Genomic DNA, 56,817 nt, shown 5'->3' with positions numbered 1-56,817 from the left:
GCGGTTTGTTCCTCACCCGTGCCGGGCAAGATCACCATATAGGCCAGCACCTCGAAGTCATTGGCGCCCGCGAACTCGCCCTTCATGGCGTGTGTGCCGCCCGGCGAAAACAGGCTGGCCACAGCGCGTTCTTCAGACTTGCCGACGATGGATGCCACGCTGGCGGACAACAGCTTTTGGGCGTGGCGCATGTCTTCGCCATGCTTGGTGGCACGGTCGAATCGAGCGCAGGCAGAAGCGTCTGGAAGGTCGCGCCCCAAGGCCATGCGCTTGAGCCGGTCGAGCGTGGTCTTTGCCTGGGTGTAAGGCAAGAGTACGGTGCCGTCGTCACTCGCGTGTACCAAGTAGTGCGGTGCCAACGGATAGCTGGGGTCGATGGCCTTCTCGGCCGCAGCGTCTTCAGCGCGTAGGCAGAAGATCACGCCAGGTGGAATGTCCACATCGTTGCTCGTGGCAATGGCAAACGCGCCCAAGGGCAGGCCGTCGAGCTTGCCAGGGTGGAGCTTGTTGAACTCGGCCAAGTCGATGCGGAAGTCGGTCAGCGTCAGGTCGGTGATGGCTACGCCGCTGGACAGATCCTCCAGATCGATAACGCTGTCTTGCATCTTCAACAACTGGTTGCGGCGGTATTCCAAATCGTTCATCTGGTTGCCGGACTGTTGTTCGATGATGTTCTCTTCGCCAGTGGCGGAGATGTCCAAGAGCACCATGCGGCCACTGACGCGCTGCTCCAGGTTGATGTACTCCTCCAGCTCCATGTTGGGCCAGAAGTTCACCAGTTGAATGCAGGTGTTGCGCGAGCCGATGCGGTCAATGCGCCCGAACCGCTGGATGATGCGAACGGGGTTCCAGTGAATGTCGTAGTTCACCAGCCAGTCGCAGTCTTGAAGGTTCTGGCCTTCGCTGATGCAGTCGGTGGCGATCAGCAAGTCCAACTCGCCTTCGTGCGCCAAGTCTTCGGGCCGCTCCTTCGAGCGAGGCGAGAAGGCTGTCAGGATGCTGCTGAGGTCGCGGCGCAGTGGCAAAGTGGATTGGTTGCGGCCCGAGCCTGTGACCAAGGCGCTTTCGATACCCAGCTCGGACTTGGCCCAGCCAGACAGTTGCTCATAGAGGTAGGTGGCCGTGTCTGCGAATGCGGTGAAGATGATGACCTTGCGGTTGCCCGCATTGATCGGGTTCTTGCACTTGTTGGCAATCAAGTCCCGCAGGCGGAGCAGCTTGTCATCGCGCGCGGCGCTGACCTGTTCTGCTGCCGCATACAAGGTGGCAAGCCGGTTGCGGTCTTCGATGAGGTCTTGTTTCCAACGTACCAAGTCCACGTCACTGAGCAGCACCTTGACCTTGCGGCCCACGAGCAAGGATTCAAAGGTGGGGTCGTCAACGTCCACATCGGCGATGTCGAGTTCTTCGATCTCTGCGGGGTGCGAATCGATACGGGCCAAAGTGGCTTCGACATCTTCCAGCTGGCGATGTACCGTGAGTGCGAAAGACGACACGGCGCTTTCCATGCGCTTCAGCACGTTGACGCGCAGCAGGTGAATCAAGCTCTCTTCACGGTCCACCTGCCGGAAGAAGCTTTCGCCGCCGCGAATCTGCGTGCTGTACTTCTGGTCGTAGGCCTCTTGCTTGTGAGGCAGCACATAGCGCAGTGGGGCGTACGCAGCAAGGTTGAGGCGGCGAATCTCAAGGTTGATGTCCCGGATGGATCGGAACTCGCCCGCGCGGTCTACGTCTGCCTTGATGTTGATGGGAGGCAGCCGATCTGGGAAGCGACCGGTTTCAGACGTGCCGTAGTACCGCTCGATGTGCCTGCGTGAACGGGCAATGGTCAGGTGGTCGAGCAAGGCGAAGTAGTCAAAGCCCAGCATGTCGACCAGTAGCGCTGGCGTCTTCTCTTCGTTGGGCAGTTCCAACCAGCGGTTGAAAGCCTTTTGCGCGCGGCGGGTAGTGCTGTCTATGCTGGCAATGCCATGGTCAAAAAGGGCCGTGTCATCACCTTCGGTAACAAAGGCAATCTGGTTTCTCAGGTCTGCCAGACGGTTGTTAACCGGGGTCGCAGAGAGCATCAGTACGCGCGTCTTCACGCCTTCGCGGATGATCTTGCGCATCAGCCGGTCGTAACGGGTTTCACGTCCCTTGTTGGCAGCCTTGTTGCGGAAGTTATGCGACTCGTCGATGACCACCAGGTCGTAGTTACCCCAATTCACATGGGACAGGTCGATGTCACCGGACAAGCCACCGTCTCGCGTCAGGTCGGTGTGGTTGAGGACGTCGTAATTGAAACGGTCCGATGCCAAGACATTGCGCTTGTCGTTGGCTTTGTACAGCGTCCAGTTGTCACGCAAGCGTTTGGGGCACAGCACCAGTACGCGATCATTGCGCAGCTCGCTGTACTTGATGATGGCCAGGGCCTCGAAGGTCTTGCCCAGGCCTACACTGTCGGCAATGATGCAGCCGCCGAAGCGTTCCAGCTTGTCGATGGCGCCCACCACGCCATCACGTTGGAACTTGTACAGCTTCTTCCAGACCACCGTGTTGCGGATGCCCGTGGCGGATTTGACGATGCGCTCTTCGTCCATGCCTTCGCCGTTGGAGGCAAAGAGATGCTGGAGCATGAGCGTGTAGATGCTGGTGGCGTCACGATGTGTGCTCAGCTCCTTAACCGATGCGATCAAGGCAGCCTTGGCTTCTGGCTGGTCTTTGAGGGCACCCCACTGCAGGTCGAACCATTGGCTCAGCATGTGAGCTTCTGCCGGGCTTTCGGATGTTTGAATCAGGCTCAGCGGGTTGCCGGGCGTAATGCCAAGGCCTTCTGTGCTGAAGGCGAACGAGCCCAAAACGGCTTGCCGCGCAGTAGCTTGGTCATCGCGCAGGACCACAGTGCCCTGGGGGATGGCACCAGACGCATGCCGAACCTGTGCCTTGACATCAAGCCAAGCTGCGAACTTACGAGCTAGCCACGGGGCCTGAAGCTTGTTGCGCGCAGCTCGGTCTGCTTTTGTGCCCAGCAATTCGAGCTGTTCGTGCACACTGCCCGAGCCGTCTTTGGGGCGATACGCAGGCACAACCAGACGTACATTGGCGAGGCGAGGCACGTCTGCCAGGACTTCAGCAAATGCAAACAAAGAAAAGGACGGCGACACCACATCCAGCCGGTGGTCGGGCTTCAACCACGGGCGAAGCAAGTCCACGACACGATCTGTGCCTACATTGCTGACGAACTTCATGTACCGCTCCCCTCCCTGTGCCTACCGGCTATCTCATGATAATGCGCTCCTTGCCACACGCTTCCGTCCGCGTTGAAGCAGGTGCGAGCAGGGAGCACGGCCTTGGACATGGACTACTGACGAGCGCCGCATGAGCTACCCCCTTCATTGCATCAAGAAGCTGGTGGATCGCGACAAGGCCCTCGGTGACACCGCTAGATGGGGCATCCGCCTCCTCGCGCCTGCTTTCCAACTGGTATGCCACGGCGCTGTTTTGGAACCTGCAACTGGCTTTGCTCGGCTATAAAGGATCGCTGCTTCCACTGCTCATGCAAATGGCTCCGGCAATCAGTCTGGTTAAAAGCAAGAAACCACTTTTTTGAAACATGCAATACCTGCGTGGTCAATTTTCTCGCCCTATCAATAGAGCGCATTTTCATCAACTGTGCCATAGCTTGGTCGATGAGCATTGGCATGCATCGTTCACGCTTGAGCAGAAAGCTATTGATCGATCGGAAAAGGTCCGCTTCTGGTCTCATTTGGAAAACACAGACTGTGTAGTGGGCATCAACTGTCAATGGCATGGTAAAAGCGATACCTCCCCCACCCCGCTCGATATTCAGGCTGCAGTTGCGGTAGCTGACTGTTTTCGCAATCGAATAGATAGATTTTTTATCCTTACTTCAGGCAATGCTTCTATAGAGTTAAGCGAGTACGTCATCCATCTCAACTCACAGCATGCGGCCTCGGGTAAGTTCACCATTGAGATTTGGGATTGGGGCACCATAGAAGAGACTCTTGCAACCAGTCCACTGACCGTCAAGAAATACCTTGAACTTGGCATTGCCATGAGACCGTATGGATTTCAAGGCGCTATTGAGCAGGGCATTCATAAAGAGGTGTGGTTAAAGAGGCTGCCTAACGGAACGAAGAAAGACCGTGACGCACCGGCCTCTGGCACAAAGCCGCAAGCGGTCTTTTCTCATGACGTCGCAGATGCCTTCGAGCAATTCGTTCACACGAGCCAGCACCGGGACAACTCCCGCTACCTGCGCGTATTAAGTGCCCCATCCATGGGGCATGCCATTGCCTTGATACATCAGAGTCGCCAAATTGAAATATGGCTGCTGAGTCCAGAACCACGTGATACAGAGTTTCGTGTCGATACCGAAGCATGGGTGCGACATTTGACTGAGCGCGAAGTCAAACAAGCATTCGCTCATGTGTTGCTAAAGAACTATCACAACCAAGATCACATACGACTAACCATCTACGTAGTTAGGCATGTGCCTCCTGTGGCTGGGAAGCCGCCTTTATTTACGGTATACCCTACACGGATAGAGCGCTCGTGGCATCAACTTTATCCAAATGAAGTATTAAAAAAGACAAGGTATGTGTTAGCTGAGGCCGTCATTGAAGGAGCTCACGTAAAAGTCACGCACTCTGCGTTCCTTTTTGGATGCACTTTGATTCACAACTATCATTTCCCTCTTTCCAGCGTTTCCACGAAAATTTTGAAAGATGCCTTGGTAAGTCGCTCCTATCCCAACGCAGTCCCACACAGCCATGAAATACTTCTGAATGGAGAGATAATTTATTGGCGTGCTCTTGAACAGTTTGATGCCCATACACGTAAGCGAGTACCTCAGCAGCCATCTCAAGTAAAGCGCATGACCTGCCGTTTTTGTTCTGGCTTCTATTGGGGTCATAGAGACGAATCAAGCTGTGCCGATTGCGATCTAAAGCACAACACCCATAGCCATCAAGGTAAAAAATTGACCCATACCGATCTATATTTCAATCAAATTATTCGTCAAGCATGGAATTTTTAACGCAGAACTCCTCGCGGCCCATGCCAAAAAATTTATTTATCAAGACAACCCAGGCATTGAGACAAGGCTTGGTCTGGTACATTAAAATGACATGTATCTATCTTCATAAATAGAAAATTTCCTCTTACCCTGGTTATTGATAAGACGCAGTTAGCGCTAGCCAGATAACCACTAAAACGGCCCCATTTGCGGGCCGTTTTTAATTGTTTTTCCACCCCGTCCATAGGACTCACCATGAAGAAAATTCGCACTCCGCTGGAGGGCGCTGGCGCAGCTTTGTCTGCTCGCAGCACCATCACATCCAATCGCACGCAGCAAACACCGCCAGAGGGCGTTCTGAGCGGTTTTTCGGCCACTGCCGAGCAGTTCATAGCAGCCAGCCAGTCAGCGGCTACCAAGCGTGCGTATGCCTCCGATCTGAAGCATTTTTTCGCCAACGGCGGGGCCATTCCATCCAGTCCAGCAGCTTTGGCCGAGTACCTGGCCCGATGCGCGGAAAAATTGTCTGTGGCGACCCTGGAACGACGGCTCACCTCCATCCACAAGGCGCACCTCGAAAAATCTCTGGAGTCCCCTGCTCGAAGCGAGACCGTGAAGCGCGTGATGCAGGGCATTCGCCGGACGCTCGGCGTCAAGCAACGGCAGGTTCAGCCGATGGTCAAAGATGATCTGCTGGCGGCGTTGGTGATGATTGACCGACAGAAGATGCCCATCAAGGCGGCGCGAGATCGCGCCTTGCTGCTCGTGGGTTTTGCGTCGGCCATGCGTCGGTCGGAGCTTGTGGCCGTGCGAATTGAGCACTTGACCCATCTGCCTAACGGCGTGGAGATTTTCCTGCCATGCAGCAAGACCGATCAAGAAGGACATGGCCGCACGGTGTTCATCCCGCACGCCAATGGAGAGCGTTGCCCGGTGGGTGCTTTGGAGCATTGGCTGGAAGTTTCGGAAATCAACGAGGGTTTTGTGTTTCGCTCCGTCAACCGCCATGACCGCGTTGCACGGCATGGTTTGTCAGCGCAGTCGGTGGCGCTGGTAGTGAAGGCATCTGTCGCGCGCGTCGGCGGGGACGCGAAGAAAGTCAGCGGCCACAGCTTGAGGGCTGGCTATTGCACGAGCGCAGCGGAGAAAGGTCTGCAGCCGTGGCAGATACGGGAGCAGACAGGGCACAAGTCGGACGTAACACTTGCGAAGTACATCCGCCCCGTAGCAAGGCGGAAGATTCCGAGTTTGTTATAGGTACATGTGCCACTTTGGACCGCCCTCAGCCAGTCTCAACTTTTGTATTTGCTAACTGCGGTTGTTCTTACTTAACAGGCAGACAACCCAAAGGTGGAGGTGTGGGCGTCTCTACCTGGGGGTCATGCTGGCTCCCCCGTGGGGGCACAGACGCCCTACAAAGAAGAAGCAAAGAAGAAGCAATTGCCGCATAAACCGAGCAGAAGACGCAAAGATGCTCGCGGGGGGAGGTGAAAATGCCTCCCCTGCTGCTGCTCCTGCGCCTTGTTCTGTAGTTCCTCGCATCAGACAATGCAAGCACACCGTAACCAACTACGAGACACACCGACATGAGCACAAAACCTGAAGCCAAGAGCATCTCAAAAGAGGAGCGGACCCTTCACCAGAAGTGGGGAGCCGACGTGATCGCCGAAGGTTACACGGTACTGCCCAACGTGATTCTCCAGAATCAAAAGGCTTTGGACCTTAAGCACCTGGATGTGCTGGTGTTGATGTGCCTTTTGTCGCATTGGTGGGATAAAGACGATCTCCCTCGGCCAGCCAAGACCAGCATAGCTCGGACGTTGGACGTGGACCCAAGAACGGTTCAGCGCAGTATCGCAAAGCTGGAAAAACAGGGGTACATAGAACGCAAAGAGCGATGGGCAACTGTCGGTGACAACCTGCCGAACTGCTATGACCTCAGTGGTCTTGTTGCAGCAGCCAAAACGCAAGCTGAGCGCGCTAAAAAGCTAAAAGTGGAACGGGCGAGGGAGGACTCTGCGATGCAGTCAACACCCAAGGCCTTCGGCCTGATCAAAGGAGGCAAAACGAAATGAAGAAATTCTTCAAGCACTACCGGTAGTGTCTTGAAAACAACTCGCACACCATATATAGTGCCCTCGTCTGCCTGTATGGGCATACAGAATAGAAAAGGCCCGCGTCAGAATCTCACCTCTGACACGGGCCTGAGCAGGGAACCGTCACCCGGCGCTACCTGCCACCTCTCCGCTAGGAAAAGTCCGCGAAGCATAGAGAAATCTGGTGAAGCTGGCTATTGGGGTTTCTTACATCCGGGGTTATTGCTGTTCAAGAGGAGCAAACCATGGCAGCACCCAAGAAGCCCGGTACAAGTACCGGCAACAATGGCGGAATTTTTCAGCAAGTCGGACCGCGTGGTGGGGGGCAACCCAACTACGCAACCGTTGCGGACAACAAACCGCTACCGCCAACCACCAAGCCTGGACATGGCTGGAAGCCGGTGAAAACGACCCCCGACAGCCATCGTTGATCCGTTTGCCGGAAGCGGTAGCTTCACTGCTCCCGGCGTTTTCACACTCAGGAAACTCTATGCAAATTAACTTCGCACATCTGCGCGAGCGGGCCACCAATGGTGGCGAAATCAATTTCGCGGTCTTTGAGGCCCGCGCAAATTCCAATAACGACACAGCAAGGTCTGCCGTCCTTGCAGGCCTCACCATGAGGGCTCGGAATTCTGGCCTGCGTGTTGACCAGTCAGCTTTGGCGTACAGCGAAAACGGTCGTATCAAGTTCTTCGGGGACAGGAATTTGGTTGACTATTTATCGCGTGGCTGGATACCACACTGGACACACAAACTGTCGATGTGATCGCGCAGCTCCTTTGAAGGAAAGCCTTTGAAGGGGCCAAGTCTCTAAGCAACATGAATCAGTTTGGTGAGAGTCCCTCAAGGAAATCTCTCACCCCATTGGTTCATGCTTCGTTTCGTGTTAATTGACACCGTTGCGGTGAGGACATTCGGCCATCACGCCGTCTTGTTCATAGCGTTGGCAAACACAAGGATCAAGTATGGCAAAGACGAGGGTATTTATTAGCTTTGATTACGACAACGACGCCCGCCAGAAAGACTTGCTCGTGGGGCAATCAAAACATCCCGATACCGACTTTGAGTTCGCAGATTGGTCCTCGAAGGAGCACCTGACCGGCGATTGGAAAGCCAAAATCAAGGCTAAGCTCGCGTATGTGGATGTTGTATGCGTGTTGTGCGGTACAAATATGCCAAGTGCGACCGGCGTTGCGCATGAGGTCACGATTGCTCAGGAGATCGGCAAGCCTTATTTTTTGCTGGCTGCATATCAAGATGACTGCTTAAAGCCGTCTACTGCCCGAGCCAGTGACAAGCTATATAAGTGGACCTGGGAGAATTTGAAGAATCTCATCAAGGGCGACCGCTGATGAGTTCGCCAAAGGTTGACAGGGCTGGCTTATTCAACGAGATAGCCGAGGGCGTCACGTACCCCCATAACGACAAGTGGTACAGCCACCTGTTGGATCAATACAAGCTCTACGTCGAGATGGCGGATCGTGTCAGCCAGCGGCGCGCCACAGCAAATACATACTTCTTGAGTCTGAACTCTGCCATTTTGGCATTTGTTGGATACCTTTCGGTAAAAGACACCGGCGAGTACAACTGGATGTTGGCTTGCGGAGGAGTGGCGCTGTCATGGCTGTGGCGTACTCTCATCATCTCGTATTCCAATTTGAACACGGCTAAGTTCAAGGTAATTCATCAAATTGAAAAGCGTCTTCCAATCAGCCCTTACGAGGCAGAGTGGGAGGCGATGGAGCATGGAAAAAATCCAGAGCTATATCGGCCTTTAACGCACATCGAGCGAAATGTTCCACTGGTCTTTGTGATCCTGCATGCTGTCGTCTTCGCTCGAATGTTCCCCTGGTGTTGGCTTACTATCTTTCGCGATCCGCCGTGGCCGGGCTGCGGCTCTTAATTCTGTGTAGGCAGCGGAGGGGTAACCCAACCATCACGGGCAAAGAACTTGACGGTGGCAGCGTGCGTCTGAATCAGATCACGGACGCGATTACCCAGCACCGCGTGGCTTGCGGGCTTTCTTGAAATCGGCAGCAATGGCGTCTACATCCACCCCCTGCGCAGACAACAGCTTATCGAGTGATTGGCTGGCTTTTTTCAGAGCCACCAAGTCCGCCTCGGCTTGACCGTGTACGGGAATGAAGTAGCCAACTGTCTGGCCGTGGCGAGTCACCGCGACAGGGCCGCTGGCCGCGATGTACTCGGCTAAGTCTGCTCGGAACTCGCGGATTCCTACCTTTGTGGCTTCCATGGCCGAACTCCTTATTTGTGAATCAGTGTGTACACATTTTAAGCTATGCGATGAAGGCTGTCAAAGTGCACAGGGGTGCCGCTGCGAGATGGGCGACGCCAAAGAGGTTTTATCCACTGGTAACAGACGCCATGTAACCGAAGCATGCGTTCCGCCGCACTGGACGCTGCTGGACTTTGGCCAAAAGAACTGCTGCTGGCGAACCAAATTCTGATATTCGGCATGCCGTTTGCAGCCACCGGAACGGCCAGCAAGCGCACTTTTCTGGTTGGCTGGCACTGGTGGTGTGGTGGGGGACGGAAAGCGCTCAAAACGCGATCCAGCCGATTGGCGGCTCAACGCAAACAGCAGCGCTTTTGCTGCGGCTGCTCCGAGTGACTGTCCGGCGGCTCGAACGCTTCTGGCGGGAACATCCGGGTGTCGCGCAGCGCATCGCATGCTTGCTGCCACAGCTCTTCCGGTTTCCACCAAGCGGCCTGGTGGCTGCGCCAGAAGGCGTGGACCTTGCGCGCGTGCTCGGTGTGCTTGAATGCCTCCAACGTGGCTTTGACGCCGTCCTGGCGGGACATAGCAAGAAACGATTTCTCTGTCAGGGGATCAAGTTCGGTCCCACTGGCGGACAGATCGGCAAAGTGGAAACGGGCAAAGCGGTTGGTCTGATGCGAGAGCTTCCACACCGGCAGGCCGCGCATCTTCTTACCGCGCACTTCAACGCGGGCGATCTCAGGACCGCCGAGAACTCGTTTTAGCTGTTTGATCTTGTTGGCTTTCAGTGGGTCATCATTGAAGCCCGACGAACCAGACTGCGCAATCGCCAAGATCGCGGCATGAACAAGCTCTTGCTGCTTGTTGTAGGCAGTTGTCTCGTAGTCACTTCTGACGCTGCCAAAGTTGTAGCCCTCAATGACGCCGCCTTTGCCAACGCGCTTTGCCATCATGCTCATGCGCTGGGCGTTGTCGTAGCGAACCAGCATGCGGGTTAGGGCAGCATGGTAAATGTCCACTGCAAAGTGAACGACGTTCAACAGCGGGCGACGCATCAACTCGTTGTACTCGTGACGACCGATCAGGCCGCGCATGACGTGATGGATTTGCCGGGCGTCACTATCGGCAAACTTGGCGGGGTTGCACTCAATGCGAATGCCGCCCTTCTGGCGCACGGAGTCAACTGCACCGATCTGAACCAGTGCTTTGCTGCCGCCGCCAAGCAGGATGTTGAAGTTCTCACGGTACCGGGACTTGCCCAGGTAGGCACGCTCGCACGTCCCAGATTCGATCAGCTTGTTGATGCTGCTGCGCAGCTTTTTGAGAACGGTATCTTGATCGAGGCGATCCAAGTGCCAGGCCAGGATAAAGGCCAGACCATCGACGACGGGCGGTTGGGGAGTAGGTTGCAGAGCAACGGGACGGATTTTCATATCACTGCTTTCAACACTTGATGGATGGAGCCGATAGCTCTCGGGCATATCGACTGCATCTGCCGCATGGGGTTGGCGCTAAACGAGCACGGTCATGAACTCGCCGCCGTAGGCATGCTGCTTCGTGTGAGTGCAATCAGGCGCTGTGCACCATGCTGCTGATGCACAAGTTATTTACAGTTTTGTTTTTTGGCTCTGAGTGCAGATGGCTGCTGAAGCCAGTTGGTGCAGTCAGTGGTCGGTGCAGCAAAAAGCCGCCTGCTGATGCGCGGAACCGGGCTTCGCGCCGCGTGCTGTAGTGCGCTGATGTGGCGGTAATTAGCTGCTGGTGGTGAGTAGTGTTGGTACTGCTAATTGCTGGTATAGCTGGTACTGATCACATATCTCACACACATCACATAGCTCAATCACACTCTTGTTAGAGCCACTGACAGATACTCAGACGATCGTGGTGAATCCGGTCAACGACGCTGGAATAGTTCACCGTTCATCCACATCCAGAAAAATGACCGAATCAAGACTTGATTGGGGGGCACCTCCCCCGAAATATGTGCATATTTGCATATTTAGCCTTCAGGGGAGGCGGTGCGATCAAGCAAGCAGAATTGTTTGCTTGATCGCATAGAAGCTGGCGCTGCGGTTTTCCGAGCCAGGTGCATGGAACTGTTTTGTCGGCACGCCACGCGCGCCTGGCACGAGCAAATGTTGCTCACGCAAAGCCTTGAGGGCGATCTGGACATCGAGTCCCTTACAGACCACATTTTCCAAATACGAGGGATACACCAAAAATAGCGCTTCCTTGTTTGAGCGCCCCCTGTACTCATATCCCGCAACCGTCCCCTTGTGCTGTTCATTGAACTGCTGGAACGGCTTGAACTTGTCGCTGCGCTGAGATTGAAAGAACAAGCGCAGATGCTTCATCACGGCCTCTTCAGAAATCGGAAGGCTTTGCTGATAGTCAGCGTGCCACTGCGCGAAGCTGCGCGCTATGGCTTTCATGACTTGCTCCTTACTCCAACCGACTGCTTTCGCGTCAACTGCCATCAGGCCGGCAAAGGCGAAGAGGACAAAGTTCTCGCGCATACGATCAAAGACACCGTCCGTTTGGTTGAACGTCAGCCCCTCGGTCAGGTGATCACGAAGCTCAGGCGCCAGCTTGGAATACTCGGCATGCAAGTGCGGCAACTGCTCCACCAGATGTGCACAGAGAGCTGCGCCTGCATGCCCGTGGCACTCGTTCAGCAGACTGGCAATTGCCTTGGATTTTTCGGCACCGCTTTCGTACCCACGCACGTTGTCCCAGAGTCCATGCTTGCTATTGACCTTGAGGCTCGGCAAGCGAGCCATTTGACCCTCTTGAACCGTCAGACCAGCACTGCGCATGCGAGAAAGCGCAGACACCTCTCCCGCGCTCATGACCATGGAGTAATTGCGCGAAAGCTCTTGCAAATTACCGTCCGTGTCAGCACGCAGTTTGGCGCTGGCATTGGTCAAGGCATAGGCTGCTTTACCAAAGCCTTTGCCACTGCCCTGCCCGATCTCGTCAATGACACATGGGCGATGCTGATAGCGACGTGTGACTGCTTCGATTCCATTGTCAGTCGCATTCCAGGTCACCATGTCGCCGGGAGCACCAAAGCAACCACAAACAATTTTGAGTCCGGTGGTTTTGCCTGTGCCCGATGAGCCTACAACGGTCAAGATCGTTGCATCGCGCTCAAGCGGTTTTAGAAGCGGTGCTGCCAGGCCCGCGCTTACCATGGTCACGACCAAGCTGTCATCACCGAGTCGGCGGGTCATTTTGAGCCAGTCCTTGACATCACCTTTCACGTTCACTTTGGCAAAGATGCTGCGCCACGGGACGGCTGCAAACTTCGGATTGGCAGCGAACAATCGGTCACCGTACATGTAGCCCAGCGACTGGTCAGGCATCTCGTGCCAGCCGTCGCGGGTCAGGCGCAACCAAGTCCTATCCGGCGCTACGGTCTGAAGGTACATGCAGATTGCATCAGCTAGATTTTTGGACTGCTCGCGCTCCACAACAAGCCCGCGTTTGACAAGCTCCGCAAGAACCTTCTTGGGGGTTGCAAGCCATGCTTGCGCTACGTCGCAATACTGAACGGTATCAACATGGGTACGGAAACGCACACGAATTGCTGGATTACCACCGTCAGGATCTATGGTTTGACCCACAGGCTGTAAAGCGCCACAAAGACGGATGGCGCCAGTGGGACCGCTGGCGTATACCCCGTGGTTCGCCCCCTTGGGCACGAGCTTGAAGGGCGTGCGCTTAGCGGCGGATGGGCTGGCCTTGGCCTGTGCTAGTTTCGGGGCAACAAAGCCGCTCTTTTGACTTGCCGACTTCGGCTTGCTCGCAACATGCTGACGAGCCGCAGTTTTCACGCCCTTTTGACTGGTGCGGACGGTGGAGATTTTGCGGCTCATGCTGCCTCCCGTTGCTGCTTGTTTCTTGCGGCGATGCACGACTGAATGTATGCGTTGATTTCGCTGGCAGGCCAGCCCTTCAACCGAGGCCCCATGGGCACGCCCGGAGGGATGACACCGTCTTTGATACGGTTGTAGAAGGTACTGTTGGACAGGCCGGTGAGCCGGAGAACTTCGCGCTTGCGGAGAAGCACTTCTTGAACGACTGGGGACATTTGGAACTCCTGTGAATTTGCTGGTTGTCGATGAGTCCCGTCGAACTCATCCTGTATCGCGATGGACCTAGTGGAATCTTTTTGGTCAAAAAAAACACCGCAATTGCGGTGTCCTTTTGTGTAATTGCGGTTGCACACCGCCATGTTGCTGGTCTACATATCACTGGTTCTCCAGGGATTCACTCCTTGCCAAAGGCCGCGCACTGCGCAACCCAGTTACTGATCGTCTTGTCGGACACGCCAACCTCCGTTTCTTGACTCTCAAACCACTTCAACACTGCAGTGGCGCTACGTTGCCCCTTGCCATCGAAGTAGTTCGGCACACAGTTGCGAAAAGTCAAATCAAGGACGCGCAGCACGTTGTTGGTCTGTCGCTGGGTAATCTGGAGCACCGGCGGTTTCTGATCCAGCATGAGGCCCTCGCGCATTGAGTCCAGTCCCTCCCAGCCGATGGACTCGGCGTATCTGCAGTACTCTACAAGCTCAACGTACTTGCCGTCCGCGCCATCGCCTTCGCGGACGTGATCATCCAGGTATTCAATTTCATAGCCCAATAGCGTCTTGAGAATATCAAGCCGGTCTTTGAAAACTCTGTACTTCTCTGGCGCATGCGCTTTGAGGGCCATCCGGGCATTCGAGACTGGCTCAACATTCATCCCCAGCAGGGTAGCCTGCCATGGTCGTGCAAGCTTTCGCTGGTACCAGTGTTTCCAACGTGGCGATGTAAGAATGCTCGCATCTGGTACAGGGCCGACTCCAAACTCTGCATATGGCTGATCAGCGTCCCGGTCTTTGAACAACTTCAATCCCTCCGGAGAGTGTTTGAGGATGTAGGTTGTTTCTTTCGTTGCCATGAAAGTCCTTTCTAGTTCAAGTCCAGCGCCATATCAGCAGCCAAAATCTTTGCGGAGCGAACAAGATCCTTGACGCTCTCTCCTTTGCACCAAGCGTCGATCATGTCTGCCCAAGCTTGCAGCATCACGCGTCGCTGCTCACCGTACTCAGCCTTGTTGTATACGCCACGGATGCTGCCCTCTTCGTGGGCAAGGCACTTCTCAATCCAATCTCTGTTGAAGCCTGCTTCATTCAAGAGCGATGAAGCTGTTCGGCGCAAGTCATGGACGGTAAAGCTCGCAAATTCATCGCCTCTCGACCTGACAGCCGCAATGCCAACCTCGACGACTCGATTGAGTGTCGCGTTGCTGATGGGAGTATCCATGTCATATCGACCAGGATGCAGAAAACGGGAAGCACTGAAGCAAGTCTTAAAGGTCACCAGAATGTCGAGCGCTTGATTACTCAGGTAGACGACATGAGGCTTGCCAGTTTTCATGCGCTCTTTAGGAATCGTCCATGTGGCATTGTCAAAATCGACCTCATCCCAAGTCGCATTCACAAACTCACCCTTGCGAACCATCGTCAGCATGACGAAGCGCAGTGCTAAACGCAGCGTTGGAGCCGTGGCAGTGGTTTCCACTGCAGCGAGAAACTGCCGAATTTCAATGGGAGATAGTGCCCTATCACGGGCTTTGAATGTCGCAATGTCACTCGGGCGAATGCTGTCCGCAGGGTTGGCCATCACTACTGATTTGTCTTTGGACGCTGCGAACCGGTACACCAGAAGCACAATCTCCCGCACCTGAACCGCAGGCGCAGCTGCACCCTTTTCCTTGATGCTTTCGCAATGCATCATCAGCATGGCAGGCTTGATTTCATCGAGCTTGAGCTTTCCGAACGGTCCTTCAAGATACCTCTTGTAGACCGACCGGCGCATAGCCAATGTCGAGTCGGCGAGCTTGGCCCCATTTTTCGGGTCGCTCTTGTCCTCAAAGTATCGTTCCGCCCATCGGCCAAACGTCAAAGCGTCCACGGCTTCTTGACGACGTTCGGCTTTGGAGCGTGATGGCGAATCGCCCTTTTCCACCAAACGCCGTGCAATAGACAGCAAGGTCCGGGCTTCGGCCAACGAAACTGTCATACCGAATTCGAGTGCTTCGGGCTCACGGGGGTGTTTGGCTCCAGCCGTGTCGTCGTACTTGCCAATCGTCAGCGTTTCACGACGACCATTAAGGCGGTAGTCGTAGCGAAACGACTTGGTGCCGGTGGTTGAGACCGTGACGTACATGCCATCACGGTCTGCAACCTTGAACGACTTATCGAGTGGGCGGAGCTTGCGTAGTCCGGTATCAGTGAGCATCTTTGCCTATCTACATTTTTACCGTCAGAGAGCCTGTCGGTATTAGAAAGCAACGCTCTAGAGTCTCACTGTTTTTACCGTCTTGAATACCGTAGAAATTACCAGCTTTCAGCGCATGGCGCTGGGTCCCGCTGGATCAGTAACCACTTGATTTATAACGAAAACTTTCAGATTCCAGGACGTTGCTGAACGTCACTGGAAAACTATAAATTATTCCCACTCGATCGTCGCCGGCGGCTTGCTCGATACGTCGTAGGTCACGCGATTGATGCCGCGCACCTCGTTGATGATGCGCCCCGACACCTTCTTGAGCAGGGCGTACGGCAGTTCGGCCCAGTCGGCGGTCATGAAGTCGCTGGTCTGCACGGCGCGCAGGGCCACCACGTAGTCGTAGGTGCGGCCGTCACCCATCACGCCCACGCTCTTCACTGGCAGGAAGACGGTGAAGGCTTGGCTGGTGAGGTCGTACCAGGTCTTGCCGGTGGCTTCGTCAACGTGGTTGCGCAGCTCTTCGATGAAGATCGCGTCCGCGCGGCGCAGCAGGTCGGCGTATTCTTTCTTCACCTCGCCCAGGATGCGCACGCCCAGGCCGGGGCCGGGGAAGGGGTGGCGGTAGACCATTTCGGGCGGCAGGCCCAGGGCCACGCCGAGTTCGCGCACTTCGTCCTTGAACAAATCGCGCAGGGGCTCCAGGAGCTTGAGGCCCAGCTGCTCGGGCAGGCCGCCCACGTTGTGGTGGCTCTTGATGGTGACGGCCTTCTTGCTCTTGGCGCCGCCGGATTCGATCACGTCGGGGTAGATGGTGCCCTGGGCCAGGAAGGTGGCGCCTTTGTGGCCTCCATCGCCAGCCTTCAGTTTCGCGGCTTCGGCCTTGAACACGTCGACGAACAGGCCGCCGATGATCTTGCGCTTGGCTTCGGGTTCGCTCACGCCGGCCAGCTTGCCCAGGAACAGGTCGCTCGCGTCCACGCGGATCACCTTGGCGTGCAGCTTGCCGACGAACATGTCCATGACCATGTCGCCTTCGTTCAGGCGCAGCAGGCCGTGGTCGACGAACACGCAGGTGAGCTGGTCGCCGATGGCGCGGTGGATGAGAGCCGCGGCCACGGACGAATCCACACCGCCGGAGAGGCCCAGGATGACTTCTTCATCACCCACCTGCTGGCGGATCTGCTCCACGGCCTCGGCGATGTGGTCGCGCATGACCCAGTCGGGGTTGGTGCCGCAGATGCCGAGCACGAAGCGCTCCAGCAGCGCCCTGCCCTGCACGGTGTGCGTGACTTCGGGGTGGAACTGCACGGCGTAGTAGCGGCGCTCTTCGTCGGCCATGCCGGCGATGGGGCAGCTGTCGGTGCTGGCCATGAGCTTGAAGCCCGGGGGCAGCTCGGTGACCTTGTCGCCGTGGCTCATCCAGACGTTGAGCATGCCGTGGCCTTCGGGGGTGGTGAAGTCGGCGATGTCCTTGAGCAGCGCGGTGTGGCCGCGGGCGCGCACGGCGGCAAAGCCGAACTCGCGCTTGTGGCCGGTTTCGACCTTGCCACCGAGTTGCTGCGCCATCGTTTGCATGCCGTAGCAGATGCCCAGCACGGGCAGACCCAACTCGAACACGGCCTGGGGAGCGCGGTCGGTGGTGTCCTCGGTCACGCTGGCGTGGCTGCCGGAGAGGATGATGCCCTTGAGCGAGCCGTCCTTCGCGTAGTCACGCACCCACTCGTCCGTCACATCGCAGGGGTGCACTTCGCAGTACACGTTGGCTTCGCGCACGCGGCGCGCGATGAGCTGGGTGACTTGCGAGCCGAAATCGAGGATGAGGATTTTCTGGTGTTGCATGGCGGTGGGTGGTCGAGGGGATGACAAGAAACGGGGCGCCTGATCAAAGGCTGGAGAGGTCGAGAAGTGGTACTCCGCTGCGCTGGGCGGCGGCTGCCTGCGCCGCATCGAAGGTGGCCAGGGGCAGGCGCAGGGAGCGGGCCAGCCACAGGTAGGCGGCGTCGAACGTGGGCAGGCCGGTGTCGAGCGCAACGTCGAGCACGGCCTTGTGCTGGGCGGGGGCCAGTTCGTGCAGCTCCACACGGTGGCGAATGGCTTCGAGCACGCCCCACAGGCCTTCGACCGATGCGGGCGGGATGCGGCCGCTGTGAACGCCGCTGGAGATGAGGTTGCTGCACTCCCACTGCCAGAGGTTGGGGGCCTGGGGCTCGACCTCGTCGCGGCGGATCAGGGTGTAGAGGCGGCGCGTGTGCTCGCTGGCCGCATCGGGCAGCAGCCAGGCGGCGGTGACGGAGGCGTCGAGGACGAAGGCAGTCATGCCGCAGCCCTGCCCTTGCGGCGCAAGGTGTCGGGAGTGGCCACTTCGCCTGCGGGCCGGATGCTGGCGTGCAAAGCATCCATCTGGCCCAGCTCGCGAGCGATCTGCTCGTCGGTGATGACGGGGCGGCGGCGCACGGGCAGCAGGCGCACAACCTCTTTGCCGTGGCGGGTGATGCGCACTTCCTCGCCCTGCTCGACCAGCTCGATCAGGGCGGAGAACCTGCTTTTGGCTTCGTAGATGCCGACGGACTGCATGGATGCGCGGACCCCAAAAAGAAAAGTCTGGCCTGAATGGTGAATTCAGGCCAGACTATATCATTCTGACCAGATATTTTCAATCAGGCCAGATTAGATCGACGGTGCTCAGTCAGCCCTGTAGTTAGGGGCCTCCTTCGTAATTTGAACGTCGTGCACGTGGCTTTCGCGGATACCGGCGGTGGTGATCTCCACGAACTCGGCCTTGTTGTTCATGTCATCGATGGTGGCGCAACCGCAGTAGCCCATGGCGGCGCGCACGCCACCGGCCATCTGGAACACGATGGAGACCATGGAGCCCTTGTAGGGCACGCGGCCTTCGATGCCCTCGGGCACGAGCTTGTCGGCGTTGGGATTGCCGGTGGTGGATTCCTGGAAGTAGCGGTCGGCGCTGCCCTGCTGCATGGCACCGATGCTGCCCATGCCGCGGTAGCTCTTGTAGCTGCGGCCCTGGAACAGGATGACTTCGCCGGGAGCTTCTTCGGTGCCCGCGAACATGCCGCCCATCATGATGGTGCTGGCGCCTGCAGCCAGCGCCTTGGCGATGTCACCGCTGTAACGCACGCCGCCATCCGCGATCAGCGGCACGCCCGTGCCCTTGAGGGCGGTGGCCACGCTGTCGATGGCCATGATCTGGGGCACGCCCACACCGGCCACGATGCGCGTGGTGCAGATGGAGCCCGGGCCGATACCGACCTTGACCGCGTCGGCGCCCGCCTCGACCAGCGCCAGCGCGGCCGCGCCGGTGGCGATGTTGCCGCCGATCACGTCGACCTGCGGGTAGTTCTGCTTGACCCAGCGCACGCGCTCGATCACGCCCTTGCTGTGGCCATGGGCGGTGTCGACCACGATGGCGTCCACACCGGCCTTGACCAGGGCTTCCACGCGCTCTTCGGTGCCTTCACCCACGCCGACAGCGGCGCCCACGCGCAGGCGGCCCGAGGGATCGCGGGCGGCGTTGGGGAAGCTGGTTTGCTTGGTGATGTCCTTGACGGTGATCAGGCCCTTGAGCTCGAACGCGTCGTTCACGACCAGGATGCGCTCGAGCTTGTGCTTGTTGAGCAGCGCCTTGGCTTCGGCAGGCGAGGTGCCTTCCTTTTCGTTGACGGTGATGAGCTTCTCGCGCGGGGTCATGATCTGGTGGACCTTGACGTCGTAGCGCGTTTCAAAGCGCAGGTCGCGGCCCGTGACGATGCCCACCACCTTGCCGCCGTCGCACACCGGAAAGCCCGAGATGCCGAGCTGTTCGGACAGCTGCAGCACCTGCAGCACGGTGTGCTCGGGGGTGATGACGACCGGGTCGCGCAGCACGCCGGATTCATAGCGCTTGACCTTGGCCACCTGGGCGGCCTGCTCCTGCGCCGTGAGGTTCTTGTGCACGATGCCGATGCCGCCCTCCTGGGCAATGGCAATGGCCAGGCGCGCCTCGGTCACGGTGTCCATGGCGGCGGACACGAGCGGCAAGTTCAGTTGGATATTGCGGGAGAGTTTCGTCGCGAGGGACGTGTCCTTGGGCAGGACCTGGGAGTACGCTGGCACCAGCAACACATCGTCGAAGGTGAGCGCTTTTCCAAGAAGGCGCATGAGAAAGCTCCAAAAAACGGATTGTACCCGCGTCCGCGGGGCGCCGCAGGGCTCGCGCTCCTTTGCGCACGCACTGGCGGCTGCGTTGCTGCACGGCTAAACTTGCCTGCATGAAATTGCACAAGCTTGTTTTGCTGGCCGTTGCCTGCACCTGGGCCCTGGGTGCCGCTGCCCAATGGCAGTGGATCGACAAGGACGGCCGCAAGGTCTTCAGCGACCGCCCGCCGCCACAGGACATCCCGGAAAAGAGCATCCTCAAGCAGCCAAGCTACGCGGCTGCACGCTTGCCCGCGGCTGCGGCAGCCGCCAGTGCGCCGGAAGCGGCCGATGCCCCCGCCTCGGCTGCTGCGCCTGCGGCCGCATCCCCCCGCGCTCCCGCCAGCGCCGCCGGCAAGGACAAGGAGCTGGAAAAGCGCAAGGCTGAGGCAGAGGCCGCCGAAGCCGCCAAGAAGAAAGCCGAAGACGACAGGATCGCCAAGGCCAAGGCAGAAAACTGCACCCGTGCGCGCGCGGCCAAGGCCACTTTCGAGACCGGCGCGCCGATCAGGCAGAGCAATGCACAGGGCGAGCGCGTCTTCCTGGACGAGGCCCAGCGCAATGCAGAGGTCAAGCGCATCGACACGATCATCGCCTCCGACTGCAAACGCTGACCGGTCATCCGTGGCAAAAAAACGGCGCCTGGGGCGCCGTTTTTGTTTCAATTGGTATCCCGATCAGTAGCCTGACTTGCCGCCCGGCCGCTGCCGCGCGAAGAGGCCCGTGGAACGCGCGCCCTGCCGGGCAAACCGCTCGCGGCGTGCCACCTTGGGGTCCACCTTGAGCTCCCGGTACAACTCCACGCGGTCCCCGTCCTTGAGCAGCGTCGTCTCGGGCATGGCACGGCCCCAGATGCCGCACGCCATGCCCTCGCGCCGCGCAGCCATCTGCCCGGCGGCTTGCAGGGCGTCGGCGAGCGTGCTTCCAGGGTGCAATTGCACAGTGCATTCGCTGACCTGCCGAGGCGCCAGCGAGACCAGCACGGTGATCCGCATCAGAGCGGGTGCGCGCGGGGTTGCGATGTCCGCACCAGCCGGCTCCTCAGCCATACACCTGTTCCGCGCGCTTCACGAAGGCATCGACCATGCTGCCCGCGATGCGGTCGAACACAGGGCCTACCAGCGCCGCCAGGGCCGCGTTGTCAAAACCGTAATTCAGGCTCAACTCCACACGGCAGGCCCGCTGGCTGCCATCGCCCACGGGGTGAAAAAGCCAGTCGCCGTCGAGCTGCGAGAAAGGCCCCTTGACCAGCCGCATCCGCACGCGCCGGCCTGCCTCATGGGTGTTGTGCGTCACGAAGGTCTGGCGGATGCCGCCAAATGAAATGCCTACCTCGGCGGTCATGCCCTCTGCGGTCTGCTCGAGCACGGCGGCATGGTCGCACCATGGCAGGAACTGGGGGTAGTGCTCCACCCCGGTGACCAGGGCAAACATTTCTTCGGGGCTATACCAGATGAGGACGGACTTGTGGACGGTTTTCATGCAGACGGCGCCTGCACCGGTGCGCGCAAGCCAGAGGAAATTAGAATCGCGGGTGCGAGACGACGACAATTGTAGGGAGGCCTTTTATCTCCCGGTTTGCGCCGCATCTTTTAAAGCGTGTCCTGCGCCTCAAGTACCCGCGTCCGGGTCCAACCTTTCGGGAAAGCCGGGGAAAGGCCCGGCCACGTTGTCGCAGTCCGCTTGCAGTATCGATACTTCGGCGCGTCCTGCGCCCATCTGCCGGGCCTTTCTCCGGTTTTCGCGGGCACGTAAAAGTGCAAACACGCTCTCACCCCATGGCCAAAAAACCAGATCCTACGTCCCGCATTGCCGACAACAAAAAAGCGGCCTTCAACTATTTCTTCGAGGAGCGCCACGAAGCGGGCATGGTGTTGCACGGCTGGGAGGTCAAGGCGCTGCGCGAGGGCAAGGTGCAATTGACCGACGGCTATGTGCTGATACGTGATGGAGAGCTGTACCTGCTCGGTTGCCTGATCAACCCGCTCAAGACGGCCTCGACCCACGTCAACCCCGAATCCGCGCGCACCAAGAAACTGCTGCTCAAGAAGGACGACATCAAGCGCCTGATCGGCAAGGTCGAGCAAAAGGGCTACACGCTGGTGCCATTGAACCTGCACTGGAAGAACGGATTCGTGAAATGCGAGATCGCCCTGGCCAAGGGCAAGGCCGAGCACGACAAGCGCGACACCATCAAGGACCGCGAAGGCAAGCGCGAGGTCGAGCGCGCCATGAAGAGCAGAAACCGCTAGCCTGCGCGCCATCGCACGCCGGGCTCGGGCCGGGAAGCGCCACATCGATGCCAGCCCGGCCGGTTTTTTTGCGGCGGCGTGGAATAAACCACGGTGCCCATGTGTTTGTCCCGGTGCAAGGCCGCATTCGCGCCGCCTGCACCCACTCTGGAGAAACCCATGAAGAAATTTGTCTCGATGGCGGCAGCATTCATCGCCGTTGCCGGTATGGCGGGCTGTGCCTCCATGGCCGACTCGCCCGTGAAAACCGTGGACGGCGTGCTCGTCGGCGGGGGCGGCATGACGCTCTACACCTTTGACCGCGACGCGGCAGGCAGCGGCAAATCAGTCTGCAACGGGCCCTGCGCCACCAACTGGCCCCCGCTCATGGCCAGCACGGCGCCGGGCGGCGACTACAGCATCGTGACCCGTGATGACGGCAAGACCCAGCTGGCCTACAAGGGCAAGCCGCTGTACTACTGGGTCAAGGACACCAAACCCGGCGACAGGACCGGAGACGGCGTGAACCAGGTCTGGCGCACTGCCCGCCCCTGAGGGCGAGCGCGCCCATCCCACCGCGCCATGAACCGCACCCAGGTTGTCGAGCAGTTGCCAGGCCTGCGCCGCTATGCCCGGGTGCTGACAGGTGACGCCTGGGCGGCCGACGACCTCGTGCAGGACACGCTGGAGCGCGCCTGCAGCAAATGGCTGCTGTGGCGCACCGGCAGCGACCTGCGCGCATGGCTTTTCACGCTCATGCACAACCTCTATCTCAACCAGCGCCGCGCGATGCCCGCGCTGGCGCCGCTGGACATCGAGGACGTCCGCGACCAGTTGCCCGGCGCGCCGGTGCCCTCGGACGACGCGCTGGACCTGGAACGCTGCCTGCAGCGCCTGCCCGCGGACCAGCGGGCCGTGCTGCTGCTGGTGGCCATGGAGGACATGAGCTACGAGGACACGGCCCGCATCCTGGCCGTCCCCGTGGGCACGGTGATGTCACGGCTGTCGCGCGCCCGCGCCCGGCTGCGGGTACTGATGGAGCGCACATCGGTGCCTGCGCCATCCCCCTCACCAGCCACGGCGGCAGCCGCCCCACAGACCCAGTCCCAGCCCCCGGCGCTGCGCCGCCTGAAATGACGACGACCCGCGACACTGCCATGGAACCGCGCTCCCACGCCCCGCCCCTCCCCGAAGACGATCCCGCCTGGCACGCCCTGGCGGACGGCCGCCTCCCGGCCGCGCAGGCCGCAGCCTTGCGCCAGCAACTGGAAGGCAACGAGGCCGCGCGGGATGCCATCGCCCATTGGCAACAGGGGCGCGACCAGCTGCAGGCACTGCACCAGGATCTGCTCCATGCCGCCGTGCCCGATGCGTTGCTGGCCGCTGCGTTGCGCGCCGCGGGACACCAGGAACGGCAGGCACAGTGGTGGCGCTGGGGCGGCCTGGCCGCGTCGGTGCTGCTGGCCTTCGTGCTGGGGTGGGCGGGGCGCGGCCAGTGGGCAGGCGGCCCGGCCCCGGGCCACCAGCCTCTGGCGGGCGATGCGGCAGCGCTTCTGGCCACGGCGCCGGTGCAGCGCTTTGCCCAGCAGGCCGCCGTGGCCCATGCGGTCTACCAGCCGGAGGTCCGCCATCCGGTGGAAGTCACCGCGTCGCAGCAGGAGCATCTGGTGCAGTGGCTCTCCAAGCGGCTGGGCAAGCCGCTGAAGGTGCCCGTGCTCGCCCCGCAAGGCTATGAGCTGGTGGGAGGCCGCCTGCTGCCGGGCGACACCGGGGCGCGTGCGCAGTTCATGTACCAGAATGCTGCGGGCCAGCGCATCACGCTGTACCTGGGCGCACTCGCCCCCACGGCCACCACGGCGCTTTCTCGCCACGGTGCGCCGCCGCCGCACGACAACCCGCCCGCCACCACGGCCACGGCGGCAGCGGCCTTCCAGTTCACGCAGGAAGGCCCCGTGCCCGGTTTCTACTGGACCGAGGGAAGCTTTGGCTACGCGCTCAGCGGACAGCTATCGCGCGCGGAATTGCTCGCGCTGGCCACGGCGGTATACCGGCAGCTGCAGCTCTAGTGTCCCGAGTTAGAAATTCGGTTCATAAAGTAACTTCCAACTCGGGACACTAGCGTTCGCACCGGCCTGGGTTCAGGTCAGTTCAATCCAGGTCAGGCCAGGGCCGCCAGCGGGTGCGCGTGCGCGGGCCAGGGGCTGGCGAAGAACGGTGCCACCATCGCGGGCGCCACGTCCTCGATGCGGCCGGGGTTCCACTTCGGCGCATGGTCCTTGTCCACGGCCAGGGCGCGGATGCCCTCCACCGTCTCGCTCTGGCCAGGGCGCAGGAAGAAGCAGTGGCGCACCATGTCGCGCTCCATGCGCAGGTCGTCGGCCAGGCCCATGCCGCGCGCACGCCGGATCTGCTCGAGCACCACGTGCAGCATCAGCGGCGAGCGCTTGCGCAGCGTGGCCGCCGTGGCACGCGCCCAGTCGGTGTCGGCCGCCTCGAGCGCAGCGACGATCTCGCCCACGCTGGGCAACGAGAAATATTGGTCAATCTGGGCTCTAGCGCTTGACTGGTGTGCACTGACAGCTATGAATTTGGAAGCAACGTAGTCACGGACCGCAGGGCCATCCGCAAACCCCCCGGCCCCCAGCGCCTCCCACACGGCGGATTGCTGATCCGAGGGCAGGCAGCCATCCGCCAACTGGTTTTCGATGGCATCACCCGCGCCGATGGTGTCGCCCGTGAGGGCCAGCCACTCGCCCACGCGGCCGGGGCAGCGCGAGAGGAAGTAGCCCCCACCCACGTCAGGGAACAGGCCGATGGCCGTCTCGGGCATCGCCATCTTGGTGCGCTCGGTCACCACCCGCAGCGCTGCCCCCTGGCTGATGCCCATGCCGCCGCCCATCACGATGCCGTCCATGAACGCGATGTAGGGCTTGCCGTAGTTGTGGATCAGGTGGTTGAGCGCGTATTCCTCGGTGAAGAAGTCTTCCAGCAGGGGGTTGCCCTGGCTGCCCGCCTGGTGCAGGAAGCGGATGTCGCCGCCCGCGCAGAAGGCACCGAACGGGCCCTCCTTGTTGCTGCCGCGAATCGCCACCGCCAGCACCCGCGCATCGTTCTGCCAGGCCAGCAGGATGCCCATCAGGTCACGCACCATGCCCAACGACAACGCGTTGAGCGCACGCGGGCGGTTCAGGGTAATGAAGCCAACCTGGCCACGCACTTCGCTCAACACTTCAGACACTACCGTCTCCGTCATTTTTGTTCCTTCCAACCCAACAGTTCATTGAAAACCAGCGCACCGATCACCAGTGCGCCCCCCGTCAGCACTGCCGTGCCGGGCTTTTCGCCCGCGCCCAGCCATGCCAGCAAGATGCCAAAGATCACTTCGAGCAAACCGAGCAGCGCCATCTCGGGCGCCTTGAGCACACGCCCACAGCGCACGGCCAGCACACAAGGAATGGCCAATTGCACCACGCCCAGCAGCGCCAGCAGGGCCAGGTCATGGGCCGACGCCTGAAAAGGCAGCGCGAGCGGCAGCGTGGCCACCACCGAGATCACCGCGCCGACCAGCACCGCGGGCACCAGGTCCACCGCGTGGCCGTGGCGCTGCGAGTGTTGCACCACCGTCCAGTTGATGGCTGCCGCCACGGGCACGCACAGCGCCACCAGCGTACCCGCCAAGGGCAGGCCCGCCATCTGCGAACCATACATCCACGCAATGCCCAGCCCCGCCACGGCAATCGCAGCCCATGTGCGCGGGGCGATATGGTGGCCGATGAACACCCGTGCGAACAGCGCGGTGAGCAGCGGCCCCACGGCCATCGTGACCAGCACATTGGCCACCGGCATGAGCACCAGGGCCACCATGAACGCCGTGAACATCACGCTCCAGCACACGCCTGAGATCCACAGCGCATGGCCACCATGGCGCATGGAGGCAAACACCGCCCTGCCCTGCAGCGCCGGCAGGATGACCAGCAGGGACAGCAGCGTGAAAAAGCTGCGCCAGAAGGTCACCTCAAAGCTCGCCGCATGTTCCAGGTGGCGCGTGACCACGCCAGCGATGGACCACATCAGGGTCACCGCCACCATCAGCACCACCGCGCGGGAATGTGTGAGTTTCAACATGGGTTTCGGGTTGCAGACGGAAAAAAGGCCACTGCGCAGCAGTGGCCCTTCCGGGGAAGCTCAGCCTATCAGGACCGGGAAGCGCGCTTGCGCTCGTTCTCGGTCAGGTGGCGCTTGCGCAGGCGCACGGACTTGGGCGTGATCTCGACCAGTTCGTCGTCCTCGATGAATTCCACGCCGTATTCCAGCGTGAGGTCGATCGGGGGCGTGATCTTGATCGCGTCTTCCTTGCCGCTCACGCGGAAGTTGGTCAGCTGCTTGGTGCGCGTGGCGTTCACCACCAGGTCGTTGTCGCGGCTGTGGATGCCGACGATCATGCCTTCGTACACGGGGTCGTTCGCCTTCACGAACATGCGGCCACGGTCGTCCAGCTTGCCCAGGGCGTAGGTGAAGATCTCGCCGTCGTCCATCGAGATCAGCACGCCGTTCTTGCGGCCGCCGATGTCGCCCTTGTGCGGCTCATAGCTGTCGAAGATGTTGCTGATGAGGCCGGAGCCGCGCGTCAGGTTCAGGAATTCGTTCGTGAAGCCGATCAGGCCACGCGCCGGAATGCGGTACTCCAGGCGCACACGGCCACGGCCGTCCGGCTCCATGTTCACCAGCTCGCCCTTGCGCTCACCCAGGGCCTGCATCACACCGCCCTGGTGGCCTTCTTCGATGTCAGCCGTCACCAGCTCAATGGGCTCGCACTTCTCGCCGTTGATTTCCTTGAACACCACGCGCGGCTTGGACACGGCGAGCTCGTAGCCTTCACGGCGCATGTTTTCCAAGAGGATGGTCAGGTGCAGTTCGCCCCGGCCCATCACTTCGAAGATGCCTTCCTCGTCGGTCTCGCTCACGCGCAGGGCCACGTTGTGCTGCAGTTCCTTTTGCAGGCGGTCCCAGATCTGGCGGCTGGTCACGAACTTGCCTTCGCGGCCGGCCAGCGGGCTGGTGTTCACGCAGAAATTCATGGTCAGCGTGGGCTCGTCCACCTTCAGCATGGGCAGCGGTGCGGGATTGGCAGGGTCGGTCACGGTCACGCCGATGCCGATGTCCTCGATGCCGTTGATCAGCACGATGTCACCGGGGCCGGCCATGGGCGTCTGCATGCGGTCCAGGCCCTGGAAGGTCAGCACCTGGTTCACACGGCCCTTGACGGCCTTGCCGTCGGGGCCTTCCATGACGACCACGTCCATCATGGGCTTCAAGGTGCCTTGGCTGATGCGGCCCACGCCGATGCGGCCCACGAAGCTGGAGAAGTCCAGCGCCGAGATCTGCAGTTGCAGCGGGGCAGCCGGGTCGCCCGTGTTCGGGGGCACGTGGCTGAGGATGGTGTCGAACAGGGCCGACATGTCGGGGCCCCACTGCTCACCGGGCGCGCCTTCTTCGAGCGACGACCAGCCGTTGATGCCCGAGGCGTACACCACGGGGAAGTCGAGCTGCTCGTCGGTGGCGCCAAGCTTGTCAAACAGGTCGAACGCTGCGTTAACGACCTTGTCGGGATTGGCACCCGGCTTGTCCACCTTGTTCACGACCAGAATGGGGCGCAGGCCCAGGGCCAGGGCCTTCTTGGTCACGAAACGCGTCTGGGGCATGGGGCCCTCTTGCGCGTCGATCAGCAGCACCACGCTGTCCACCATGGACAGGGCGCGTTCCACTTCGCCGCCGAAGTCCGCGTGGCCGGGGGTGTCCACGATGTTGATGTGCGTGCCCTTCCAGCTCACGGCGCAGTTCTTGGCCAGGATGGTGATGCCGCGCTCTTTTTCGATGGCGTTGTTGTCCATCACGGTATCGACGACCTTTTCGTGGTCGGCGAAGGTGCCGGACTGGCGCAGCAGCTGGTCGACCATGGTGGTTTTGCCATGGTCAACGTGGGCAATGATGGCGATATTGCGGATTTGTTTAGTCATAGTTTTTCCAATATGCCGCTGTGCGCCATGGACGCGGAATGCGGCGTGCTTTCCAAAATTTGTTGAATTTCCAGCGGACTCAGGAGCCTGTCCGGCACCAGCTCCCCGCCCACGATGTGGCCCACCCCCAGCAGCGCCGGGGGATTCTCGCCAAACACCGCCACGGCACTGGCATCGGGCCAGTTGCCACGGCGACGCACGCCCGACAGGAATCGGGCTGCATTCTCACCGTCCAGCGTGACACGCACGTGTTGCGCCAGCAGCGACTCGGGAGCTTCCAGGCTGGCCAGCCGTTCGGCCTCGGGCATGGCTTCCAGCTGTGCCAGCGTGACGCAGCGCTCCACGCCGATCCCGCCGGTATCGATGCGGCGCAGAAAGGTCAGGTGCGCCCCGCAGCCCAGGGCGGCGCCAATGTCTTCCCCCAGGGTACGGATGTAGGTGCCTTTGCTGCAGGTCACTACTATTTTGATAGCGCTTTGCGCTTGATCTGTCTGGACCAGCGTCAATTTCAGTGCGTGAATGACCACGTCGCGCGCCTCGCGCTCCACGGTGATGCCCGCACGGGCGTATTCATACAGCGCCTTGCCATCCTTCTTGAGCGCGCTGTGCATGGGCGGCACCTGGCGGATGGGGCCGGTGAACTGCTGCTGCACCGCCGCCAGACGCTCAGGGGTGAGCTGGGCAGGGTCGACATCGCAGCGCTGCACCACATCGCCCTCGGCATCGCCGGTCGTCGTCGTCGCTCCCAGCAGCGCCAGGGCCTCATAGGTCTTGGGCGCGTCGAGCTGCAGCTGGCTGAACTTGGTGGCCGCGCCAAAACACAGGGGCAGCACGCCGGTGGCCAACGGGTCGAGCGTGCCGGTATGGCCCGCCTTTTCGGCGCGCAGGAGCCATTTCGCCTTTTGCAAGGCGTCGTTGCTCGAAAGGCCGAGCGGTTTGTCGAGCAGCAACACCCCATGCACAGGGCGCCGCTGCACCCTGGTGCGTGGCGCTGGCTGCATGGCTAATCCTCTTTTGCGCGGGAAGAGACAGCCTTGGCAATCAAGGCATTCATGTCGGCCGCCCGCTCGGAGGTGCGGTCGAACACGAAGTGCAGCGTGGGCACCGTGTGGATGTGCAGGCGCTTGAACAAGCCGTTGCGCAGGAAACCCGCAGCCTGGTTGAGCGCCGCCTGTGTCTCCACAGGGTCGCCCGTCAGCAGGCTGAAGAACACCTTGGCATGGGCGTAGTCCGGAGTCACCTCCACGCCCTGCAGCGTCACCATGCCCACGCGCGGGTCTTTCAACTCGCGCGCGATCAGCTCCGTCAGATCGCGCTGGATCTGGTCGGCGACCTTGAAGGCGCGGTTGGGGGTGGAAGATTTCTTCGCAGCCATGTCGTCGTCACCGATGCCTTACAGCGTCCGCGCGATTTCCTTGATGTCAAAGAATTCGAGTTGATCGCCTTCCTTGATGTCGTTGTAGTTCTTGAGCTTGATACCGCACTCGAAGCCTTCCTTGACATCCTTGACATCGTCCTTGAGGCGCTTGATCGAATCGACTTCGCCCGTGTAGACCACCACGTTGTCGCGCAGCAGGCGGAAGCGTGCGTTGCGATGGACCATGCCCGAGGTGATGTACGAACCGGCAATCGTGCCGATCTTGGTGGCCACGAACACCGTGCGGATCTCGGCCGTGCCGATGATCTCCTCGCGCTGCTCGGGGGCCAGCATGCCGGACATGGCCACGCGCAGCTCGTCCACAGCGTCGTAAATGATGCTGTAGTAGTGCAGATCGACGCCATTGCCCTCGGCCAGCTTGCGCGCACCGGCATCGGCCCGCACGTTGAAGCCGATCACGATGGCCTTGGAGGCGATCGCCAGGTTGATGTCCGACTCGCTGATGGCGCCCACTGCGGCGTACACCAGTTGCACCTTGACTTCGTCGGTCGACAGCTTGAGCAGCGACTGCGCCAGCGCTTCCTGCGAACCCTGCACATCGGCCTTGACGATGATGGGCAACATCTTCACTTCGCCTGCCGTCATGTCGGCGAACATGTTCTCCAACTTCGCAGCCTGCTGCTTGGCCAGCTTGGTGTTGCGGAACTTGCCGGCACGGTAGGTGGCGATTTCGCGGGCACGGCGTTCGTCCGTGAGCACCATGAATTCGTCGCCGGCCTGCGGCACTTCCGTCAGGCCCTGGATTTCCACCGGGATCGACGGACCCGCCGTCTTGGCCACCTTGCCGTTTTCGTCCAGCATGGCGCGCACGCGGCCATAGGTCTGGCCTGCCAGCACGATGTCGCCCACCTTGAGGGTACCGGACTGCACCAGCACGGTCGCCACGGGGCCGCGGCCCTTGTCGAGCTGCGCTTCGATCACGAGGCCCTTGGCCAGCGAATCGACCGGTGCCTTGAGTTCCAGCACTTCGGCCTGCAGCAGCACCTGCTCGAGCAGCGTGTCGATGCCCATGCCGGTCTTGGAAGACACCGGCACGAACGGCGAATCGCCACCGTATTCTTCCGGCACCACCTCTTCGACCACCAGCTCCTGCTTGACGCGGTCTGGGTTGGCATCGGGCTTGTCGGCCTTGGTGATGGCCACCACGATAGGAACACCCGCCGCCTTGGCGTGCTTGATGGCTTCCTTGGTCTGGGGCATGACGCCGTCATCGGCCGCCACCACCAGGATCACGATGTCCGTGGCCTGGGCACCGCGGGCACGCATGGCCGTGAAGGCCTCGTGACCCGGGGTGTCGAGGAACGACACCATGCCGCGCGGTGTTTCCACGTGGTAGGCACCAATGTGCTGCGTGATGCCGCCGGCTTCGCCCGCAGCGACCTTGGCGCGGCGGATGTAGTCCAGCAGCGAGGTCTTGCCGTGGTCGACGTGGCCCATGACGGTCACGACCGGGGCGCGCGGCAACAACTCTGCGTTCTGCTGCGTCGAATCGTCGTCGGTGAAGGCTTCCGGATCGTCCAGCGCCGCCACCACCGCCTTGTGGCCCAGCTCTTCCACCACGATCATGGCGGTGTCCTGGTCCAGCGGCTGGTTGATGGTGACCATCTGGCCCATCTTCATCAGCGCCTTGATCACTTCGGACGCCTTGATCGACATCTTGTGGGCCAGTTCTGCCACCGTGATGGTCTCGGGCACATGCACTTCAATGATGCGCGCCTCGACCGGTGCGGACTGCTGGTGGTCGTCGCGATGGTCGCGGTTGTCACCACGGCGGCCACGCGGGCCACCACGCCAGTTGTTGCGGCCGACACCGCCGCTGCTGTCGCCGCGGGTCTTGATTTCCTTCTTCTTGGCGGTGTCATTGGCCCAGCTGGAGGACAGCTTGGCCGACTTCACTTCCTTGCCGGCGCCGGGCGCGCCTGCGCCGGCGGCGGCCGGAGCCCCCGCACGCGCCACACCCGTGCCCACGGCCGGCTTGTGCAGCGTGCCCTTCTTGGCATCGCCCACCGCGGCGGGCTTGGCCACGGGCTTGGGTTCCTCGGGCTTCTTGGCCACCATGACCGCCTTCTTGGGCGTGGCCATCATGGAGCGAATGGCCGCGGCCTCGGCTTCGGCCTTGCGGCGGCGGGCATCCAGATCGGCCGCACGCGCGGCTTCCTCGTCGGAGCGGGCCTTGGACTCGGCAGCAGCCTTTTCGCGCGCTTCGGCCTGGGCGGCGCTGCGCGCAGCGGTTTCAGCGGCCTGCTCGCGGGTCGCTTCCTGCTTGACGGCAGAGGCCTGGGCCTTCTTTTCGGCTTCCTGCGCAGCGTAGGCGGCAGCACGCTCCTCGGCTTCGCGTTCGCGCTTTTCACGGGCTTCGCGTTCAGCGCGCTTCTCGGCCAGCTCCGCCTCCTGGCGGCGGATCAGCTCGGCCTGGCGGCGCGCTTCTTCCTCGCGGCGGGACAGCTCGAGATCCTCGCTGGAAACAGCAGCCTCCTGCGCCGCCACGGGCGCATGGGTTTCTGCAGACGCCTCGGCACCTTCATCGCGCTGGATGAACGTGCGCTTCTTGCGCACTTCCACCTGGATCGTGCGGGCCTTGCCCGTGGCATCGGCCTGCTTGATCTCGCTGGTGGACTTCTTCACCAGCGTGATCTTCTTGCGGTCGGCCGAAGCCGTGCCATGGCTGGCCTGCAGATAGGCAAGCAGCTTTTGCTTGTCCGACTCGGTCAACGCGTCGGAGGGGGCAGCCTTGCCCACGCCCGCAGCCTTGAGCTGGTCGAGCAGGGTTTCAGGCGATTTTTTGAGTTCGGTTGCAAACTCGGCGACAGTATTACTGGACATATGTGGTTCGTGCCTCCCTGACCTTTACTCTTGCCCCGCGAACCAGTGTTCGCGCGCCTTCATGATCAAGGCTTTGGCTTCTTCTTCAGACTGTCCGGTCAGGTCGGTCAGTTCATCAATGGCCAGATCGGCCAGGTCGTCACGTGTATGCACACCGCCTTCAGCCAACTTGGCAATCAGCTCGGGGGTGAGGCCTTCGAGGTCGCGCAGGTCCTGGGAGACCTCTTCCACGCTTTCCTCGCGGGCGATTTCCATCGTGAGCAGCGCATCCTTGGCGCGGGCGCGCAGCTCGTTGACGGTGTCTTCGTCGAAGCTTTCGATCTCCAGCATTTCCTGCAGCGGCACATAGGCCACTTCTTCGAGGCTGTTGAAGCCTTCGGAGATCAGGATGTCGGCGATTTCCTCGTCCACATCCAGCTTTTCCATGAACAGCTTGCGGGCCGTGTCGGTCTCGTTCGCCTGCTTCTGCGCGCTTTCGGCGGCGTCCATGATGTTGATCTTCCAGCCGGTCAGATCGGACGCCAGGCGCACGTTCTGGCCGCCGCGGCCGATGGCGATGGCGAGGTTTTCCTCGTCCACCACCACGTCCATGGCGTGCTTTTCCTCATCGACCACGATGGAGGACACGTTGGCGGGCGCCAGCGCGCCGATCACGAACTGGGCGGGGTCTTCTGACCACAGCACGATGTCCACGCGCTCGCCGGCGAGTTCGTTGGTCACCGCGTTCACACGGGTGCCGCGCACGCCGACGCAGGTGCCGATGGGGTCCACGCGCTTGTCGTGCGACAGCACGGCGATCTTGGCGCGCGAGCCGGGGTCGCGGGCGCAGGACTTGATCTCCAGCAGGCCCTGCTCGATCTCGGGCACTTCCTGGCGGAAGAGCTCGATCATGAACTCGGGGGCCGAGCGCGACAGGATGATGGGCGCGCCGCGCAGGGTCAGGTCCACTTCCATGATCATTGCCCGCACGCGGTCGCCGCTGCGCAGGTTTTCCTTGGGGATCATCTCGCTGCGGCGCAGGCGGCCTTCCACACGGCCGGACTCGACAATGATGTCGCCCTTGTCCATGCGCTTGACGGTGCCGGTGAAGATGCGCTCGCCGCGCGACATGAAGTCGTTGAGCAGCATTTCGCGCTCGGCGTCACGGATCTTCTGCAGGATGACCTGCTTGGCGGCCATGGCGCCGATGCGGCCGATCGGCACGGACTCGACACCCTCTTCGATGTACTCGCCGACTTCGATGTCGGGAATGCGGTCCTTCGCATCCATCAGCAGCTCTTCGGCTTCGGGATTCTGCAGGCCCGCGTCATCGGGCACGACCAGCCAGCGGCGGAAAGTCTCATAGTTGCCGCTGTCGCGATCGACGGACACGCGAATGTCCACCTCGCCCTGGTACAGCTTCTTGGTAGCCTGGGCCAAGGCCGACTCCACGGCGCCCAAGACCACATCACGCTCAACGTTCTTTTCGCGCGAAATGGCCTCAACCAACATCAACAATTCGCGATTCATGCGACGACTCTCCTGTTTCAATCACCCGAGGGCAGGGTCCGCGCGCTGCGGCCACCCACCCCAATTCATTCAGCCACTCAGGCGGACGCCGGCCCGGCCTTGCCTCCACGCCCCTTGAAATCCACGATGGGCGCCAGACGGACGTCCCGCACCTCATCCAGGGTAAAACCCAGCGCCTGCAGCGGCGCCGGAACGCGTTTCTTGCTCACCTTCTGGCCCGGCTTGACCGGCGGCTCGTCGCTCCAGACGATCTGCCAGCCTCCAGCTTCGGCCCGCTCCAGCGTGCCGCGAAATTTCTTGCGGGTGGCATTGACCTGCCCCGCCGCTGCGGCGCCGATGGGCGCCTTCAGGGTGATGTCGATGACCGAGCCCTCGAAGCGCACGAAGTCCTGCTCGTGGCGCAAGGGGCGGTCGATACCGGGGGAAGACACTTCCAGGCGCTTGTACTCGACGCCATCGACCTCCAGCGCAAATTGCAGCTGGCGCGTGACCTTTTCGCAGTCTTCGACGGTGACAAACTGATCCAGCGCCGGGACCGGCGCGTCGGCGGGCGGCTGCACCCAGGGCAAGTCAATGGTGATGCGCAGCAGACCACCGGCAGAGCGTTCGATCTCCACCAGGTCATATCCCAGGCCCGTCACAATTTGTTCAACGACTTGCTGTAATGCCACGTGTTCAGTTCAATCCCGGAAAACAACACGACTGACGCAAATCGGGATCCGGCGAGTCGCCGACCCCATGGTGGGAGCACTTCCTGTGCGCCCTTGTTTGCGTAAGTCCAAAACAAAAAACCCGATAACCCCCGGAGACCTTCCCCGACAGCTTCGAGCTCCAAAAGCATTCGACCAAAAAAAACGGGCGGTTGGTACCCGCCCGTTTGGTCGTGAGATTCATATTGTAGCGTGTAACGCCTTGATTTGCAAAGATGGACTGTGGTCAAACTGCCTTCTGAACCCGCCGGCAGGGGCCCCGCCGGCACAAAAATCCGGCGCCTGTGCGGCCAGCGGCGTTTCCGGCAGAAAGGTGCGCTGCTGCGCCCCGCCTGCCCAGCCGATTTGTCCTCGTCGTCCTCGTCGTCCTCGTCGTCCTAGTCGTCCTGGGCGCCGCGCGCCGCGCGCACGCGCTCGAACACGCCCTGCGCCTCGCCACCGGCCGCCGACGCATTGCGCGCGCCCGCCTGCAGGCTGCCCAGCAACCGGGCCAGCACTGGCGCCTGCGGCAGCAGCGGCCCCAGAAAAAGCGCGCTGGCGCCGCGGCCGATCAGCAGTGTGGGAAAAGTCTCCACATCCAGGTCCCCCGCGATCTCGGACTCGTCCTCGATGTCCACCCATTCGAACCGCACCCCGGGGTTCGCCCGGGCCAGTTCGTCGAACAGGGGGCGGTAGTCGCGGCAGGTGCCGCACCAGCCCGCGCACAGGCATACAGCCCACCAACCGCCAGCGGCGGCCTGCGGGGGCGCCCCTGAGGCGGGATCGGGCAACACGGCCGGACTTTCCATCAGCGTAACTCCTGGGTCATTCCGGCCGGGGAACCCCTGCGGCCCTGCGCAGAGGCCCTCCCGGGGCCGGGTCTGGGTCTACATGCCGCGCCGCTCGCGGGCGCGGTAGACCTCGATGGTACCCACACCGGGCGCCTGGTTGCCCCAGCTGTTGCGCACGAAGGTGGCGACCGCCGCCACTTCCTCGTCCGACAGGGTCTGCTGGAACGGGGGCATGCCGTGCGGACGCGGGTTGCCGGCGGTGGCGGGCAGGTAGCCGCCCTGCAGCACCACGCGCACCAGGTTGGTGGGATCGGCCAGCGTGACCGCGCGGTTGCCGGCCAGCGCGGGGAACGCCCCAGGCTCGCCCTGCCCCGCGTCGCCATGGCATTGCGCGCACTGCTGCTCATACACCTTCGCGCCCCGGGACATGGCCGCGGAGGGCGGCGCGGGCGGCGTTGCGGGCGCGGGGCCGCCCTGCTGCGGCAAGGCCTGCAGGTATACCGCCATAGCGCGCGCGTCGGCATCGGTCAGGTACTGCGTGCTGCGGAACACCACCTCGGCCATGGGGCCCAGCACCGAGCCGTGCGGGGCCACCCCGGTTTGGAGCAAGGCCACCACGTCCTCGGCGGGCCATTCCTTGACGCCCGCCTCGGCCGCCGCGTTGAGCGCGGGGGCATACCAGTTCTGCACGGGAATCAGCCCGCCGGTGAAGGCCTTGGCATCCGTGGTGGCGCCCAGCGCGTTGCGTGGCGTGTGGCAGGCGGTGCAATGGCCCAGGCCGTTGACCAGGTAGGCGCCCCGGTTGTACTCGGCCGTCTGTGCGGGCTCGGGCCGGGGTGTGCCCGGGGTGAAAAACAGCGCGCGCCACACGCCCAGCGCCGCCTGCGTGTTGTACGGGAAACGCAGCGCATGCGCCCGGTTGGCTTCGGCGGCGGCGGGCACGCTTTGCAGATAGGCAAAGATGGCATCGGAATCCTCGCGCGTGACCTGGGTGTAGTTGGGGTACGGGAAGGCGGGGTACAGCAGGCGCCCGTCCTTGCTGCGGCCATGGTGCATGGCGCGCCAGAACTCGGCCGAGGTCCAGCTGCCGATGCCCTGCGCCTTGTCGGGCGTGAGGTTGGAGCTGTGCACCACGCCGAACGGCGTCTCGATGCCGCGCCCGCCCGCGAACGGCGCGCCGCCCTGGGTGGTGTGGCAGGCCATGCAGTTGCCGACACGGGCCAGGTACTCGCCGCGCGCCACCAGCGCGGGCGTGCCCTGCAGCGTCTCGGCGCCGGGCAGCGGCTCTTCGCCGCGCAGGTTCAGGGTGACCAGTGCGGCGGCCGTGATGCCCAGGGCGGCCAGCACGGAAGAAATCGTCCAGAGGATGCGTTTCATGGATGACATCCCTCTCAGCGCGCCGCGCCGGAAGCGGCCGCCACGGGCACCTCGGCCACGCCGCCGCAGCGGGCGGGCATGGGGGCGGGCAGCGTGCGGGCGGGTTTGCCGCCCCCTGCCACGGGCTGGGCGGCCAGCCAGGCGGACACGGCGCTCACATCGTCGGGCGTGAGCTGGCGGGCGATGTCGGCCATGCAGTCGGGCGCATGCGCGCGGCGCTGGCCGGTCTTCCAGGCGCCCAGCTGGCTGTTGAGGTAGTCGCGCGGCAGGCCCAGCAGGCCCGGGATGGACGGCGCCACGCCCGTCATGGCGCTGCCGTGGCACGACACGCAGGCCGGAATGCGGCGCGCGGCATCGCCCTGCTGCACCAGCACTCGCCCCTGCTCCAGCGCCGCGGCCGGCGCCTGGGGTGCGGGCGGCGGCGGGTACGGCAGGTCCTGCACGGCAAAGTGCTCGGCCATTTCACGCAGGTAGTCGTCCGTCAGGTGCTCGATGAGGTAGGTCATCTGCGGATAGCTGCGCCGCCCGTCGCGGAAGTTGAGCAGCTGGTTGGCCAGGTAACCGGCCGGCTTGCCGGCGATGCGCGGAAAGTAGCCGTCGGGCGTGGCGCGGCCTTCCTTGCCGTGGCAGGCCGTGCAGGCCAGCACGCGCGAGGACATCGACGACGCGGACACCGTGGCGGACGGGGCCGCCGCAGCCGCCGCAGGGCGAGGCACGGACTGGGCCCAGGCGCCAGCACTCCACGCCAGCGCCATCGCGGCAGAAGCGCCGGCCAGGCGGGAAACAGGGCGCAGCAGGCTGCGCAGGCAATCGATCATGGGGTTTTATCAGTAGGGAAGCGGCCGGCCCGCACACATCGCGACAGACACCAGCACATGCCACCACTCTACGCCCCGCCCCAAAAACAGTACAGATTCAGTTTCTAGTTAAAAATACAGATCAGTTTGCCCTGGATCAACCCCAGCCCCCATGAAACGCTACGAACGCCACGCCGACGCCATTGCCCAGCTCATCCACAGCGGCGCGCTGCGCCCGGGCGACCGCGTGCCCTCGGTGCGCGAGGCCAGCCGCACGCGCGGCATCAGCCCGTCCACCGTGTTCGAGGCGTACTACCTGCTGGAGGCCCAGGGCCTGATCCATGCGCGCCCGCGCTCGGGCTACTACGTGAGCGCCCGGCTGCCGGTCGCCGAGTCCCGGCCCGCCGAGCCCCTGCCCTCGCAGCCGGCGCACACCTCCACCGGCGTGGCCATCAGCGACCTGGTGTTCGAGGTGCTGGGCCTGGCGCGCGACCGCGACCTGGTGCCCCTGGGCTCGGCCTTCCCGGGGCTGGAGCTGTTTCCGCTGGAGCGCCTGGCGCGCTGCCTGTGCAGCGGCATGCGCAAGCTCGACCCCTGGAGCATCGTGCAAAGCCTGCCGCCCGGCGACGAGCGCCTGCGCCAGCAGATCGCGCTGCGCTACGGCCTGCACGGCATGGCCGTGGACGCGCAGGAGATCATCATCACCAACGGCGCGATGGAGGCGCTCAACCTCTGCCTGGAGGCCGTCACCCGCCCCGGCGACGTCGTGGTGGTCGAATCGCCCACCTTCTACGCCGCGCTGCAGGCGCTGGAGCGGCTGAACCTGCAGGCGCTGGAGGTGGCCACCCACCCGCGCGACGGCATCGACCTGACCGCGCTGGCCGAAGCCCTGGCGCGCCAGCCCCCGCACCAGCCCGTCAAGGCCTGCTGGCTGATGCCCAGCTTCCAGAACCCGCTGGGCAGCCTGATGCCCGAGGACAAGAAGCGCGAACTCGTGGCCCTGCTCGCGCGCCACCAGATCCCGCTGATCGAGGACGACGTGTATGGCGAACTGCACTTCGCCCCCCACCGCCCGCCCCCGGCCAAGGCCTTTGACGGCGAAGGCCTGGTGATGCACTGCAGCTCGTTCAGCAAAAGCCTGGCACCCGGCTACCGCGTGGGCTGGGTGGCGGCGGGCCACTTTGCCACGGCGGTGCAGCGCCTCAAGCTCATGACCACGCTCTCGGCCGCCACGCCGTCGCAGCAGGCGTTGTCCGAGTACCTGGCCCAGGGCGGCTACGACCGGCACCTGCGCCAGCTGCGCCGCAGCCTGGCGCAGCAGCAGGCGACGGCGCTGGCGGCGGTGGCCCGGCATTTCCCACCGGGTACGCGGGTCGCGCAGCCCGAGGGCGGGTACTTCCTGTGGGTGGAGCTGCCCCCGCAGATCGATGCCCTGCAACTGCACCGCCAGGCACTGCAGCAGGGCATCAGCCTGGCACCAGGACAGATCTTTTCGGCGGACCGGCGCTTTGCGAACTGTGTGCGCATCAACTACGGGCACCCCGCGCAAAGCCGCTTTGAAGCCGCCCTGGCCACCGTGGGCGCCCTGGCCTCGGCGATGGCCCGAGAGCCGTCCGCACCCACGATGCTATCAAAACAGTAGCTGCCAGCACTTACACATCAAGCACTTGCGGCCAGTTTTACCAAAACACCCCTTTTTCACCGGGTTCCCTGGCCTCCAGGGCACCCGCCCTGCGGCGCATGCCCTTGCTTGCAGCAAACTGACAGGCCGCCGCCGCGTTGGAAAGGCCCAACCTCGGGTTCTCCCGCCCTCGGCACAGCTCTTGCAACGGCATACTGGCGGCCGTCCGCAACCGGGGCAGCGCTACCAGCCTGGCCCCGCGAGGCCTTTTCCACCCCACCCGACGCCCACCATGGCAGCACCCCAGCATGTCCCGTTCCTGACCGTGGAAGATGAAGACGACTGGGTCGTCTCGTTCGCGCTGGGCCCCGTGGGAGCCAGTCGCCTCACGCTCACGCGCACGCCCCACCTGGAATTCATGCTGCGGCCCGAACAGCGCGGCGTCTCCGTGGGCGGCGTGGAGGCGGGCCAGCGCGCCACCCTGCTGGTGGCCGTGCAATGGGGGCACAAGTGCGTGGACGTGGTGTCCACCGCCAGGCGCTACAGCCTGGACATCAGCAAGGTCGATGCCGCCACGCGCACCGCCGCGCTGCGCGTGCTGGGCAAGATGAACTTCGACCAGCGGTTCCAGTTGGCCAACGCCCAGTAAGCCGCCGTGCGGGCGACCGCACGGGTTCGCCGGGTCGCCTCAGGCCACCAGCGGGTCGAGCGGCCGCACCACCCGGCACGGGTTGCCCGCCGCCAGCACCCGCGCCGGCACGTCGCGGGTGACCACGCTGCCCGCGCCGATCACCACACCATCGCCAATCGTCACGCCGGGGCAGATGATGGCGCCGCCGCCAATCCACACGTCCTCGCCGATGGTCACGGGCAGGCACAGCTCGACGCCGGTCGCGCGCTCTTCGGGCGACAAGGGGTGCGATGCGGTGTAGATCTGCACGCCCGGCGCGCACAGCGTGCGGGCCCCGATGCGCACCGGCGCGCCGTCGAGCACCACGCAGTTGAAGTTGAAGTACACGCCTTCACCCAGAAAAATGTTGTAGCCGTAGTCGCAATGAAACGGTGGCGTGATCTGCACGCTGCCGGGCTGGCCCGGCAGCAGCTGCGCCTGCAGGGCTTGCAGCGCGGCAGCATCCGCCGCAGGCGCGTGGTGGATGGCGTGGCACAACTGGCGGGCGCGCAGGCGGTCGGCGACCAGCTGCGGGTCGGCGGCCATGTACGGCGCGCCGGAGATCATCTTGTCTTTCTCGGAGGTCATCGGGTGATTCTGCCCTGTGCCATCCCCCTCCACCGGCCTGCCCGCCCGCCTACCCAGCCAGCGCCGTCCACTTGCGCTCGCTCGCGGCGGACTCCACCACCTTCTCGATGAAGCGCACGCCCTCGGCCCCGTCTTCCACGCGCGGGTAATCGGCCTCCAGCGCGCTGGCGGTTCTGCCCGACGCCCAGGCGCGGATGTCCGCCGCCACGCCCAGGTAGACGTTGGCAAACGCTTCGATGAAAGCCTCGGGGTGCCCGGCCGGAATGCGCCCCGCGCGCAACGCCGATTCGCTGAGCCAGGGCGAGCCGCGCGTGAGGATGCGGCGCGGCCCGTCCACCGGCGAATGCACCAGGTGGTTCGGGTCCTCCTGCCGCCACACCAGCGTGCCCAGCGTGCCGGACACCTGCAGGCGCACATCGTTCTCCAGCCCCGCCGCCACCTGCGACGCCACGATCACGCCGCGTGCACCGCCCGCGTAGCGCAGCAGCAGCTGTGCGTCGTCGTCCAGCTGGCGGCCTGCGCCAAAGGTGGTGAGGTCGGCGCACAGCGCCTCGGGCCGCAGGCCGGTGACGGTGGCGGCCAGGTTCTCGGCATGCGAGCCGATGTCGCCCATGGTGCCCACCGCGCCACTGCGGGCCGGGTCCAGCCGCCAGTCGGCCTGCTTGTTGCCGCCGCCCTGCTCCACCGGCGTGGCCAGCCAGCCCTGGTTGTATTCCACGGTGACCTTGCGCAGCACGCCGAGGGCGCCGCTTTGCACCAGGTGGCGGGCCTCGCGCACCATCGGGTAGCCCGTGTAGTTGTAGGTCACGCCGAATACGGTGCCCGCCTTCTTCACGGCGGCCACCAGCTCTTCGGCCTGCGCGCTGGTGTGCACCAGCGGCTTGTCGCACACCACGTGAAAGCCCGCCTGCACAAAGGCCAGGGCCACGGGGTGGTGTACGTGGTTCGGGGTGACGATGCTCACCAGGTCGATGCGCTCATCGGGGCTGCGGCGCAGCTCGTCGGCCAGCAGGTCCTGCCAGCTGCCGTGGTTGCGGTCGTCCGCCAGACCCAGTTCGGCGCCGGATGCGCGGGCCCGCTCGGGCGATGACGAGAGCGCACCGGCCACCAGCGCGAACTGGCCGTCGAGCGCCATGGCCTTGCGGTGCACCGCACCGATGAAGGCGCCGTGGCCGCCGCCGACCATGGCGTAGCGGAGCTTTCTTTCACTGGACATACGAAAAGCCTTTGCTCGCTGTGTGTTGTTGTCGGTTTGAGGAGCGCGGCTAGGCCTGCTTGTCCCGTGCAAAGACGGCATCGAATGCGCCCGCCGCGGGCTTGAAGTCGAGCCGCTTGCAGAACGCCGCGCTCTCCGTGGCGCCGTGCACGCGGTCCATGCGGCTGTCTTCCCACTCCACCGAGAGGGGGCCCTGGTAGCCGATGTCGTTGAGCGCGACGATGATGGATTCGAAATCGATCATCCCGCGCCCCACGCTGCGAAAGTCCCAGTGGCGCCGCGCATCGCCAAAGCTGGTGTGCCCGCCGAAGGTGCCCACCGTGCCGTCGCCCTTGCCCCACCACACGTCCTTCATGTGGGCGTTGTAGATGCGGTCGGCGAACTGGCGGATGAACTTGATGTAGTCCACGCCCTGGTAGGCCAGGTGGCTGGGGTCGTAGTTGAAGCCGAACCGCTTGTTGCCGCCCACTGCAGCAATCGCCCGCTCGGCCGAGGCGATGTCGAACGCGATTTCGGTGGGGTGCACCTCCAGCGCGAAGTTGATGTCATGCTCCTCGAACACATCGAGGATGGGGCCGAAGCGGTCCGCGAAGTCCACGAACCCCTTGTCCCAATACGCCTGCGTGGTGGGCGGAAACGCATAGATCGAATGCCACACCGACGAGCCCGTGAAGCCCGTGACTGTCTTCACGCCAAACCTGGCGGCGGCGCGCGCCGTGTCGGCCAGCTCGGCGGCGGCGCGCTGGCGCACGCCCTCGGGCTCGCCGTCGCCCCACACATGCGGCGGCAGGATGGACTGGTGGCGCTCGTCGATCAGGTCGCACACGGCCTGGCCCACCAGGTGGTTGCCGATGGCAAAGCACTGCAGGCCGTGCTGGGCCAGCAGTGCGTGCTTGTCTTTGACGTACTGGGGCGACGACAGCGCCTCCTGCACGTTGAAATGGTCGCCCCAGCAGGCCAGCTCCAGGCCGTCGTAGCCCATGCTGCGTGCCAGCGGCGCGAGTTCTGCCAGCGGCAGGTCGGCCCACTGGCCGGTGAAAAGGGTGACGGGTCTTGGCATGGCGGCTCCCAAGGGGCGTGGGGTTGCAGGTGCGAAGCGGCAAGCAGCTATATTTTCAATAGCTGCTTGCGCTTTATGGATAAGCGCTAGAGGCTTATTTGACTCAAAAACACCATCAGAATGGCGAGTCCGGGAAGTAGAAGCTCTTCGCGTTTTCCTTGGTGATGAGCACGGACGGGATGATCGTCGTCGCAGGCAGCTTCTCGCCCTTGATGCGCGCCTCGGCCGTGAGCTTGATCGAGTCGTAAATGAACTTGGGGCTGTACGACACATTGGCCTGGATCAGCGGGTTGCTGCCGTCGGCCAGCGTCTTGATCATGCCCTTGGCACCCGCGCCGCCGAACACCAGCTTGATGTCCTTGCGCTTGGCCTGCTCGATGGCCTTGAGCACGCCCACAGCCATGTCGTCGTCGGCCGCCCACACCGCGTCGATCTGCGGAAAGCGCGTCAGGTAGTCCTGCATCACCTTGAAGGCATCGTCACGATTCCAGTTGGCGTACTTGGCGTCCAGCAGCTTGATGTCGGGGTGGTTCTTGAGCACCGCGTTGAACGCGTCCATGCGCTCGTTGTCCAGCGTGGTCGCAATGCCGCGCATGGCCACCACGTTGCCCTTGCCGTTCAGCGCCTTGGCGATGTACTCGGCGGGGATCTTGCCAAACGCGGTGTTGTCACCGGCCACATAAGCGTCCTGCGCGCTGGTGTCGGTCAGGCCGCGGTCCACCACCGTCACGTAGACGCCCTTGGCCTTGACCTGGGCCACGGGCTTGGTCAGCGCTGCCGATTCGAACGGGAAGATGACCAGGGCGTTGATCTTGTTCACCGTGACCAGGTCCTGCAGCTGGTTGGCCTGCTCGGGCGCGCCGCCTGCGGTCTTGACGATGACCTGCAGGCCGGGGTGGGCCTTCTCCAGGTCCTTCTTGGCCTGGTTGGCCCAGTACACGATGCCACCGGTGAAGCCGTGCGTGGCCGACGGAATGGCCACGCCCACCACCGTCTTGTTGGCCTGCGCCATCGCAGGGCCTGCCAACGCCAGCGCGGCGGCGGCACCCACGGCCGAGAGGGCCAGGCGGCGGGTGAAGGAAGAAGTTGTCTTGCTATTCATGATGCGTTGTCTCCTGTTGCTATTGCTTTGCTGAAAAATGGCCATGAAAGCCTGGCCGACTGGGGAACACCTTGGAAAAATAAATACGCGCAAAGAGTGGGTGGAAAACTCGAAGTTGTTCCGACCCCTGCGTCACCTCTTGCCGCGCTGCATAAAGGCCACGGCAATGATCACGAAGCCCTGCACCGCTGCATTCAGGTACACGCTGATGATGCTGGTCAGGTTCAAGATATTGCTGATCACCGACAGCAGGATCGCCCCCACCACCGTGCCGGTGATGCTGCCCGCCCCGCCCTTGAGCACCGTGCCGCCCACAATGACGGCGGCAATCGCCTCCAGCTCCCACAGCAGCCCCGTGGTGGGCGATGCGGACCCCAGGCGCGGCACGTACAGCAGCGTGGCAATACCCACGCACACGCCGAGCAGCATGTACGTCAGAATCTTGATCTTGTGCACGTCCACCGCCGCGTACTGCGCCACCTGCTCGTTGGAGCCGATGGCCTGCACATAGCGGCCATAGGCCGTGCGGTTCAGGATCACGCCGCCGATGACAGCGACCAGCAGGAAGATCCACACCGGAATCGGCACACCCAGCAGGTTGGCGTAGTACACAGGGCTGTAGATGTCCGACAGATCGTTCTCCAGCGTGATGGCCCCGCCGTTCGAAAAGTACGTGAGGTACGCGCGGAAGATGCCCAGCGTGCCCAGCGTCACGATGAAGGGCTCGATGCGCCCCTTGGTGATCAAGAGGCCGTGCACCAGCCCGAACACCGCACCCAGCACCACCGCCAGCAGCATGCCCACCACCACGGCCGCCATGGGTGAGCCCAGCACGGGCGCCATCGCGTTCATGAACAGGATGACCGAGCCCGCGATCAGCGCCGCCATCGACCCCACCGACAGATCGATGCCGCCCGAGATGATCACAAAGCACATGCCCACCGCGATGATGCCGATGAAGGCTGTGCGCGTGAGCACGTTCATCACGTTGTCGTAGGTGGCGAAGTTGCTGTTGAGCAGCGTGCCGGCAATGCACAGCAGCACCAGCCCGATGACCGGGCCCAGCCCGTGCAGCTTGCCCCACCAGGCCGTGGCGCCGCCGTGGCGGCCCGCTGCGGTGGATGCGTTTTCAGCGGGTACCTGTGGCATGTGCGATCAACTCCTCTTCGGTCAAATGTGGTTCTTGCAGCGTGGTCTGCAGCCGCCCGGCGCGCATCACCGCCACGCGGTGGCACAGGCCGATCAGCTCCATCAGTTCGGAAGAAATCACCACCACCGCCAGCCCCTGCTCTGCCAGGCGCTGCACCAGGTGATAGATCTCGCGCTTGGCGCCCACGTCCACGCCGCGCGTGGGCTCGTCCAGCACCACCACGCTGGGGCCGGGGTGCAGCACCTTGGCCAGCGCCAGCTTTTGCTGGTTGCCGCCCGACAGCGACGACGCGCGCACCTCCAGCGACCCGGTGCGGATGCCGAACTCCTGCACCGCATCGCGCAGCGCAGCCTGCTCGGCCGCCGGGTCGAGCCAGGGCTTGGCATAGCGCTCCAGCGCCATCAGCGTCAGGTTGGGCCGCAGGCTGAAGTGCACGTGCAGGCCCTTGCCCTTGCGGTCTTCGCTCAGGTAAGTGAGGCCGTGGCGCGCCGCATCGCGCGGGCTTTTCAAATTCACCGGCTTGCCCGCCAGCTCCACCGTGCCGGCCGAGCGCGGGCGCAGGCCCAACAGGCCCTCGAACAGCTCCGTGCGCCCCGCGCCCACCAGCCCCGCAAAGCCCAGAATCTCGCCGCGCCGCACGTCAAAGCTCACGTCCTCGGCCCAGCCCGGCACCGTGAGACCGCGCACCTGGATGGCCGGCTCGCCACCCGCAGGCGCGGGCAGCTTGGGCGGAAACAAATCCGCCAGCTCGCGGCCCACCATCAGGTTGGCCATCTGCCGCCGTGTCACGCTGGCCGTGGGCTCGCGCGCCACCAGCAGGCCGTCGCGCATCACCACCACCTCGTCGGTGGTGCGCTCCACCTCATCGAGCTTGTGCGATATGTAGATGATGGTCACGCCCGCCGCCTTCAGGCCAGCCATCAGCGTGAACAGGCGCTCCGTCTCGCCCGGGGTCAGCGTGGCGGTGGGCTCGTCCATGATGAGCAGGCGCGCATTGCGGGCCAGCGCCCGGGCAATCTCCACCAGTTGCTTCTCGGCCACGATGAGCTTCTTGACCCGCGTGTCCGGGTCCAGCGGCAGGCCCACCTGCGCCAGAGCGGCACGCGTCTTCTCGCGCATCGCCTTGTCGTCCAGGAAGGGGCCGCGCTTGATCTCGTGGCCCAAGAAGATGTTCTGCGCAATCGTCAGATCGTCCGCCAGGTTGAACTCCTGGTGAATGAGCACAATGCCCTGCGCCTCGGCCGCGCGCGAGCCGCCGCCGGGGGCGCGCACCGCGCCGTCCACCACCACCTCGCCGGTCGTGGGGCTCTCGTACCCCGCCAGAATCTTCATCAGCGTGGACTTGCCCGCGCCGTTCTCGCCCAGCAGGCCGTACACACGCCCCGGCTGCAGCGCAAAGCCCACCCCGTGCAGCACGCGCACCGGGCCGAACTCCTTGGTCACATTGCGAAACTCGACAGCGACGCTCATCGTGTGGCCCCCACGGCACTGCCCGCTGTTGCAGGCACAGGTGAACGCGGCGACAGCGCCAGACTCTGCTGCATGGCCAGCACGCCCGCGCCCACCACACCGGCATCGTCGGCCAGCGGCGCGTATTGAATCTCCAGGTGCCGCGTGGACAGCGCCAGCGAGCGGTGGTACACGCTCTGCCGCACCGACGCGAGGAACAGCGGCCCCATGTCCGTCACCCGCCCCGCAATGAACACATGCGACGGGTTGAAGAAGTTCACGATGGACGCCAGCATCTGCCCCACCAGGCTACCCGCGCGCTGAATGATTGCGTTGGCCGCCACATCGCCCGCCTTGCTGGCCTGGGCCACGTCTTCAGTCGTCAGCGTGCCGGTGGCCTGCAGGCGCTCGGCCAGCATCGCGCTCTCGCCACGCTCCACGGCCTCCATCGCCATGCGCGCCATGGCGGGCGCTGCCGCCATCGCCTCGACACAGCCCTGGTTGCCGCAGTGGCAGCGCGGCCCGCTCTGGTCCACGCAGATGTGGCCCACGTCACCGGCCGACCCATTGGCGCCCCGGTACACCTGCCCGTGGCACACGATGCCGCAGCCAATGCCCGTGCCGACCTTGATCACCAAAAAGTTAGGCAGATTGCGCTGCAGCCGCCACAGCTCGCCCAGCGCCATCAGGTTCACGTCGTTGTCCACAAACACCGGCGCGGCAAATGCCTCGCGCAGGTAGTCGCGGATCGAAAAGCCGTCCCAGTCGGGCATCAGCGGCGGGTTGACGAGCTGGCCGCTTTCAAAATCCACCGGTCCCGGCACGCCCATGCCGATGGCGATCACCTGCGAAGCCTGCATGCCGCAGCGCGCCAACAACTCGCGCATCAGCCCCCGCACCCGCGCCAGGATCACGCCCGGCCCCTGGCGCACATCAATCGGCTCGCGGTGCCGCGCCAGCACCGTCATGTCGGGCCGCATCACTGCCACCTGCATGCTGGTCGCGCCCAGGTCGGCGCCAATCACCACGCCCAGGGTTTCGCTCAATCGAAGGGTTTCGGCCCGCCGGCCGCCAGAGGACTCCTGCAGGCCCACCTCGTCGAGCAGGCCTTCGTCCAGCAGGGCCGCCACCATGGCGTTGGCCTTGCTCTTGGAATAGGCCAAGCGCTGCGCGAGTGCATTGCGCGACGCGCCTGCGGACCAGAAGATGGTCTGCAAGACGCCCAGATCTTCGGCGCCGCAGTGACTCCAGCGGGTGGATGGCAAGGCTTGTCTCCTGTCTTTGTGTGCAACACCTCATGGCGGGTGGGTGCTTGACAGGGATGCTATGCGGTCTACTTTGGCCGGGCAAGACTGAACTTCGACCCAAATTCATTTAAAGCCCGGCAAATGAAAAGGACAGATGGTGGTTGAACAACGATAAACACTCGAGCGTGGCTACTCGACTACTTCCTTGGTTATTCAGGGAGTCCGGTGGTGAATCAATTTGGCTCCAGTGCGTTGTAAACACGTCGATGACAAAGGCCACGTACCTCCAGCCCTGCCAAGGCGAGGTGCAAGTGAAGTCGCTGACCCAAAATTGGTGGGACTCTCGACCCCGAACTGCCGATTGAAGCGGTCCAGCAGGCATGGCGTCTTGGCCTCGCCGATGGTGGTGCGCACGACCTTGCCACGCATCCTCCGTGCAGCGCATAGCAGGCCTCGGCAACGCTTTCGCGTGCCCCAGATAGCTCGCTGCGGCTATCTCGGCACTTCACGCGGTCTGCGGTAGTACGTCAAAGCGCGGATGCAAATTGCGAATGCTGCCAAGCCACTACTGACCATCTCTTGTTGCAAAATGCAACCATAGGGTTTACTTTACGGGGGTAAGGTAAACCCAAAAATTTTCAGACCTATGGAGGTCATATGTATTCGGGCGCAATCGGATTACAAGGGAGATGGTTTTGAAAACGCAACGATCTGTTGATCTACAAAATTTAACTAGGGGCATGCTGGGAGTGAGCCGAAGCCACGATTTTAGAAAGAATGGACCTACTGCAAAGCACACCCTTAAAGGTCAAATAAGGCAGCTTCTAATTTTGGCAGGTAAGAAAATTCCTCCAAGTCAATACTCTGACTACGTACTATGGGCAGAAAAGCTGATCACATCGCTAGCTCCAGGAGTAGATCCAACAGTAGCGCCTGATTATTTATCCCTGAGCAATCTTTATGAAGTCTCTGAGGCTGATTTTTCAAAAACTTTGTCATGGGTAGAAGCGCGACTGTCCCCGCACAAAGAGAAATTAAGATTTTTTTTCTCGGGCTGTGCATTGGCTGAAAAGAAGGCTTTTGAAGGGGATTTGCCAGGCGCGGAAAAAGTCCTCGAAGAACTGGAGGCTCATTATGGGCCATCCGTTCACTTGGTGGAACTTAGGTTATCCATCTCTCAACTAAAAGATGGGGTTGAGGCTCAGAAGAAAATTGCTGCAGCGATGCGAGGGGCGGGCAAAGGCGGTCTCATTGGATTGATAATATATTTCGTAAGTATAAGAAATGAGAGTCGCTTGTCATTCGCCAGTTACCGAGAGCAAGTTGAAAAGCGTGCCGACAAGTTCAAGGACAAACGCTTTTCTAAATATATTCGGTACAGACTCTTAAAGGATAATGTTATTGAAGAATCTACTGCAACTGCGATTTTGCAAGTGGAGGAAAATCACACTATATTCGATTTGGCATACACAACGCACAGGATTCTAAGTTCTTCAGACACTTTGGCCCAAAGCGCTGAGGCAAAAAGGGTACTAGCCTGCAACAAGGATATATTTTCCGAGCAAGGTAATTTATCTATTGGCAATATGCACGATCTTGGAATCGATGTCACTCGTTCAAAGTCAACAAAAGAGCTATATCGGTTGGTTGCCAGGGGTTTTCAGAAGCATGGAAGGAGAAGTTTGGCCCTATTTAGGGTATATGGATTCTGTCGAGCCGCTCTAGGCCCTAGAGGTGATTATCGAGTGAAATCGCTTCGCGACTTCTTCGGAAATTGCTTGGCAAGTGAATTTCTAGGGCACACCTCCTCTGGTCAAGATAATGATTTTCGCAAAGCGGTCCTAAATTTTTCTTGCTTTCCTCAAAGCCAAGCCCTGTTCGAAGAACTGTGTCAGCTGTACGTGGATGACGGCCATGAAAAATTTGGTGCTCCATTTACAAAGCTTGACATTGACATAGCGCGTCACTTCGCAGTACCTCAGGCAAAAACCGGCGTCTTAGAACCAATAGTTCGACTACTGGAGTTAAGAAGGAATCAAAAGCGGGAATGCCTGATGGGCTTCCTCGCGTTTTGTGAAAGCCTGGAGTCTGAGGCGATATTGCCCCCTATATTTATATGGCTCGAGATTGCAAAAGCTATTGTAAATATTTACCTTCAAAATCCAGGCGAAGTATCCAAAACCATTGCAGGCCTGGCTTTGGACTTTAACGTCCGCTTGGATAACTTACCGATCCGGAGTTTTTATGAGAAACTTCCGTGGAAGGCTGTTGCCAAAGGCGCCAATTTAACGCAAACCGCAATAGCCATAGAGCTATTTTCTCGAACGATTGATTCAACAGAGCTGGATGCTTTTAAAAAGTATTCTATTGAAGATCTGCTGATCAAGTGTAAAAAAAGCGTGCCTTCTCAATTGAGCATGAGTGACTGCCAAGTGTCTTTGAAGCAGTATCACTACTTTATGAGTGTGTTATGCATCCAGAAGAACATGGAAATGTTGCACGCGCTAAAAGGAACAGCACACCTGGATAACGAGCGAAAGAATATACTTTCGATGCTCGCTCATACAGACAAGGATAATGCATCAATATACAATGCAGAAATTCTTGGCATTTTGCATAAGTCAAGAATTGCCCAGGGGGTTGCGCTCATTGATCGAAGTCGAATTCACGTTGACGAAGACCCTCTGGTAAACAAATTATCTATAAATCTTGTGGATCGTTGGAATCGCTACAAAAGCGTCGAGACTGCAACGGAACCCTCGTTGGCTGATTTGACCTCTGTGTTGAGAACGATTGAAAAGTCTGATGAAGATAGTGAAGTCTTCAAGGTCCCTAAAAATGAGGGATCGAGCCTGCTTCTTGAATTGCTTGCATCCGTGCAAGATGCCTTTCTGCATGATATAGACCACGGTCTTGATCGATATTTGGGGCATCGCATTCGCCATAATGCATTTGCTAATCAAGTTAGAGGTGGGCTGAGCGAGAGCCATATCCTGACAAAAAAAATCAATGGAAGCTACCAATATAGTGATTATTGGTCTGAGCGACTTGCCAACGAGGACGCTAGGAAAAAATTGCTTGCGCTAGAAGCGATGAAGGAGTTCAGCAAGAACTTTGATGCTGCGATTGAAGAAATTCAAGAAAAGATGTTTCGCGTAAGAAAGCAGAATTACCCTGAAGCACTTTTTGATGTTCAGATATCCGGCAAGGCCTACTACCTTATAAGTAGATTTGTTTCTACCGATTCAAATCTTCCAACATTTGTATCGAGCTGCTTTCAGTTGTTTTGGCAGCTATTGTTGCCTTCTCTTGGAGCGGCTAAGAGGCGCGTTGGGTCTATATTTAGTGGCGAGGTGAGTGCGTTATTTGCAAAATTGCTTAAAGAAATAACTTCTCTTGATTTGCAAGAAAATTTGGCATTAGAGTCGAGCATCGTTCAAGCAAAAAATGAAACTAGCAAAGCGATAGATCAGGTTGTAACTTGGTTTAATAAAAGTGCAATTGATGAGAATTCACACGTTTACTCCGTGAAGGATGCTGTGGATATCGTTGTTGAAGCGTGCGTTTCAGCTCGCAAGGGCGCTGAACCCAGAGTCACTGTGAATGCAAACGGAAATATCGATGTACATGCTCCTGCGTTGTACCAACTGTCTGATATTTTTTGGATTGTGATTGACAATGCCTGTGCTCATTGTGGTTTTGATAGAGGTGTTGAAATCAAGGTCGATGTGGATGCATTTTCGGAACAAGGTCTATTAACAATTAAGGCGAGCAATTTTATCGATCAAGAGTGCGACATAGCCTCCATCAGTGATGCGATTAATACCATAAGGTATGATATTGATAATAAAAATTACTCGGAGAAGCTGATGGTTGAGGGTAAGTCGGGTTTGAAAAAACTCGCCGCACTGGCTCTTAAGAAGCATGGAGGAGGAATAGATTTTGGTATTAAGGATGCCATGTTTTTCTTGAATTTAAAAATTCCCTTGGCGGCGGTTTACATTCCTGAAAAGGGGGAAAAGAAATGAAAATATTAATTGTTGAGGACGAGGCTCAGAAGCTTAATGAATTGATTGTTTTCTTTCGTTCACTACCGTCGGCAGAGTATGAAAGTGCTAGGAGCGTGCGTGCTGCACTGGACTATTTCCGCGAGGGTGGTCATGCCGATTTAATGATTCTCGACATGTCCCTCCCAACCTTTGATATAGATGAATCAGAAAGCGGGGGCACTCCACGACCTTTTGGCGGAATAGATGTATTGAGAAATCTAGACAGATTGGATATTGCTATCCCTACGGTTGTACTTACGGGATATCAATCTTTTGAGGATGAATCTCGAGTTATCAGTCTGCAAGAGCTCGGAGGTTCGATGCGCGAGGAGTTTGGCGATTTTTTACTTGATGTCGTCCAATATACGCCATTTAGCAATGATTGGATGGAAAAACTTAGGGTTATTTATAACAATAGGGAGAATTTGCGTTGAAAATTTTGATAGCTGATGACGAGCACGCAAAAATTCGTGCGGTGGTGCGCCATTTGAATGAATATTGTGACGTAACAAACGCGGAGATCGATACCGCCACCACGGCCGATGACGTCAAATCAAAACTGAAAACCGATCACTACGACATTCTTCTTTTGGATATAATATTTCCAAAAGACAATATATCTGACCCCTCAGCGGAAACGTCCGTCAATTTGCTTATTGAAATCGATGCCAGACCTCAATACAAAAAACCAACTAGGATAATTGGCTTTACAGCCATAAATGGCTTGCCCGACGAAACTATTGACGAATTCTCCAAGCGATCCTGGAATATTATTCAATATAGTGATAATTCCGAAGATTGGAAGCAAAGTATTAGTCGGGCGGTTCAATACACCCGAGATTCTGCGCAGGCAAATCGAACGCAGAAGTACGATATAGATATTTGTATCGTGACGGCTTTGCGGACACCGGAACTAGATGCCGTGAAAAAATTGCCTTGGGCGTGGAGCGGCGAAGAGCCGCTGGATGATAGTACTTGGATGACACGTGGCTCATTTACATTAAATCACCGAGTCGTGTCGGTTTGTGCAATGTCAGCGCCGCGAATGGGACTGGTGTCGTCTGCTTTGTTAGCTGCTAAAGCAATTTATACTCTGCGCCCACGATTTATCTGCATGACAGGTATATGCGCTGGGGTTGAAGGTAAAGTTGATATAGGCGATGTTCTTGTAGCAAACCCCAGTTGGAACTGGCAAAGTGGGAAGCATAAAGTTACTGATCTAGGGCCTCAATTTAATGCATCTCCACATGACATCCCTCTTCCGGAGCACATTGCCAACCGCATCGAGCAACTTAATTCCGATAGAACTGCGATGGCGCGTATTAAATCCGGATTTACGGCGCCACCCGTCAAAAACGAACTTAATATCCGCTGTGGCCCGGTTGCATCAGGTTCGGCTGTAGTCGCTGATGAAGATGTTTTGACCAAGTTACTGGATGTGGATCGTGGTATGTTTGGTCTGGAAATGGAGATTTACGGGCTTTACGCAGCTGCCTATAGCGCTTCGCGACCGCGCCCCACCCCCATAGCCTTTAAGAGTGTTTGTGATTTCGGATCAAAGGATAAAAATGATGCATACCAAGTCTATGCTGCTTACACAAGCGCAGAGGCAATGCGCTTATTTTTCGAGCGGAATTTCGAGGAAATTGAGAGTTACGCCGGGTCAATTTGATGAGGCTATTATGGGGTGATCAACGGACTATACGCTAAGGTATTTTGACAACGAGCGCATAGGGTTTACTTTCGCCTGAACCAAGCTCATCTATGTTCGATATTTCTTACCCACCATCTTGCTCGAGTTAACTTAAGTGAAATGGGATGTAGAAGACTCCGTTCACAACCCGGATATATAAGGCGTGTTTCATTCCTATATGTATCGGTTCGTGGTAAAGCAACGGACGTGCTCGTGACTGGCAAAAAGAGCGCCGGAAATTGCACCCACACACCTCGCATGGTGCAAGAGGTAAGGTACCTTTATGCACGGCACTAAGATCGCATCCAGGTCGGTTTGGGTTCAGCAGCGTATTAGTTCCATGAACAGACTGGCCTGGAGATTTTTTCGGCGCTGGTCTTGGGTGCCATGCGTGCTATCAAACTCGAAGTCGGCTCGCCAGCGTATGCCCTGACGCGTAGGTCGTTCGATAGCTGCCCAGGGTCTTGATCGGAGATCGTGGCTTGGCCCTACGTGAGATTGATGACTCGGCAATCGTGTCCAGAAGCCATCGCCTTGGGCTTTCACAGTTTCCCGGACACATCCAAAGACTTGATGTGCTCACAGGGCATAACCTGCAACATGAACCGACACGGGGACTGCCGAATAACGGCCGCGATGGAGAGCTGCTTCTCATTCATGAAGACCGAACGGCTCAGCCGCAAGGTCTACCGAAAAATGGGAAGAAGCCAAGTCCGATGTGTTCAACTAGATCGAGCACTTCTACACCCCGGTGCGCAAGGCACGCAGAGCAAGGCTCACCAGCCGGGATGCGCCTGCGCCATGCCTTCCAGCTCCAGTCCACCATCAGAACGCGACGGAAGGGCTGAATGGTTTGCTCTGTACTTGATAGCTCTTGACGCATTATCTATAAGCGCTAGAGCCTTTTTTACTAATATCCTGCGGGGCATGTGCTTGCCTGCACTTCATAGAGTGCCCCGCCCGGCGGGGCTCCCGCAGGCCCTAACGCAGATCACGCGGCACCATCCCCACCGCCTCGCACCAGCGGTAGTAATCCGCCCGCCGATCCGCCGTGGTGATCCGCTGCAGCACCGTGTGATGCGGCCCCAGGTATTCCACGCTGCCCTTGACCACCACATGCACCAGCAACTCCTCGGTGCCGGTCGCCTCCCACCAGTCCACATTGCCGGAGGGCTCATGGATGTAGTCGCCCGGCCGCACCACGCGGCCATCGTTCAGGCGGCGCTCACCCACCAGCGTCAGGGCGTGTACTTCGCCCGTGTGCCGGTGCAGGCCCAGCCGCGTGCCGGGCGACAGGCGCATCAGCTCCACCCAGCCAGCATCGTCCGGCAAGAACTGAATGGGCAGGGACCATTTGCCTTCGCCTTCAGGCATCCAGTCCACCAGGCCCGCACGCTCCAGCGTCTGGGCCACGATCACGTCGGCAAGGTGATTGTTGGTTGTCGTCATCGTCATGTCGGTGCTCCTAGGTTGTTGTTGGATGGCTTGCTTGCTTATTGCTCGGGGTGCTGGTGGCGGTATTCCTGCGTGCGGCCGCCAAAGCCGTACGCGGTGGCGCGAACGTCCTGCACATAGACGTAGCTTTCGGGGTGCAGCGCGCCCAGCAGGCCCTCGAAGGCTGCGAACGCCTCGGCGATGTAGCGCGCCTTTTCGGCCTTGGTGTTGGTCTCGTCCACCACCTTGACGTCGAAGTAGAAGCTCGACTGTTTCAGGTCGGCCAGCGACCGGCCGGCGATGTACCAGTCGGCCGGGTCGACAAAGGTGATGACCACGGCGGTCAGGTCGCGCCGCTTGCCGAGCACGCGGGTGGTCAGGTCCAGCAGGGTTTCTGCAATGCGGGCAGACAGCTCGGGCGTGCGTTGGGCAGACACTTTGACGTTGAGGATGGGCATGGAGGGCTCCTGTTGAATGCGTTGGTTGATAAGGAGCCTTCACTGTAGAAATTGCGCCCCGCCACGGAAACCGCCCGTGGCGATAATGGCTTTTGCTCCGCACGCAAAGGCGCGCACGATGAAAAAAGAACCTCGCTCCTTCCTCCCCGATCCGGCCGACCTGCGGTGGCTGGTGCGGTCGCTCGACCTGCGCTCGTTTTCTGCGGCGGCGCGCGAAATGGATGTGGCGGTGTCGGTGGTCGCGCGCGGTGTGGACCGGCTGGAGGCCGGCTACGGCGTGCGCTTGCTGCGCCGGTCCACGCACGGCCTGTCGGCCACGCCCGAGGGCGCAGAGCTGGCGCAGGAAGCGCGTGCCTTGCTGGCGCAGTTGGAGGACATCGGCGCATCGCTGTCGGACCAGCGCAGCCGGGTGGCGGGCACCTTGCGCCTGGCCTCCAGCCAGGAGATTTGCGAGGCGCTGGTGCTGCCCCACCTGGCCGACCTGCAGGCGCGCTGCCCCGCGCTGCGGGTGGAGCTGCTGGCCGATGACCGCGTGGCCGACCTGGTGACGGAGGGCATCGACGTGGCGCTGCGCACCACCGTGGGCCACAGCGACCTGGTGGTGGCGCGCGCGCTGGGCCGGTTCGAGCGGCGCCTGTACGCGGCCCCGGAGTATTTGCGCCTGCACGGCACGCCCGCCGACCCCAGCGATCTGCAGCAGCACCACACCGTCACGCACACCGCACAGGGGCCGGCGGTGACCTGGGCATTTCTCAATCCACGCGGTAACGCACAAGGCAAGCCGCTGGAGGTGACCGTGCGCTCGCGCCTGGCCGCCAGCAGTTCGGCCCTGGTGCACCACGCACTGGTGGGTGGCGCGGGGGTCGGGATGCTGTCCAGCCCGCTTGCGGCGGCCGATGTGGCGCAAGGCCGGTTGGTGGAGGTGCTGGCGCCTTTTGCGTCCGGCACCGTGCACACGCTGTACGCGGTGTCGTCACCGGGCCGGCGCAACGCGGCCAGGGTGAAGGCGGTGATTGATTTTCTGGTGAAGGCGGCTAAGGACCGGTGGGCGCTGGCGCCTGTGCGTTGAAGGTGTATTTACGCAGCCCGCTGGGCGGGGCGTGGGTGCGCTAACGCGATCCGTGCCTTCCCGCACCCCCACCCTGCTCTTTTGCCACCTGCAGAGCAATCCCATCAATCAATCGATCCAGCCCAAACCCAAAGCTGCGCGCGGGGTCCGTAGGGCCGCCGTACGCTGCGCCTGCCGCAGCGCCCACCCGCACGGCCAGCGGGAACAGCTCGGGCTGGAGCAAGCGCTCCAGATGGGCCGCATGGGCGGCCCACCACTGGGCGTCTGACTGACCGGTTTGCGCTTCGGCGGTGGTGGCTTCGGTGGCGCTGCGGGCGCTGCCGCGCACGTAATCGGACACCACGGCAATGACGAGGTCCATGTCCAGGTCTGACAGGCCCGCGCTTTCAATGGCGCGCAGTTCCCGCTCGTACTTGCGAATGGCGTGGGGGCCCAGAGACGGTCGCTGCAAGGCCACTTGCAGCATCCAGGGGTGGCGGCGGTACAGGTTCCAGGCATCGGTCGCCACC

At 61.1% G+C, this 56,817-nt stretch carries 53 protein-coding genes and 1 pseudogene (2 of these 54 running past the window's edge); 19 read left to right on the top strand and 35 right to left on the bottom strand.

Annotated elements, in window-relative coordinates:
* Positions 1–3,227, bottom strand: partial view of a helicase-related protein gene (locus AC07OD_RS03165; RefSeq protein WP_494595087.1) — the 5' portion only. Its footprint begins 4 nt before the window's first position; 3,227 of the gene's 3,231 nt are visible here — the first part of the coding sequence; its start codon is at positions 3,225–3,227; the stop codon falls past the left edge of the window.
* A 185-nt stretch (positions 3,228–3,412) separates the two neighbouring features.
* Between AC07OD_RS03165 and AC07OD_RS03160 the strand changes: the two genes are divergently transcribed.
* The 8 genes from AC07OD_RS03160 (at position 3,413) to AC07OD_RS03125 (ending at position 9,019) form a co-directional block, all read left to right on the top strand.
* Entirely contained in the window at positions 3,413–3,589 is a 177-nt protein-coding gene (locus AC07OD_RS03160) for a hypothetical protein (protein WP_494595085.1), read from the top strand.
* A 3-nt stretch (positions 3,590–3,592) separates the two neighbouring features.
* Positions 3,593–5,038 carry a hypothetical protein gene (locus AC07OD_RS03155; RefSeq protein ID WP_494595083.1) on the top strand — a complete coding sequence of 482 codons (1,446 nt, stop codon included), beginning with the start codon at positions 3,593–3,595 and terminating at the stop codon, positions 5,036–5,038.
* A gap of 234 nt (positions 5,039–5,272) precedes the next feature.
* Positions 5,273–6,274 (top strand): site-specific integrase, encoded by a 1,002-nt coding sequence (locus AC07OD_RS03150; protein WP_494595081.1) that lies wholly within the window; start codon positions 5,273–5,275, stop codon positions 6,272–6,274.
* A 329-nt stretch (positions 6,275–6,603) separates the two neighbouring features.
* On the top strand, positions 6,604–7,092 hold the full coding sequence (locus tag AC07OD_RS03145; protein WP_494595080.1) for a helix-turn-helix domain-containing protein: 489 nt from the start codon (positions 6,604–6,606) through the stop codon (positions 7,090–7,092).
* 266 nt (positions 7,093–7,358) lie between these two features.
* Entirely contained in the window at positions 7,359–7,544 is a 186-nt protein-coding gene (locus AC07OD_RS03140; protein WP_494595078.1) for a hypothetical protein, read from the top strand.
* A gap of 59 nt (positions 7,545–7,603) precedes the next feature.
* Complete coding sequence (locus AC07OD_RS03135; protein ID WP_494595076.1) at positions 7,604–7,882, top strand: hypothetical protein; 279 nt, start codon at positions 7,604–7,606, stop codon at positions 7,880–7,882.
* A 199-nt stretch (positions 7,883–8,081) separates the two neighbouring features.
* A complete protein-coding gene (locus tag AC07OD_RS03130; RefSeq protein ID WP_494595074.1) occupies positions 8,082–8,468 on the top strand; it encodes a TIR domain-containing protein in 387 nt (128 codons plus the stop codon).
* The gene (locus tag AC07OD_RS03125) at positions 8,468–9,019 is read left to right on the top strand and encodes a RipA family octameric membrane protein (protein WP_494595073.1); all 552 of its coding nucleotides are present in this window, start codon (positions 8,468–8,470) and stop codon (positions 9,017–9,019) included. The genes AC07OD_RS03130 and AC07OD_RS03125 overlap by 1 nt, the downstream gene beginning before the upstream one ends.
* A gap of 90 nt (positions 9,020–9,109) precedes the next feature.
* On the opposite strand, the gene AC07OD_RS03120 is transcribed toward AC07OD_RS03125, so the two are convergent.
* From AC07OD_RS03120 to guaB, 10 genes are all read right to left on the bottom strand, one after another.
* Positions 9,110–9,370: a type II toxin-antitoxin system Phd/YefM family antitoxin gene (locus AC07OD_RS03120; RefSeq protein WP_494595071.1), complete on the bottom strand. Its 261-nt coding sequence runs from the start codon at positions 9,368–9,370 to the stop codon at positions 9,110–9,112.
* A 335-nt stretch (positions 9,371–9,705) separates the two neighbouring features.
* The gene (locus tag AC07OD_RS03115) at positions 9,706–10,788 is read right to left on the bottom strand and encodes a hypothetical protein (protein ID WP_494595069.1); all 1,083 of its coding nucleotides are present in this window, start codon (positions 10,786–10,788) and stop codon (positions 9,706–9,708) included.
* Between the two features lie 591 nt (positions 10,789–11,379).
* The gene (locus AC07OD_RS03110; protein ID WP_494595067.1) at positions 11,380–13,233 is read right to left on the bottom strand and encodes a DUF927 domain-containing protein; all 1,854 of its coding nucleotides are present in this window, start codon (positions 13,231–13,233) and stop codon (positions 11,380–11,382) included.
* Entirely contained in the window at positions 13,230–13,448 is a 219-nt protein-coding gene (locus AC07OD_RS03105; protein WP_494595065.1) for a helix-turn-helix transcriptional regulator, read from the bottom strand. The genes AC07OD_RS03110 and AC07OD_RS03105 overlap by 4 nt, the downstream gene beginning before the upstream one ends.
* A 179-nt stretch (positions 13,449–13,627) precedes the next feature.
* Positions 13,628–14,302: a hypothetical protein gene (locus AC07OD_RS03100; protein WP_494595064.1), complete on the bottom strand. Its 675-nt coding sequence runs from the start codon at positions 14,300–14,302 to the stop codon at positions 13,628–13,630.
* 11 nt (positions 14,303–14,313) lie between these two features.
* On the bottom strand, positions 14,314–15,645 hold the full coding sequence (locus AC07OD_RS03095) for a tyrosine-type recombinase/integrase (RefSeq protein WP_494595062.1): 1,332 nt from the start codon (positions 15,643–15,645) through the stop codon (positions 14,314–14,316).
* A 210-nt stretch (positions 15,646–15,855) separates the two neighbouring features.
* The gene (gene guaA, locus AC07OD_RS03090; protein ID WP_494595060.1) at positions 15,856–17,475 is read right to left on the bottom strand and encodes a glutamine-hydrolyzing GMP synthase; all 1,620 of its coding nucleotides are present in this window, start codon (positions 17,473–17,475) and stop codon (positions 15,856–15,858) included.
* Positions 17,476–17,518: 43 nt separating this feature from the next.
* Entirely contained in the window at positions 17,519–17,953 is a 435-nt protein-coding gene (locus AC07OD_RS03085; protein ID WP_218294367.1) for a type II toxin-antitoxin system VapC family toxin, read from the bottom strand.
* Positions 17,950–18,210, bottom strand: a complete 261-nt coding sequence (locus AC07OD_RS03080; RefSeq protein WP_218294366.1) for a type II toxin-antitoxin system Phd/YefM family antitoxin — start codon at positions 18,208–18,210, stop codon at positions 17,950–17,952. Before AC07OD_RS03080 ends, AC07OD_RS03085 begins: the two co-directional genes overlap by 4 nt.
* Positions 18,211–18,318: 108 nt before the next feature.
* Positions 18,319–19,794 (bottom strand): IMP dehydrogenase, encoded by a 1,476-nt coding sequence (guaB, locus tag AC07OD_RS03075; protein WP_218294365.1) that lies wholly within the window; start codon positions 19,792–19,794, stop codon positions 18,319–18,321.
* A 110-nt stretch (positions 19,795–19,904) separates the two neighbouring features.
* Here guaB and AC07OD_RS03070 point away from each other — a divergent pair, with 110 nt between their 5' ends.
* Positions 19,905–20,444, top strand: coding sequence for a DUF4124 domain-containing protein (locus AC07OD_RS03070; protein WP_494595057.1), 540 nt, complete (start codon positions 19,905–19,907; stop codon positions 20,442–20,444).
* Positions 20,445–20,507: 63 nt separating this feature from the next.
* Here AC07OD_RS03070 and AC07OD_RS03065 read toward each other — a convergent pair whose 3' ends face one another.
* The gene (locus tag AC07OD_RS03065) at positions 20,508–20,879 is read right to left on the bottom strand and encodes an RnfH family protein (protein WP_218294363.1); all 372 of its coding nucleotides are present in this window, start codon (positions 20,877–20,879) and stop codon (positions 20,508–20,510) included.
* Positions 20,872–21,312, bottom strand: coding sequence for a type II toxin-antitoxin system RatA family toxin (locus tag AC07OD_RS03060; protein WP_218294362.1), 441 nt, complete (start codon positions 21,310–21,312; stop codon positions 20,872–20,874). Before AC07OD_RS03060 ends, AC07OD_RS03065 begins: the two co-directional genes overlap by 8 nt.
* A gap of 296 nt (positions 21,313–21,608) precedes the next feature.
* Here AC07OD_RS03060 and smpB point away from each other — a divergent pair, with 296 nt between their 5' ends.
* From smpB to AC07OD_RS03040, 4 genes are all read left to right on the top strand, one after another.
* Complete coding sequence (smpB, locus tag AC07OD_RS03055; protein WP_218294361.1) at positions 21,609–22,082, top strand: SsrA-binding protein SmpB; 474 nt, start codon at positions 21,609–21,611, stop codon at positions 22,080–22,082.
* A 159-nt stretch (positions 22,083–22,241) separates the two neighbouring features.
* A complete protein-coding gene (locus AC07OD_RS03050) occupies positions 22,242–22,616 on the top strand; it encodes a COG4315 family predicted lipoprotein (RefSeq protein WP_218294360.1) in 375 nt (124 codons plus the stop codon).
* Positions 22,617–22,643: 27 nt separating this feature from the next.
* Positions 22,644–23,198, top strand: a complete 555-nt coding sequence (locus tag AC07OD_RS03045) for a sigma-70 family RNA polymerase sigma factor (protein ID WP_218294359.1) — start codon at positions 22,644–22,646, stop codon at positions 23,196–23,198.
* Positions 23,199–23,218: 20 nt separating this feature from the next.
* The gene (locus tag AC07OD_RS03040) at positions 23,219–24,127 is read left to right on the top strand and encodes an anti-sigma factor family protein (protein ID WP_494595053.1); all 909 of its coding nucleotides are present in this window, start codon (positions 23,219–23,221) and stop codon (positions 24,125–24,127) included.
* Between the two features lie 92 nt (positions 24,128–24,219).
* On the opposite strand, the gene AC07OD_RS03035 is transcribed toward AC07OD_RS03040, so the two are convergent.
* From AC07OD_RS03035 to AC07OD_RS02985, 11 genes are all read right to left on the bottom strand, one after another.
* Positions 24,220–25,314 carry an enoyl-CoA hydratase/isomerase family protein gene (locus AC07OD_RS03035; protein WP_492255187.1) on the bottom strand — a complete coding sequence of 365 codons (1,095 nt, stop codon included), beginning with the start codon at positions 25,312–25,314 and terminating at the stop codon, positions 24,220–24,222.
* Positions 25,311–26,186 carry a DMT family transporter gene (locus AC07OD_RS03030; RefSeq protein WP_218294356.1) on the bottom strand — a complete coding sequence of 292 codons (876 nt, stop codon included), beginning with the start codon at positions 26,184–26,186 and terminating at the stop codon, positions 25,311–25,313. The genes AC07OD_RS03035 and AC07OD_RS03030 overlap by 4 nt, the downstream gene beginning before the upstream one ends.
* Before the next feature lie 68 nt (positions 26,187–26,254).
* Positions 26,255–28,078, bottom strand: coding sequence for a translational GTPase TypA (gene typA, locus AC07OD_RS03025; protein WP_218294355.1), 1,824 nt, complete (start codon positions 28,076–28,078; stop codon positions 26,255–26,257).
* Entirely contained in the window at positions 28,075–29,079 is a 1,005-nt protein-coding gene (truB, locus tag AC07OD_RS03020; RefSeq protein ID WP_492255185.1) for a tRNA pseudouridine(55) synthase TruB, read from the bottom strand. Before truB ends, typA begins: the two co-directional genes overlap by 4 nt.
* A gap of 2 nt (positions 29,080–29,081) precedes the next feature.
* Complete coding sequence (rbfA, locus tag AC07OD_RS03015) at positions 29,082–29,453, bottom strand: 30S ribosome-binding factor RbfA (protein WP_008904004.1); 372 nt, start codon at positions 29,451–29,453, stop codon at positions 29,082–29,084.
* Between the two features lie 18 nt (positions 29,454–29,471).
* Positions 29,472–32,339 carry a translation initiation factor IF-2 gene (gene infB / locus AC07OD_RS03010; protein ID WP_218294353.1) on the bottom strand — a complete coding sequence of 956 codons (2,868 nt, stop codon included), beginning with the start codon at positions 32,337–32,339 and terminating at the stop codon, positions 29,472–29,474.
* 24 nt (positions 32,340–32,363) lie between these two features.
* Positions 32,364–33,848, bottom strand: a complete 1,485-nt coding sequence (nusA, locus tag AC07OD_RS03005) for a transcription termination factor NusA (RefSeq protein ID WP_218294352.1) — start codon at positions 33,846–33,848, stop codon at positions 32,364–32,366.
* A 77-nt stretch (positions 33,849–33,925) separates the two neighbouring features.
* On the bottom strand, positions 33,926–34,519 hold the full coding sequence (gene rimP / locus AC07OD_RS03000) for a ribosome maturation factor RimP (protein ID WP_218294351.1): 594 nt from the start codon (positions 34,517–34,519) through the stop codon (positions 33,926–33,928).
* Positions 34,520–34,935: 416 nt separating this feature from the next.
* Positions 34,936–35,346, bottom strand: coding sequence for a thioredoxin family protein (locus AC07OD_RS02995; protein WP_494595050.1), 411 nt, complete (start codon positions 35,344–35,346; stop codon positions 34,936–34,938).
* Positions 35,347–35,424: 78 nt separating this feature from the next.
* A complete protein-coding gene (locus AC07OD_RS02990) occupies positions 35,425–36,705 on the bottom strand; it encodes a c-type cytochrome (RefSeq protein WP_494595048.1) in 1,281 nt (426 codons plus the stop codon).
* 14 nt (positions 36,706–36,719) lie between these two features.
* Complete coding sequence (locus AC07OD_RS02985) at positions 36,720–37,523, bottom strand: c-type cytochrome (protein ID WP_494595046.1); 804 nt, start codon at positions 37,521–37,523, stop codon at positions 36,720–36,722.
* Positions 37,524–37,674: 151 nt separating this feature from the next.
* On the opposite strand from AC07OD_RS02985, the gene AC07OD_RS02980 reads away from it, so the two are divergent.
* Together AC07OD_RS02980 and AC07OD_RS02975 are read left to right on the top strand one after the other, a co-directional pair.
* The gene (locus tag AC07OD_RS02980) at positions 37,675–39,144 is read left to right on the top strand and encodes an aminotransferase-like domain-containing protein (RefSeq protein ID WP_494595045.1); all 1,470 of its coding nucleotides are present in this window, start codon (positions 37,675–37,677) and stop codon (positions 39,142–39,144) included.
* 271 nt (positions 39,145–39,415) lie between these two features.
* Entirely contained in the window at positions 39,416–39,772 is a 357-nt protein-coding gene (locus AC07OD_RS02975) for a hypothetical protein (RefSeq protein WP_218294346.1), read from the top strand.
* 39 nt (positions 39,773–39,811) lie between these two features.
* Here AC07OD_RS02975 and AC07OD_RS02970 read toward each other — a convergent pair whose 3' ends face one another.
* The 8 genes and pseudogenes from AC07OD_RS02970 to AC07OD_RS02935 all read right to left on the bottom strand — a co-directional run.
* Entirely contained in the window at positions 39,812–40,381 is a 570-nt protein-coding gene (locus AC07OD_RS02970; RefSeq protein WP_494595043.1) for a sugar O-acetyltransferase, read from the bottom strand.
* Positions 40,382–40,430: 49 nt separating this feature from the next.
* Positions 40,431–41,597, bottom strand: a complete 1,167-nt coding sequence (locus AC07OD_RS02965) for a Gfo/Idh/MocA family protein (protein WP_494595041.1) — start codon at positions 41,595–41,597, stop codon at positions 40,431–40,433.
* A 49-nt stretch (positions 41,598–41,646) separates the two neighbouring features.
* Positions 41,647–42,657: a sugar phosphate isomerase/epimerase family protein gene (locus tag AC07OD_RS02960; protein ID WP_494595039.1), complete on the bottom strand. Its 1,011-nt coding sequence runs from the start codon at positions 42,655–42,657 to the stop codon at positions 41,647–41,649.
* 115 nt (positions 42,658–42,772) lie between these two features.
* Complete coding sequence (locus tag AC07OD_RS02955) at positions 42,773–43,759, bottom strand: substrate-binding domain-containing protein (protein WP_494595038.1); 987 nt, start codon at positions 43,757–43,759, stop codon at positions 42,773–42,775.
* A 132-nt stretch (positions 43,760–43,891) separates the two neighbouring features.
* Positions 43,892–44,908 (bottom strand): ABC transporter permease, encoded by a 1,017-nt coding sequence (locus tag AC07OD_RS02950; RefSeq protein ID WP_494595036.1) that lies wholly within the window; start codon positions 44,906–44,908, stop codon positions 43,892–43,894.
* Positions 44,889–46,379 carry a sugar ABC transporter ATP-binding protein gene (locus tag AC07OD_RS02945; RefSeq protein WP_494595034.1) on the bottom strand — a complete coding sequence of 497 codons (1,491 nt, stop codon included), beginning with the start codon at positions 46,377–46,379 and terminating at the stop codon, positions 44,889–44,891. Before AC07OD_RS02945 ends, AC07OD_RS02950 begins: the two co-directional genes overlap by 20 nt.
* Positions 46,376–47,623, bottom strand: coding sequence for an ROK family transcriptional regulator (locus tag AC07OD_RS02940; protein WP_494595033.1), 1,248 nt, complete (start codon positions 47,621–47,623; stop codon positions 46,376–46,378). The genes AC07OD_RS02945 and AC07OD_RS02940 overlap by 4 nt, the downstream gene beginning before the upstream one ends.
* Positions 47,624–47,861: 238 nt before the next feature.
* A pseudogene (locus AC07OD_RS02935) lies at positions 47,862–48,034 on the bottom strand (IS3 family transposase); the annotation flags it as partial.
* A 266-nt stretch (positions 48,035–48,300) separates the two neighbouring features.
* On the opposite strand from AC07OD_RS02935, the gene AC07OD_RS02930 reads away from it, so the two are divergent.
* Genes AC07OD_RS02930 through AC07OD_RS02920 form a run of 3 tightly spaced genes read left to right on the top strand, consistent with a single transcriptional unit; the run spans position 48,301 to position 53,326 of the window.
* On the top strand, positions 48,301–51,633 hold the full coding sequence (locus AC07OD_RS02930) for a hypothetical protein (protein ID WP_494595031.1): 3,333 nt from the start codon (positions 48,301–48,303) through the stop codon (positions 51,631–51,633).
* Positions 51,630–52,088 (top strand): hypothetical protein, encoded by a 459-nt coding sequence (locus AC07OD_RS02925; protein ID WP_494595029.1) that lies wholly within the window; start codon positions 51,630–51,632, stop codon positions 52,086–52,088. The genes AC07OD_RS02930 and AC07OD_RS02925 overlap by 4 nt, the downstream gene beginning before the upstream one ends.
* Complete coding sequence (locus tag AC07OD_RS02920; protein ID WP_494595027.1) at positions 52,085–53,326, top strand: 5'-methylthioadenosine/S-adenosylhomocysteine nucleosidase family protein; 1,242 nt, start codon at positions 52,085–52,087, stop codon at positions 53,324–53,326. The genes AC07OD_RS02925 and AC07OD_RS02920 overlap by 4 nt, the downstream gene beginning before the upstream one ends.
* Positions 53,327–54,328: 1,002 nt before the next feature.
* On the opposite strand, the gene AC07OD_RS02915 is transcribed toward AC07OD_RS02920, so the two are convergent.
* Positions 54,329–54,802 carry a cupin domain-containing protein gene (locus AC07OD_RS02915; RefSeq protein WP_494595025.1) on the bottom strand — a complete coding sequence of 158 codons (474 nt, stop codon included), beginning with the start codon at positions 54,800–54,802 and terminating at the stop codon, positions 54,329–54,331.
* A 38-nt stretch (positions 54,803–54,840) separates the two neighbouring features.
* On the bottom strand, positions 54,841–55,239 hold the full coding sequence (locus tag AC07OD_RS02910) for a tautomerase family protein (protein WP_296015187.1): 399 nt from the start codon (positions 55,237–55,239) through the stop codon (positions 54,841–54,843).
* Positions 55,240–55,357: 118 nt separating this feature from the next.
* On the opposite strand from AC07OD_RS02910, the gene AC07OD_RS02905 reads away from it, so the two are divergent.
* Positions 55,358–56,308, top strand: coding sequence for a LysR family transcriptional regulator (locus tag AC07OD_RS02905; protein WP_494595022.1), 951 nt, complete (start codon positions 55,358–55,360; stop codon positions 56,306–56,308).
* Positions 56,309–56,348: 40 nt separating this feature from the next.
* On the opposite strand, the gene AC07OD_RS02900 is transcribed toward AC07OD_RS02905, so the two are convergent.
* On the bottom strand, positions 56,349–56,817 hold the 3' portion of the coding sequence (locus tag AC07OD_RS02900) for a TetR/AcrR family transcriptional regulator (protein WP_494595020.1). The gene runs 356 nt beyond the window's last position; 469 of the gene's 825 nt are visible here — the last part of the coding sequence; the start codon falls outside the window, past its right edge; the stop codon is at positions 56,349–56,351.

Source organism: Acidovorax sp. GW821-FHT10E03 (assembly GCF_059415205.1).
The sequence above is the reverse complement of the archived record's forward strand: the minus strand, read 5'-3'. Positions and strand labels throughout refer to the sequence as shown.

Coding starts and splice junctions, on each gene's coding strand:
- AC07OD_RS03155 (WP_494595083.1), top strand. CDS start 3,593: ATGCAATACCTGCGTGGTCAATTTTCTCGCCCTATCAATAGAGCGCAT.
- AC07OD_RS03150 (WP_494595081.1), top strand. CDS start 5,273: ATGAAGAAAATTCGCACTCCGCTGGAGGGCGCTGGCGCAGCTTTGTCT.
- AC07OD_RS03145 (WP_494595080.1), top strand. CDS start 6,604: ATGAGCACAAAACCTGAAGCCAAGAGCATCTCAAAAGAGGAGCGGACC.
- AC07OD_RS03140 (WP_494595078.1), top strand. CDS start 7,359: ATGGCAGCACCCAAGAAGCCCGGTACAAGTACCGGCAACAATGGCGGA.
- AC07OD_RS03135 (WP_494595076.1), top strand. CDS start 7,604: ATGCAAATTAACTTCGCACATCTGCGCGAGCGGGCCACCAATGGTGGC.
- AC07OD_RS03130 (WP_494595074.1), top strand. CDS start 8,082: ATGGCAAAGACGAGGGTATTTATTAGCTTTGATTACGACAACGACGCC.
- AC07OD_RS03125 (WP_494595073.1), top strand. CDS start 8,468: ATGAGTTCGCCAAAGGTTGACAGGGCTGGCTTATTCAACGAGATAGCC.
- AC07OD_RS03120 (WP_494595071.1), bottom strand. CDS start 9,370: ATGGAAGCCACAAAGGTAGGAATCCGCGAGTTCCGAGCAGACTTAGCC.
- AC07OD_RS03115 (WP_494595069.1), bottom strand. CDS start 10,788: ATGAAAATCCGTCCCGTTGCTCTGCAACCTACTCCCCAACCGCCCGTC.
- AC07OD_RS03110 (WP_494595067.1), bottom strand. CDS start 13,233: ATGAGCCGCAAAATCTCCACCGTCCGCACCAGTCAAAAGGGCGTGAAA.
- AC07OD_RS03105 (WP_494595065.1), bottom strand. CDS start 13,448: ATGTCCCCAGTCGTTCAAGAAGTGCTTCTCCGCAAGCGCGAAGTTCTC.
- AC07OD_RS03100 (WP_494595064.1), bottom strand. CDS start 14,302: ATGGCAACGAAAGAAACAACCTACATCCTCAAACACTCTCCGGAGGGA.
- AC07OD_RS03095 (WP_494595062.1), bottom strand. CDS start 15,645: ATGCTCACTGATACCGGACTACGCAAGCTCCGCCCACTCGATAAGTCG.
- guaA (WP_494595060.1), bottom strand. CDS start 17,475: ATGCAACACCAGAAAATCCTCATCCTCGATTTCGGCTCGCAAGTCACC.
- AC07OD_RS03085 (WP_218294367.1), bottom strand. CDS start 17,953: ATGACTGCCTTCGTCCTCGACGCCTCCGTCACCGCCGCCTGGCTGCTG.
- AC07OD_RS03080 (WP_218294366.1), bottom strand. CDS start 18,210: ATGCAGTCCGTCGGCATCTACGAAGCCAAAAGCAGGTTCTCCGCCCTG.
- guaB (WP_218294365.1), bottom strand. CDS start 19,794: ATGCGCCTTCTTGGAAAAGCGCTCACCTTCGACGATGTGTTGCTGGTG.
- AC07OD_RS03070 (WP_494595057.1), top strand. CDS start 19,905: ATGAAATTGCACAAGCTTGTTTTGCTGGCCGTTGCCTGCACCTGGGCC.
- AC07OD_RS03065 (WP_218294363.1), bottom strand. CDS start 20,879: ATGGCTGAGGAGCCGGCTGGTGCGGACATCGCAACCCCGCGCGCACCC.
- AC07OD_RS03060 (WP_218294362.1), bottom strand. CDS start 21,312: ATGAAAACCGTCCACAAGTCCGTCCTCATCTGGTATAGCCCCGAAGAA.
- smpB (WP_218294361.1), top strand. CDS start 21,609: ATGGCCAAAAAACCAGATCCTACGTCCCGCATTGCCGACAACAAAAAA.
- AC07OD_RS03050 (WP_218294360.1), top strand. CDS start 22,242: ATGAAGAAATTTGTCTCGATGGCGGCAGCATTCATCGCCGTTGCCGGT.
- AC07OD_RS03045 (WP_218294359.1), top strand. CDS start 22,644: ATGAACCGCACCCAGGTTGTCGAGCAGTTGCCAGGCCTGCGCCGCTAT.
- AC07OD_RS03040 (WP_494595053.1), top strand. CDS start 23,219: ATGGAACCGCGCTCCCACGCCCCGCCCCTCCCCGAAGACGATCCCGCC.
- AC07OD_RS03035 (WP_492255187.1), bottom strand. CDS start 25,314: ATGACGGAGACGGTAGTGTCTGAAGTGTTGAGCGAAGTGCGTGGCCAG.
- AC07OD_RS03030 (WP_218294356.1), bottom strand. CDS start 26,186: ATGTTGAAACTCACACATTCCCGCGCGGTGGTGCTGATGGTGGCGGTG.
- typA (WP_218294355.1), bottom strand. CDS start 28,078: ATGACTAAACAAATCCGCAATATCGCCATCATTGCCCACGTTGACCAT.
- truB (WP_492255185.1), bottom strand. CDS start 29,079: ATGCAGCCAGCGCCACGCACCAGGGTGCAGCGGCGCCCTGTGCATGGG.
- rbfA (WP_008904004.1), bottom strand. CDS start 29,453: ATGGCTGCGAAGAAATCTTCCACCCCCAACCGCGCCTTCAAGGTCGCC.
- infB (WP_218294353.1), bottom strand. CDS start 32,339: ATGTCCAGTAATACTGTCGCCGAGTTTGCAACCGAACTCAAAAAATCG.
- nusA (WP_218294352.1), bottom strand. CDS start 33,848: ATGAATCGCGAATTGTTGATGTTGGTTGAGGCCATTTCGCGCGAAAAG.
- AC07OD_RS02995 (WP_494595050.1), bottom strand. CDS start 35,346: ATGGAAAGTCCGGCCGTGTTGCCCGATCCCGCCTCAGGGGCGCCCCCG.
- AC07OD_RS02990 (WP_494595048.1), bottom strand. CDS start 36,705: ATGAAACGCATCCTCTGGACGATTTCTTCCGTGCTGGCCGCCCTGGGC.
- AC07OD_RS02985 (WP_494595046.1), bottom strand. CDS start 37,523: ATGATCGATTGCCTGCGCAGCCTGCTGCGCCCTGTTTCCCGCCTGGCC.
- AC07OD_RS02980 (WP_494595045.1), top strand. CDS start 37,675: ATGAAACGCTACGAACGCCACGCCGACGCCATTGCCCAGCTCATCCAC.
- AC07OD_RS02975 (WP_218294346.1), top strand. CDS start 39,416: ATGGCAGCACCCCAGCATGTCCCGTTCCTGACCGTGGAAGATGAAGAC.
- AC07OD_RS02970 (WP_494595043.1), bottom strand. CDS start 40,381: ATGACCTCCGAGAAAGACAAGATGATCTCCGGCGCGCCGTACATGGCC.
- AC07OD_RS02965 (WP_494595041.1), bottom strand. CDS start 41,597: ATGTCCAGTGAAAGAAAGCTCCGCTACGCCATGGTCGGCGGCGGCCAC.
- AC07OD_RS02960 (WP_494595039.1), bottom strand. CDS start 42,657: ATGCCAAGACCCGTCACCCTTTTCACCGGCCAGTGGGCCGACCTGCCG.
- AC07OD_RS02955 (WP_494595038.1), bottom strand. CDS start 43,759: ATGAATAGCAAGACAACTTCTTCCTTCACCCGCCGCCTGGCCCTCTCG.
- AC07OD_RS02950 (WP_494595036.1), bottom strand. CDS start 44,908: ATGCCACAGGTACCCGCTGAAAACGCATCCACCGCAGCGGGCCGCCAC.
- AC07OD_RS02945 (WP_494595034.1), bottom strand. CDS start 46,379: ATGAGCGTCGCTGTCGAGTTTCGCAATGTGACCAAGGAGTTCGGCCCG.
- AC07OD_RS02925 (WP_494595029.1), top strand. CDS start 51,630: ATGAAAATATTAATTGTTGAGGACGAGGCTCAGAAGCTTAATGAATTG.
- AC07OD_RS02915 (WP_494595025.1), bottom strand. CDS start 54,802: ATGACGATGACGACAACCAACAATCACCTTGCCGACGTGATCGTGGCC.
- AC07OD_RS02910 (WP_296015187.1), bottom strand. CDS start 55,239: ATGCCCATCCTCAACGTCAAAGTGTCTGCCCAACGCACGCCCGAGCTG.
- AC07OD_RS02905 (WP_494595022.1), top strand. CDS start 55,358: ATGAAAAAAGAACCTCGCTCCTTCCTCCCCGATCCGGCCGACCTGCGG.